The sequence below is a fragment of the Lysinibacillus sp. NPDC097279 genome (assembly GCF_044761745.1).
In the GTDB taxonomy this organism is placed as follows: Bacteria; Bacillota; Bacilli; order Bacillales_A; family Planococcaceae; genus Lysinibacillus.
In genome coordinates this window covers 174,806-232,476 of sequence record NZ_JBIWDA010000003.1, presented here as the reverse complement: position 1 = coordinate 232,476, position 57,671 = coordinate 174,806, and the positions used below count along the sequence as shown (strand labels likewise).

Here is a 57,671-nt window from a genome sequence, read left to right as displayed (position 1 = left end):
ATTTCATCGCCTAATCTTCCATCTTGTGGATCAAATACATGGGGCTCTGTACTATCAAATATACAAAGGTTTAATTCGGGTACAATGACCATATCCACTGAACCAGCATCTAAGCCACACCACACAATTTGCGCATCCAGCCCTCTTGCATTTGCCTCGTCTGCTAATCCTTTCATTAATGAGGATTTCCCCGTACCTGGCTTGCCCTTTATCATCAATCTTCTCGCTAAATTTTTCGTCATGCTATCTACTGTATTTTCTGCACCTCGAGGTGTAAGTGTTCCTAATAGTCGATGCGTGCGTCTTCCAGTTTTATTTAAAACGATGGATTGAAAAATATTCGACTTTAAGTTTGTAACTTGTTCATCTAAAGCTTGCCAGTTCATGCAACTTTGCGTAACAATTTCCCAGTCATCATGTATTTTTTTGGCGATTTCAAGCATTGTTATACACTTTTCACGCCATAACTCCCGCTCTTTTATCGCAACAGCTAGCTTTTCGCCAATCTCTTCAAGTCGGTCTTCTTCTAAGCAATCATAAAAGGACAGCACACGATGCTTCGTACCAAATAAAGTTGGTTCAATTCCCCATTGCGAAGACCACACATAGAGTCGGTTACAGCCTCGAACAAAGACTCCCTCTATTACGTTCTCTAACAATGCGTGTTGAAACCACTCTACTGCAAAGCCCTGTTTTACATAATAATAGCCTAGCTCCTTCAAAAGCTCTGATCCTTTATATGTTGATGGGCCTTGCAGAACGTAAACTAATTCCGCTTCATCCATCATTTCTTTATATAAATGTTTGATTCCTTGCCCAGTAAGTGCGTGTCCAAAGTAATAGGTAACATTTCCGTTCAATGTCGCTCCCCCTTTTTTTATGCCAAGACATTATATGAACTATTAGGCAAAAAGATGAAAGGGGAGGCAAATTGTTTGAGTGCCTGACACTAATTGTGTGCGTACCTGGCACTTAGGCATGGACATCTGGCAGAATATAAGCTCCTAATTCGTAAAAATCCACTTAAAATTTCAGAATTGTTTGTGTGCCTGTCACCACTTAAAATGGTTTGATGCCCTCCATGCTTCCGATACATTTCATTAAAACTTTACGACAATACGGTAAGGAAATTTGCACAATATAGCCTGATGTTAATGCAATGACGACAGTACCAACACCAACAGGACCCCCGAGCAACCATCCAAAAATAGTGACGAGAACTTCGATGCCCATACGCGCGGTTTTAATCGTCCCTCCAAATCGTTCAACGAGAATCATCATTAAAGTATCGCGCGGACCTGCACCCATATTTGGCGCAATATACATGCCACAGCCGAAGCTTAAAATAAATAAACCAAGTACAAAATAAGTTATTTGTAAGCCATAAATATCAGTTGAAGGTAACAGCCAATTAAACACATCAATAAATGAACCGATAAGTAGCATATTTAGCCATGTCCCTATTTTGGGCCATTGCCGTAATACAATCGAGGTAGAGACGACGATTAAAAGCCCTGTTACAATAGACCAAGTTCCTATTGTTAAGCCGAAATTTTGAAATAGCCCTACATGTAACACATCCCATGGGCTTGTTCCTACAATTTTCCCTTTGATCGACATCGTAATTCCTAATGACATTATCACCATTCCTACCACAAAAAACGCCCAGCGCCATCCTGTGACTTTTCGCATTTCACTATCCTTCTCTCTATGTATGATATTGCTCTAACTTTATCATCATTTCTACTGCAAAATCTCATATTCCGCTAATTATTTTAATTAATCCGACTATATTTTTCCCAAAATAAAAAACTATCCAAGGATTATTCTTGGATAGTTGTGATGGGAGCAAGTTGCGCCTTAGTCACTGTAAGTAAATCATCAACTTGAACATTAATTTGCATACCAATTTTCCCTGCACTAACAATCATACTTCCTTGCTCACGTGCAGATGCATCAATAACCGTCGGATATAGCTTTTTCATGCCGACTGGCGAGCATCCACCACGGACATAGCCTGTATAACCAAGTAGCTCCTTCACCGCTAGCATCTCAATCTTTTTCTCGCCAACGACTTTAGCAGCAGCTTTCAAATCAAGTTCCTCCGCAACTGGAATAACAAAGACAAAAAGCTTTTGAGCGCTCGCCTTTGCCACTAATGTTTTAAATACACTTGTGACAGGGTGTCCGATTTTTTCAGCTACTGACACTCCATCTACTTGACCGTCACCTGTCTCGTACTCCAAAACATCAAACTGTATTTTTTGTTGCTCTAACAATCTAATTGCATTGGTTTTCGTATACTTCGCTTTTGCCACAATTAAAATCCCCTATCTATCCTTTAGGCTGTCATTGAAAACGTTGAGTTGTCTCCATATAGATAGCCGCTTTTTGCCATTTGAATATGCGCAACATATTTTGCTGACGCCATTTTAAATGTCCGTGCTTTCAACGTCTCATCATACGTCTTACCGAAAATTGTATCTGCCAATGGATCCAAATTCAATTCCTTTGAAAATCGTTCTGGCACCTTTACATTAATTGTTTCCGTCACAAAAGATGGTTCAAGCTCCTTCAGTAATGTTTCATCTAGCTCTGCACCATTGATATGTGCCTGAATTTGTTGCATTTGGACATCTGCACTAGCTGCTATACGTAAATCTTGCGGAGATGGAACTGTAGGTGTTAGCGCCGCACTTCGAACCTGCTGTAAAATTTGCAATGTGTCCGCACTTTCAGCATCCGTATTAATTTCCGCTTCAGCTAAATCATTTAATGCCGTAAATTGGTCCGTATCCGTTCCTTTTTGCCGTGATGAAGAGGGCGATTCCCCTATATCACTGCCAGTTGTTTTAAATGCATGCTCATGAGCCCTTACACTTTTTTCTGTTTGTTGTAAGCCTTGCATCAACGCCTGTTGCTGTGGCGTTACGTCTTTAGATTCCTCTTTATGTTGCTCATATAAATCTTGATCTTGGCGTCCTAATAATAGATTTTCAAGCTCTAGCAATATCGGATTTTTTTCTGGTTGGAAATACTGTGCATTTTTTCGATAAGCATCACCAGCCTCTTTGCGCTGAAGGATTTTCTTACGATTATAATAAGCAGATTGTCTCTCTTGCTCCATCATGTTTGATAGTTTCATATCCTCACCTCGACTTTCTTTTTAATATGCAAGTTTAGTAGTAAATATGAACAACTTTCTATTCCCTATTTTTATTCAAACTGAACTGTTTCTGTACTATTATTATCGGAATTTTCTCTCTTAAATTCAAGCAAAAATCACTACGAACCTCCTAAAGAAACAATATTAAAATTTTTTAATAGGTAAAAACACCCTATTAATTAAAGTAATTTAATTGTTATTACTTTTCTTTATTACTTTTTCATTTATTTTCATTAAAATTTATCACATTAAACACCTGTAAAATAGTGCTTATCGATAATAAAAAACAGCCCATTTTAAATGGACTGTTTCTTCTACAAACGAACTTTACGCTCGCTTTTTGGGCATAATAAGCACACATTTATAAGCTAAGTACCCAAACCAGGCACCTAGCGTATTTAAAATTAAATCATCAACATCTGCAGAACCAACCGTAAAAATAAATTGTACGGTTTCAACAGCAAGGCTAGAGAAAAAGCCTATACAAATAATTACCCACGCCTTTCGAAACCTCTTTGACAGTAGCGGTAACAAAAAACCCATCGGTGTAAAAATTAATAAATTGCCTAATAAGTTTACGACAATCAAGTCTAAATTAAAATATTGTGAGTAGTTGATATAACGTAAAATCGTTTCAAACGGTATAAAATTTGTCGTTACCCGCCAGCTACTATAATCAAATAAACCCATCTCGCTTAAAGAATAATTGCCCCTGAACAACATAATACAAACTTCTACTAAACGATTAATTACTAGCTTGTAAAAGGCAATACATGTGTAAAAGCTAAAAAACACCCAACCTATTACTTTAAGTTGTATGTAATACGTATCAATCCACGCTCGAAATGGTAATGGTAGCTTGGCATCACCTTGGATACTGGATATATTATTTTTTGCCATGCTCATTCACCCACTTCCTCTTATCCATCCCATATTTTAATATGTCTGACCGTACACATGCAAGGGGTGAAATATATCAAAAAATGCACTCCAGCATAAACTGGGTGCATTTTTTAATGAAAGTGTTTCTTCTTATACTGGATTTACACCGTGCTTCCGTTGAGAAAATAACAAGTATTTAGACATATACAAGTCCAAACGTGTTTCTAGTGCTTTTCGTAAATCATTTGGCTCAATGACATCATCAATAATTAGCTCAGATGCTAAGCGATAAATGTCAATTTCCTCTTGATATTCTTTTCTCTTCTCAGCAATAAAGCTTGCTTGTTCTTCTTTTGGTAGTTCAGCAATTTTATTGGCATATACTGCATTTACTGCTGCCTCTGGCCCCATTACGGCTATTTGTGCGTTCGACAACGCAATACAGCAATCAGGCTCGAAAGCTGGACCTGCCATTGCATAAAGCCCAGCACCATACGCTTTACGAACAATTACAGTTAGCTTCGGTACAGTGGCCTCGCTCATTGCAAAAATCATTTTCGCACCGTGACGAATAATGCCTGCCTTTTCAACCTGTGTGCCTATCATAAATCCTGGTACGTCTACAAGGAATATTAATGGAATATTAAAGGCATCACATAATGAAATAAATTTTGCTGCTTTGTCAGCCGAATCGTGGAACAATACGCCACCCTTCACACGAGGTTGGTTGGCGATAATACCAACTGATTGTCCATTAATACGGCCAAGACCTGTTATTAATTCTGCGGCAAATAATTTTTTCACTTCACAGAAAGAATCTTCATCAATCAACCGATCAATTAACTGATACATATCAAATGGCGAGTTTTGATTTTTAGGAATTAATTCTTCAATTGATTTTTCAAATGTTGCTGGTGGCTTTGGAGCCTCCACTTTACTACGCTCCGCATAGTTATTCGGGAAATAGCTTAAGTATTTTCGAGCATAAGCAATCGCTTCTTGTTCTGTTTTTACTAGAACGTCCCCACAACCAGAAACGGAACAATGCATTTTAGCGCCACCCATTGTTTCTAAATCTACTTTTTCACCGATGACCATTTCTGCCATACGTGGTGACCCTAAATACATAGATGCGTTGCCTTCCACCATCACCACAATATCAGAAAATGCAGGAATATAAGCGCCCCCAGCTGCAGAAGGACCAAACAGCAAGCAAATTTGCGGTACTTTACCTGAAAGTTTTACTTGATTGTAGAAAATTCGTCCTGCCCCACGACGACCAGGGAACATCTCTAACTGATCTGTAATACGCGCACCTGCTGAATCCACTAAATAAAATAATGGACAATTTAGCTTCTCCGCCGTTTCTTGAATACGAATCATTTTTTCTACTGTACGTTTTCCCCAAGACCCTGCTTTAATTGTCGAATCATTAGCTAACACACATACTGTACGACCGTGGATTTTACCGATACCTGTAATAACACCATCTGCTGGTAAATCACCTGCTAAACAGTTCGCGTAAAGCCCATCTTCCGACTGAAGTCCATCATCTAGTAATAATTCTAGTCGCTCTCGAACAAATAGCTTGCCTTGTTGTGCATTTTTATCGTGATATTTTGGCAGTCCCCCTGCTAAAATTTGTTCCTTCATCGCATTTGATGTGTTTTCTGTAGATATATTGCTCATGTCCAATTCCCCCTTTGCAGTCCATTACTTTCCTGAGTATTGCGGTGCTCTTTTTTCCTGGAAAGCTTGTAAGCCCTCCAAGCGATCTTCAGTTGGAATAAGTGCGCTATATGCAAGTGACTCGATTTTCAAGCCTGTAGCTAAATCTACTTCCACACCATTATTAATAGCATTTTTCGCTTGAATTAATGACAATGGCGCATTTTTTGCCATTTCAAGTGCAAGCTGTTGCGCTTTTTCTTGTACTTCATGACCCTCATATACATATTCCACAATACCGAGGTGTTTCGCTTGCTCGGCATCGATTCGACGTGCTGTATAAATTAGTTCCTTCGCTTTTCCAATTCCAATTAATCGCGGTAAGCGTTGTGTTCCACCTGCGCCTGGAATAATGCCAAGAGAAGTTTCCGTAAGACCAACCTTGATATGTGTCGCCGCTATGCGTAAATCGCAAGCTAAAGCGAGTTCTAGTCCGCCCCCAAATGCAACGCCATTTAACACTGCAATGACAGGCTGAGCTAATGACTCTACTTTTGCAATGGTTGCTCCGATTAATTGCACAACTTGTTTTACTTGATGATCAGACATTCCTTTACGCTCTTTTAAATCTGCCCCAGCACAAAATGCCTTTTCCCCTGCGCCTGATAATAAAACAACACGTACTGCTGGATCAGCATTTATTTTATCTAGCGTAGCACTAAGGTCGTTTAATAATTGTACTGACATGGCATTTGCAGCTTCTGGTCTAGAAAGTGTAATGAGCCCTATATTACCTGGTAATAAATCAAATTGAACGAGTTGTTGTGTCACGTGACATTGGCACTCCCTTCATTACGAACAATGGCCATTTGTTTAGATGCAACGTCCTTCCCTAGCTTTTGTTCTATAAATAGTACCGCTTCTAACAGCCTTTGCTTATTAACACCTGTTTCGATGCCCATTCCTTCTAATAGATACAACAAATCTTCTGTGGCTACATTACCTGTTGCACCTTTTGCATAAGGGCAACCGCCCAGACCACCGAGTGCACTATCAAATTTTGTAATACCCATTTCTAATGATTTCATAATGTTAGCTAGCGCTGTACCACGCGTATCATGGAAGTGCATCGCAAATTTTTCAGTTGGATACCTCTTTAGCAACTCTTCTAAAAGATGCTCAACCTGCGTCGGTACGCCAACGCCGATTGTATCGCCAAGCGATATTTCATCAACGCCCATTTCCAATAATTTATCTGTTACTTGTAAAACCTTTTCTGGGTGTATGTAACCCTCATAAGGGCAACCAATTACTGTTGAGATATAACCACGTATATACTTATTTGCGGCCTTTGCCCCATCAACTACTTCCTTCATTATTGGAAATGTTTCGTGGATTGTTTTATTGATATTTTTTTGATTATGACTTTCACTAGCAGACATAAAAATGCTTGCCTCATCGATGCCTGCTAGCAATGCCCGTTCTAGTCCTCGCATGTTTGGCACGAGTGCCGCATACGTTATGTCCTTTTCTCGCTTAATAGCTTGCAACACTTCTACTGCATCTGCTAATTGAGGAATCCACTTCGGATGGACGAAAGACGTTACTTCTATATAATTTAATCCCGTCCGACTAAGTAAATTTACTAGCTGTACTTTATCTGCAGTCGCGATGTGTACCTTTTCGTTTTGCAAACCATCCCGAGGCCCTACTTCCTTTAACGTGACATGCTTTGGTAATTGCATAGAAATGCCTCCCTATTCAATTTCTAAAATATCATCATCAACGTTAATGAAATCGCCTTCGTTCGCAATAATTTTTGTTACAATGCCATCCTCTTCGGCAGCAATCGGAATCTCCATTTTCATTGACTCTAAAATTGCTACGTCTTGCCCTGCTGTTACTTTATCGCCTTCTGCCACTACGATTTTCCATACTGTTCCTGCCATGCTCGCTTTTACTGTTGCCATATAAATCCCTCCAAATAGTTGGTGTACTTGCTTTAAGTGACAGCTATCACTTAAATCAACACACATATTTTCATTTTGTAACGCATGCGTACTAGCACATGCTTTGCATAAGCTCCTCAGTATGAAAACATCTGACCGTCAACACGAGCTATTTCTTATAAACTCGTTGCTACGAATGTCTAAATCATGAACTTATCCTTATTTTGTTTCTGTTAATTGTGGTAAATAAAACTCCTCCACAAATTTCGTTGTTGTATGCCCTTTTAAAAATTGCTCATGGGTTACAGTTTTCAAAAGCATCGGTATATTTGTTTGTATTCCTTCAATTTTGTAATCTTGTAGTGCTTGTATTAGGCGCTCACAGGCAATTGCTCGCGTTCCACCCCATACTACTAATTTACTAATCATTGGATCATAGAAAGGTGTCACAGTTGAGCCTGCTTCTACACCACATTCATGTCGGATACCTTCTCCTAGCGGTAATACTAGCTCTGTAATTTTGCCTGGAGACGGGAAAAATGTTGTCGGGTTTTCCGCATAAATGCGTACTTCAATTGCATGCCCTTGTTTGTCAATGCTGTCGCGTGTAAAGCTTAACGGTTGTCGCGCCGCTACTTTCAGCTGTTCTTCCACAAGATCCAGCTTCGTTATTTCTTCTGTCACTGGATGCTCTACTTGCAGACGTGTGTTCATCTCTAAGAAATAAAAATTTTGCTCTGCATCTACTAAATATTCAATTGTTCCTGCGTTTACATAACCGATATGCTTCACTGCTTGCACAGAGGCTTCTAGCATTTTTGCTCGCGTTTCCTCAGAGATAAATGGAGACGGTGCTTCTTCAACCACTTTTTGATTGCGGCGTTGAATTGAACATTCTCGTTCAAATAATGGCACGACATTTCCTTCATAATCAGCGATAATCTGTACTTCAACATGATGTGGATTAGCTATGAAACGTTCCATGTACATCGTGCCATCACCAAAAAATGATTGTGCACGTTTCTGATTACCCTCGAAGGCTTTCTCCAACTCCTCAGCATCAGACACTAACTGCATGCCGATACCTCCACCCCCAGCAGACGCTTTCAGCATAATCGGATAACCTAAACGGGAAGCGATTTCAACTGCTTCTGAAACGTCTTTGACAGGCGTTTCAACTCCTTCTACAATCGGGACACCTGCAGATTTCATCGTCTTTCGGGCTTCCAATTTACTGCCCATGGACGCAATCACCGAAGCGCTAGGTCCAATAAATACTAGACCAGCCCCTGTACAACGTTTTGCAAAATCAGCGTTTTCCGAAAGTAAGCCATATCCTGGATGAACAGCGTCAGCCCCGCTTTCTTTTGCAATTTCAAGAATGCGATCAATATTTAAATAGCTTTGAACAACAGGCGGCTTACCAACGCAGTATGCCTCGTCTGCATCTTTCACATGTAAGCTTTCAGCATCCGCCTCAGAATATACCGCCACCGTTTGAATATTGAGTCGCTTACAAGTGCGTATAATACGTCTAGCAATTTCACCACGATTTGCAATTAATACTTTCTTGAACATTGTCTTGCCCCCTCCCTAATTGACCTTCACTGCTGCCACAAAATCTTCACGTAGTTTAAACTTCTGCACTTTTCCTGAGGCAGTCATTGGGTAGCTATCGATAAAGAAAATATGTCGCGGAATTTTATGTTTAGAAATTTTATCTCGGCAAAAAGCTCGGATTTCCTCTTCTGTCGCCTGTTCCCCTTCTCGCAATATAATCCATGCAGCGGCTTCTTCACCGTACTTAGGATCAGGAACGCCCGCTACTTGTACATCAGCGATTTTTGGAAATGTATATAAAAACTCCTCGATTTCACGTGGGTATAAATTTTCACCACCACGAATAATCATGTCCTTCAAACGGCCTGTTACCCTTATATAACCTTCTTCATCCATCGTTGCTAAATCACCCGTATGAAGCCAGCCATCGTGATCAATTGCAAGTTGTGTTTCCTCTTGGTTGTTATAGTAACCTTTCATCACGTGGTAGCCTCTTGTACATAGCTCGCCTTGCTCATTTGTTGCCGCTTCTACATCTGTACCAGGAACGACAATTTTAACTTCTAGATTTGGTAATGCCCTACCTACAGTCTCTACTTTTAAATGGAATGGGTCATCTGCTCTCGTTTGAGTAATGACAGGAGAAGATTCCGTTTGACCATAACAAATAGTGACATCAGTCATCCCCATTTTCTCGATTACTGCTTTCATCACTTCAATTGGGCAATTGGAACCTGCCATTACGCCCGTACGCAATGTCGATAAGTTGTACGACGAAAAATTCTGCAAATTCAATTCACTAATAAACATTGTCGGTACTCCGTGTAATGCAGTGCACTTCTCTTTTTCAACTGTTCGTAATACTTCCGCTGGAGAAAATTCTTGCACTGGCACCATTGTTCCACCACTTGTAGTTATGGCTAACGTACCAATTACACAGCCAAAGCAATGGAAAAATGGCACTGGAATACATAAGCGATCCTCTGACGTTAAGCGCATACATTCGGCAATGTTCACCGCATTATTGACTAAGTTATAATGCGTTAACATAACCCCTTTTGGAAACCCTGTTGTTCCTGATGTATATTGAATATTAATGACATCATCATAATGGAGTGAAGCCTGTATTTGATCTAATTGTTGCTCTGTAACTTGCTCCGCAGCTGCCAGTACATCTGACCAGTTAAGTACTCCTGGATATTTTGTTTCGCCAATTAAAATAACATTTTTCAATAAAGGTAGACGCTCTGATTGCAATTTACCAGGTTCACAATTTTCTAGCTCTGGGCAAATTTCTTGGAGTGTATTCATAAAAGAATGGTCCCGATAATTTTCGATTAAAATTATCGTTTTAGCATCGGATTGTCTTAGTAAATATTCCAGTTCATGTGCACGATAATTTGTGTTTACCGTAACGATTGGCGCCCCCATCTTTCCTGTGCCAAACTGTAACTGTACCCATTCAGGAACATTTGTCGTCCACACTGCGATATGATCTCCCTTTTCAATACCAAGGGCCATTAATCCTCTCGCAACTAAACGACTTTGATGATTTAACTCCTCATAAGTCATACGTAAGTCTCTATCTGCATACACTAGCGCTTCATTTTTAGGATATTTTTTAGACTGTTCATCGAGCAATTGACCAATTGTTTGATACACAAGTTCTGCCATGAAAATCCCCCTTAAATATGCTATTTAATGTTTTTAACAGCCAATTAGACGAGAAATAACGAGACGTTGAATTTCAGAAGTACCTTCACCGATTTCCATTAATTTAATATCACGTAAATGACGTTCTACATCGTATTCCTTCATATAACCTGAACCACCATGAATTTGAATGGCTTGATTGCAAGTTCGGAAGCCCATCTCTGATGCGAATAACTTCGCCATCGCTGCTTCCTTAGCAAATGGTTTTTTCTGATCTTTAAGCCATGCTGCTTTATGTACAAGTGTACGAGCAAGCTCTATTTCCATTGCCATATCAGCTAATTTAAACTGTATTGCTTGTAACTTGGAGATTGGTGCTCCAAATTGCTCGCGTTCGTTCGCATACTTTAATGCTTTTTCATAAGCAGACTGTGCAATGCCGACTGATAAAGCCGCTATGGAAATACGTCCACCATCTAACGTATTTAAAAACTGGCTAAACCCACGTTTTTCGTCCCCTAATAGATTCGTTTTTGGTACGCGAACATTTTGCAAAATAATTTCGCATGTATTGGAGCCACGTACTCCCATTTTGTCGTAATTACAATTGATTGTGACACCAGGTGTGTTTGTTGGCACAATAATTGATGAGATAATTTTTTTGCCATCTTCACGCTTGCCAGTTACTGCTGTGACAATAATTTGTCTTGCATGGCCTGCATTTGTAATCCAGCATTTTTCACCGTTAATAACGTAATCATCGCCATCCACAACTGCTGTTGTACGTGTTCCACCTGCATCAGACCCTGCATTTGGCTCCGTTAAACCGAAAGCACCTAATGTTTCGCCTTTTGCTAAAGGTACAAGCCATTCACGCTTTTGTTCTTCCGTTCCAAAATTATAAATTGGAGCGGCACCTAAGCTTACTGCTGCTGCATAGCTTAAACCCGTACCACCACAAGCGCGCCCAATTTCCTCGACAGCAATTGCATAGGACACCGTATCTCCACCAGAACCACCATATTCCTCAGGAAACGGGATACCCAATAAGCCTAGCTCTGCCATTTTTTCAAAGCTTTCTATTCTCATTGTTGATGTCTCGTCGACTTCACGAGCGTAAGGTTTAATCTCTTTCTCTGCAAAATCACGTACCATGTCTCGAATCATCGCTTGCTCTTTCGTTAGTTCAAAGTTCATTCCCATTTCCCCCTAGTTTCCAATTTGCCATAGCGGATTTCTTTCAGACGACAGTTACACAAATCTGGACCGACTAGTCGGTCGGTTTTAAAGATTAATAAAACCAGCTATTTCTTCTGGCTTTTCCTTGACCATAAATTGAGTTGCTTCTTCCATAGCTTGCTCTGTCACAATTGCTCGTAAAATCATATCCGTAAATACTTCTGTAATTTCCTCCATTGTTAATGGACCTGTTTGTTTAAACCACATATATGTCCAGTTAATCATCCCTACAATGGCCATTGTTACAATCGTACAAGGTAATTCAGCACGAAAATCTTTCGTGTGCTGTCCTTCTTCAATCACCTTTTGTAATATTTCCCGATATTGGTCCCGCTTTTTATGAATGATTACACTATATTCTTCTGACAACGAACGGCTTTCTTCATAAAATACAGTAATATGGGCTTGATACACATCAAACACTTGTGTCAGCGTTTGAAGCATTGCACATAAGCGTTCAATAGGTGTATCGTATTTGTCATAAGCTTCCTGTGATTGTTTGATAACATAGGAAATAAACACATCATGTACTTCATATAACAATTCATCTTTCGATTTAAAGTTATGATAAAATCCGCCTTTTGATGCACCGATATATTCCACAATGCGATCAACAGTTACGTTATGATAGCCATCTTGCTGAAACAGCACTACAGAAGCGTCTACAATTCTTTGTTTTAACGTTTTTTTTACCATAGGCACCTATCATCCTTCTTTATAACACTTACCCCTTTGTTCCTTATAATTAGGACATGTATTCACTTAATTTTCCTAATTATAAAAATACTATGACTCCTTTAATATAGCATTCTCAAAAATTGGTGTCTAGTTCCATAAAACAATTTAATAGCATGAAAGAGAATTTTTTTACATTAAACAGCATATAAACAACCCGCTTTTAACAACAAAACGTATTTCCTTCTAAAGCTTCAACTACAAAATACATACATTAACTATATGCTCAAATTTCCCATGTCATAACTCCATTCACAGTGACAGGCACTCAAACAATTCTGAACTTTCCCACCAAGTAAAAACCCACGAAGGCTCCTGCGCGCAGAAAGCTAAGTGGGTTTTTAGAGGTGACAGGCACTCAAACAATTAAATGGGCCGCACCAATTAATGCTGCGTTCTCAAACAATTGCGAACGTCTTATTTCATATGTGTTTCGATAGGAAGGAAGGACGTAGGTTTCGGTCACTTCTTCAATCTTTTCCATAAATCGAGAAGTTGTTTTCATAACACCGCCACCGAGTACAATGCAGTCTGGGTTAAATGTTTGTATAAAATTCGCCAAAACAATACCTACATATGTAGCCGCTTGCTCAATAATTTCTTGTGCAACTATATCTCCTAATTCGTATGCAGCAAACACCATTTTAGTATCAATCGGTCTTTGTTCTTGCTTCTCCATTTCAACTAGCATAGATGTACTCTTTTTGATTGCGTCCACCGCATGTCGTTGAATCGATACTCCTGATGCATATACTTCTAAACAACCTAATTTGCCACAATTACATGTTGGTCCGTTCGGATTCACAGTGACATGCCCTATTTCGCCAGCTAACCTATTACTGCCAGTAAATAGCTTTCGCTCAAAAATAATACCGCCACCGATTCCAGTGCTTATCGTCATAAAAAGCATATTCTTTGATTGCTGGCCTGCCCCGAAGTTGAATTCTCCCCAAGTAGCTGCACTTGCATCATTGACAACTGTAATTTTCTTATCTAATTGTGCATTTAGCATCTGCCCTAAATGTACATTTCTCCAATCAAAAGTAGACCAATAGTGAATAATGCCGTAATCTGTATCAACTATCCCAGGCACGCCGACGCCTATACCTCTAATCTCATAGCCTTCTGAAAGAGCATTTATCGCCTCTACCAATCTATTGACAACAATCTCTGGACCTTCGTGCCCTCTTGTATCCATACGAATTTCCTTAATCATTTCCCCATCAACACTTAATAATCCAATGGCAATTTTTGTCCCACCCATATCTACTCCAACTAGGTACTCTTTTTGTTGCATTTTATTTCCCCCAATGGTCCACTGTGTCTATGCACGGGATAAAATTATATCCTTAACTTCTTTAATTTTATGTTCGTCTATAAAATGGTCAAAGCTGGATTGATGTCGAACACCAGATCCAAAATGAAATTCGGAAACGTTGACATGCTGTAAAAAGGATGGAAGGGTTTTAGGTGATAGACCCGATCCTGGCATGATTTGCATATGAGCGAGGCTTGCTTGTTGTTCTAAAGCTTGAATTTCACTAACCGCATCAAGTACTTTACTTTTGCCACCTGATGTTAAAATTCGTGATATTTCTTTATAGGACATTAGTGTTTGTAACGCCTTGGATTGGTCCTTTACATCGTCAAATGCTCGATGAAATGTAATATCCAATCCATCTGCTGCTTCAATTAATTGTTGTAAAATAAGCTCATCAATATTTTGCTCTTCGGTAAGTGCACCTACGACTATTCCACTCGCACCTAGCTGTTTACATATTTGAATATCTTTTAACATTATTTTCATATCATTTTGATCATAGCAAAATGAACGGCTGTGAGGACGAATCATTACATTTACAGGGATCGTTAATTCGCTGCACACACTTTCAATCATCGCATAGCTCGGTGTGAGCCCTCCCTCGGCTATACCTGCGACCAATTCAATTCTGTCAGCTCCAGCTTTTTGTGCCGTTATCGCATCTGTTAAAGAAATTGCAATCACTTCAATAACCATATTTAGTCATTTCCTTTTCCTAGTTTACTATAGCTTTCTATGAAATCTGCCAATAATCGAACGCCATAACCTGATGCACCACGCACATGATATCCTGTCGTTTTAGGTGATTGAACAGGTGCCGCCATATCAATATGTCCCCATTTAATACCTTTAGGGACGAATTTTCTTAAAAACAGTGCGGCCGTAATAGAACCTGCAAGATTGTCTGAGCTAATATTACAAATATCTGCATAATCACTCGCTAATGATTCCTCATATTGATCGATAAGTGGCATCGGCCATATAAAATCACCATTATGACTACCTAGCTTCTTCATTAATTCTGTAATCGACTCATCTCCGAATACACCTGCATATTTTAAGCCTAGCGCCGCACCAATGGAGCCCGTTAATGTAGCAATATCAATGATTACATCAGGCTTTAACCTTTCAGAATATAATAGAGCATCAGCTAAAATAAGCCTTCCTTCCGCATCTGTATTGCCAACTTGAACATGCAAATTATTAGCGAAACGAATAACTTCACCTGGTAAAAACGCCTTTTCATTAAGCAAGTTTTCAGCAATCGGCAACAGGGCAGTGACATTTACATCTACATTTTTTGAAGCGATTAAATCCATAGCACCAAATACAGCACCTGCCCCACCCATATCCATACGCATATCGCTAATGTTAAGACCCGTTTTAATGCTAATACCACCGCTATCATAAGTCATGCCTTTTCCAATTAAAACGATATGTGGCTTATTAACATTCGTACAGTACTTAATTTCTGCTAAATACGAAGAATATTGACTGCCTCTGCCAACTGCAAGTAGCCCATTTAAGTCAAGCTGTTGCAAGTCGTCTGTATTATAAATGTTTACGGACAGATTTTTTCCTCCAAAATGCTGGCGAATTGTTTCAGCAAAAGTGTCTGGATTTAAATCTATTGGATCTGTATTACATAGGTCTCTCGTAATATTTATACTGGTTGCACGTAACTTCCCAATATGAATCGCTTCTAGTAACGCTTCTGTTTCGTCCAATAAAAAATAAACATTACAAGGTTTTATTACTTTCTTTTCTTGACGGTATTTTTGAAACTGGTAGGCTCCAAGCATCCAACCTTCTACAAAAGCAGTCACAGCATCTACTTGATTGAGATCCACTGCATTTAAAAAATCAAAAGATACTTGCATGTCATCATTTTCACTTGCGTTAGCCACTCTTGCTACTTCTCCTGCGGCTTCTCGTAAGCTTTCATAAGTAACGGTATCATTGCTTCCTAAACCAACAATTAAGTAATCCTGTCCTCCCTGCTCTGTTTCATGTCTGAGCCAGTGACATTTATGTTTTTCAATCATCCATTTAGGAACTTGGAGAGATTGATGAGCTGATTGTAATACAGGATTTACAACAACTATACCCTTGTTCTGTTGCCCAAAATGAAATTCCATCTATCATCACATCTTTCATTTATCGTAATTAAGTTTCGAGCCTGCCTTTAACTATATTAAAAAGGAAAATATCTAAGAATATTTTTCTTAGACTATTTCCCTTTTTATAGTTTTTTCAGTAACATTAATCGATATGTAGCATTAAATGTCCCTCGATTTTATCGACAGTAAAGTGTATATACGGTCCTTCAGCACTGTAACTTACCTCTGTTAATTCAGGCAGTTTTTTTACAGATGTCACCTTTGTCTCACCAACAAACATTCTAATCTCTGTGTTATAAAGTGGGATAATATCTTCAATCGTATAAATATCCTCTGAACGCTTCTCCGTAATATAATGAAGTGCATGCAAAATTTTTGCCCCTGTTTCCTTATCCTCATTTAATGATGTCATCAATGTCGACGGACCATTATGAGCAATAAGCTTACTTTCGAGAAGATGGTCAATGGCATCTTTCATCATCCATTTACACCAAGCGAGGCCATTTTTTCGATATAGTTTGAAAATAGGGTGTGAGAAGTAAATGATATTTTGGCGTTTTGTCACTGCAGCATGTCCAAATGTATGCGAAGATGGGGCATGTTGATGCGAACAAAATGTAGTCCCTTCTCTATTAAAGTAAGGTTTTACTGTCTGCATCAGTACCTCTGACTGTACAGGCTTAATTTCTAAACCTTTTAAATACATGACATATTCTTCTTTGTATAATTTTTTACCTATTACATCATTCGGTAAAACGAAATCCCGGTCATACTTTGATTCGCCAATATAGACATTTCCATATAAATCTTCTTCGTTACTATTTTTATTAATTAGCGATTCATACGTACCAATAATTTTTCCGCCATTATTAGCGTAAGCCTGTAGCTTTTGCTGTAATTCGGGAGAGTAGTCAATCACATCAGGTAAGATTATTAACTGATAGTCATTAAAGTCAATTTGACTGTCGATAATATTAAACTGATAAGATAACTCTTGTAGCATCCTAACGGCACCAATTAATGCTGGATGGATACCTAAATTATGATCTCCTGGTGTATAAAATTCTTCAGGCGTTAATAACCCGATTTCTGCAACTGGCTTAGTATTCATACAGTACTTTTCTACTTCTTTCACTCTGCCATACACACTGCCGATTAATTCATAAGCCGCCTTCGATAATTTGCCATTCGGATGAAGTTGGTCTCCAATCGAACAGCCAGCACCTAAAGCAAGCATATTGAAACATTCAAACTCTAATGCTGCCTTATTTTTCAGTGAGTGGAAATCACCCCAATACGTATGGAACTTGCCCGTCATACCAATGATGTCCTTGCCCAATGTACGAGAATATCGCATCGTTGCAGGGAAATGATCATAGCCCCAGCCACCACTTGGTAAAGACTCAAGCTCCAAATGTGTATAATTATTTAAGCTACTTTTATTGCCTGGACCAATGTGAGAGCTATTATAGAAAATACCTGCCTGTGGTACTCTAGTTCTAATAAAATCACTAATCTCTGCTTTAAATTCCTCAAGCATCACCGTAGAATAATAGATTCGATCGACTCTATTTCCTGTGTCTAATCCTTTTCGCTCCATTTGTTCAAAACAATTTTTACAATTACAATCCACTTTAAATAAAATATCTAAAAAGAAGCCATCAATATTTTCGCTTTTTACTGTATCGATAATATCTTGTAAATGGTCTTTAAAATATCGTCTATAGCCGCTATTTAAGCAAATTGTATAGTAGAAATGTGGCTCAGGAACCCCCTGGCTATTAATGAATTGTCCGTTTTCATCAATCGATAACCACTCAGGATGATGTTTGCTAATATAACCATCCCATTGAACAGTTGTATAAATCGGCACTTTAATATTATTTTTATGGCAAACCTCTATTTGTTCTAATAACAGGTTTTTATTTTCAAGATGTGGATGAATCAAATCTGGACGATGCTTTGAAGGGTAGTACAACCAGCCATGATGACATCTAGCAAAACAAGTAATCGAGTTTACATTGGCTTCTTTTAATGTCTCCACAAACTCCTCTGCAACGAAGTCCTTTCCAACCCCAGGGATATCTTCACTCGTATGAAAGTCTAAATGCACCTGTCTATAACGTAATTCGCTCAAATTCATAACCCCCTATTATAATCACAATTTCATTGCTATTCTTTGACTGAACCTGCCGCAAGACCACTTTCAATTTTCTCTTGGAATAAAAGATATACGACTAAAGGCACTAATATCGTGATGACGATGGCAGCCATTAATGGCCCGTATTCTGATCCTCTTTCACCACTAAAGTTTAATAGACCCAATGCGATTGGTTTTAAGCGGTCATCATTAATAAATAAAAGTGGGAACAGAATGTTATTCCATGCGCCTAAAAAGTTAAAAATCGAAACAGTCGAAATAGCTGGAACAGACATCGGCAATATTACTTTGAAATATATTTGGAAATAACTCGCACCATCCATAAGTGCTGCTTCTTCTAAAGAGGCATTAATTCCTTTCATAAACCGTGTTAAAACTAAAATACTAAACGACAAAGAAAACGCCACATATAGGAGCACTAATGCCACTAAGTTATTTTTCAATTCTAATGCGCCAATAATATAAGAAACTGGCACAAGCACTGTATGCATAGGTATCATCATACCTAACAGGAAAAACAGGGCTAAAAATTTATTCACTTTAAAGTTAAATCTCGATAATGTAAATGATGCCATGGAAGAGACAATCGCGAGAATAATCACTGTTGCCATCGAAATCAGTATACTATTTAAGAAGTATCTGCTCATATTCGCTTCACGCCAAGCAATTACATAGTTCTCAAATCTAAAAACCTCAGGTAAGCTAAAGGGTGAACTAAATATTTCTTTATTTCCTTTAAGAGAAGAAACTAATGTAAATAACATCGGTTCAATAAACAATAAAGCCATTGCTATGACAAAAACATATAATATTATTTTCTTTTTCATTGATTCTTCTCCTTCCTATTCATGATTGCTTCACTACCGATAGTCAATACGAGCGCAATGACAAAAATAATGACCCCTAATGCACTACCAACGCCATAATTATTGTATCTGAATGCTTCATAATACATTAAAGTAGTCGGCAAATTGGTTAGTCCATTCGGTCCTCCCTCAGTCATAACAAAAATTAGATCGAATACTTTCACTGTCCCAATAATATCCATTAAAATACATAAAGTAATAATTGGCTTTAACATAGGAACTGTTATATGGAAGAACTTTTGTACGGCTGAAGCTCCATCCATCTCTGCCGCTTCATATACTTCTTCTGGTATCGTTGTTAATCCTGCTAATAGGATGACCATGTAGTATCCAACACCTGCCCAAATGTTTACAAAAATAATTGCACCCATCGCAGTAGACGAGTCAATTAACCAGCCTTTAGCTAAATCTGCAAGCCCAATAAATTCTAATAAGCTATTTAATGAGCCATTCGGCATAAAGATAAAGTACCAAAGTAAACCAATAGCTGTAAGTGGAAAAATAGTAGGTACAAAATAGATGACTTTAAAGAATCGATGTCCTCTAAATTTTGTATTAATAGCAACTGCTAGCAATAAAGCGATTGGTGTATGGAATAAAACGCTAAAAAACACCATGCCAAACATATTTTTTAAAGAAATAAGAAAGTCTTTATCTTTAAACACATTGAGATAGTTTTCTAAACCAACAAAATTTAATGGTGCTCCTTTAATGCCATTCCAATTGACAACGGAAAAATAAAGGGCGCCTATCATAGGTATAATAAGGAATAGAATATAGATTACTAAGGCAGGTAAAGTAAATAGAAAAATTTTCGACTTATCTCTATTTGTTTTTACATTCATCTATTCCCCTCCATTTCTTAAATTTTTTGTAATCCTAATCAAATACAATGTCTTCGTATAAGCTTCAGGCGGACGCTTTTTACGGGCAAGCACCGAGTAGCTTTCCTCGCTCCGCTGGAGTCGCCGCCTTTTAGCTCATCTAAATGTTCATTGTTCTTCTTTGAAAAACTACTTATTTAGATTTATCAATTTCATCTTGAATTTCTTTTGCTGCATCTTTAGGCTTACCACCAATTAAGATACTTACGATAGAGTTTCTTGTTCTATCTTGCATAGATGGTAGTGGATCAAAATCGAAGACATCTACTGCAATTCCTGTTGACGTAGCACCTAATTCAATATTGTGTAAGAACAATTCAGATACTTTCGAGTTATCAATGGCGATATCTGATCTTGGAATTAAGAACTGCGCTTCCTCTGCAAATCGTTTAGCTGCTTCAGCAGAAGTAAGCATTTTTAAAAGCTCAATCGTATATTCTTTTTCTTTTCCTTCAAGTTTGCCATTCACCATATATGGGCTAATAATTTGCATATCTTCATCTTTAAACTCTGGTTTTTCATCAAAATATGGGAATTTCGCAAGTTTAATAGCATCCGCGTATTCTGTCTCACTGGAATTTGTAAATTTACCGATATTCCATGGACCAGTAATAATCATCGCTGCTTTCCCTTCAAGGAAATCTGCCACAGCAATCTCATCGCTTATACCAGCAGCACTTTGACCAAATGCATCTAACTTATTTAAGTCTTCAACATACTCTAGTGTTTTCACAACATCTGGATCAGTCCATTTTAATTCTCTAGTGCCTAGTTTCTTCGCTGCTTCTGTTCCCATCCATTTATAAAAAATTTGGTTGTGTAAATGTCCCGCCATATATGTTGCCTTTGCCCCAAGTGCAATAGGTGTTACATCGATGCCTTTTAACTTTTTAACTGCTGCTGTTAGTTCACTCCACGTTTCAGGGAATTCATTAATACCCGCTTTTTTAAGTAGTTCTTCATTATAATAAACACCAATTAAACCAGACTCCATTGGAATTCCATAAGTCCCCTCATGACCTGGCACTTGATAATACTTTAATGCACCTTCTGTGAAATTTTGTCCCCATTCAGGATCATCCTTTAAAATTGGGTCCATATCCATAAGTAAGCCACTTTCAATATACTCGTTTAAATTTGCAACACCTTGTACTCTAAAGATGTTAGGTAAAGTGCCAGATGCAAGATCTGTTTTCAGCTTATTGTTAAATGCTGATTCATCACCTTGCGATTCATCAACTACCACTACATCGGAATGTTTTGCTTCAAATTCTTTTATAATATCTTTGTAGATTTGTGCCTGAGTGCTTGTCCCAGCCATTCTTGTTAGCAATCTAATTTTTACCTTACCATCTGCATTATCACTAGCATCACTCGAACCACCACACGCTGTAAGTATAGTAGCTAATAAAACCATCAATACGACTAACATCTTTTTCTTCATAAATTTCATCCCCTTTGTAACAAATTTTTATTTTGTATTTGGTGTTAATGCAAATACCTCACGGATTGATCCTACTTCAATGCCTCCATCGCTTTTAATGATGCTAGGTCTTAGCGATCGAATATTAGCAATTGTTTCTTTATTTTCATAGTCTATTTGCTCTAAAATCGCAGCAATTACATTTGGCCAAACGTCTTCTGAGCCATCTAAAACTTTCAATGCGAAACCTAAACGTTCTTTCTTCAAGCCAAAGCAATAAACACCTTTTGCTCCGCCCTTTGCTACAATATTTCGATCTTGCAATAACACTGAGCAAATAAAGTTTTCAGACGCTACCATGTTGAATTCATTGTTCATCATTGTTGTCATTCGCTCTACCGCTTCTCTAAGTTCCAAATCTTCAATTAAATCTGGACAAGCTAATTTCAAACTTGTAATAGCCATATTGTGCAGCGGTATTGCGAACACAGGCACACCACAGCCGTCTACTCCGACATGAATTTCAGATAGCGGTGTTTCAGATAAATAAGATAGCGTTTTCAAAATAAGCTGTTGTAGGGGATGGTCTATATTCCAATAACCCTCCGTTGGGTAACCCATTTCACGACACGTTGCAATAAAGCCCATATGTTTTCCTGAGCAATTATGAAAAAGTCGTCTTTTCTCAAGATTTTGTCTTAACATTGCCTCTTTCGGTTCCGCATTTAAAGGGTACGAATATGGACAAAATAATTCATTTTCATCAATAGCTAATTTTTCTTTCATCGTTTCCAGCGCTTTTATATGATACGTTTCTCCACGATGCGAAGCAGTAAATAATGCCGCTTCCCTATCAGTTAAGCCATACTTCAAATCAATTTTAGATAAAAATGCGGGTAGTGCTTGAATTGGTTTCGCAGCAGAACGGAAATATGTATTATGTTGAATATTACCAACTTGATATATTGCCTCTTTACTGTCATTTACACCACAAACAACGCCCGAATGAATATTTTCCAATAAGTTCGCTCTTGTTTCTTCTACTAAAACTTCAGAATTCATAATTCGCTTTCCCCCGTTACATTAGAATGACCAAATTCCCGATACGCTTGTATTCATATCGAGTTTACGGTGAACATTCAGTTAATGTTCATCCTCTCGAAAATACCGATTATTTAATGACACCTTTTGTTAAAATGATGTTAGCGTACTGCGCCTTTTCACTTGTTGCGACTACAGCATATGCCTTTTTTGTGCGCTCGTAAAATTTAAAGCGCTCCATAAATTCGAATGGAATTGGATATTCGGATTGACGTTGAACGATTTGTTCATACTCTTTCCAAATCGTTGGTTCCACCGTATCTCCAGGGACAACTGCCATTAATTGAATCGGATGTTCCACGTACGTATCAATAGGAAAGAACGCTAATATTGCTTCTAATAATTCTGGAATCGTATGTCCATCACATCGGATTAACTGTTGGGCATGGCTGGCAGCGGGAAAATTCCCGTCTGCCAACACAATTTCATCTCCATGCCCCATCTCCATTAATACTTTCATTAAGTCTGGTGAAATAATTGGAGGAATCCCTTTTAGCATAGTTATTCACACTCATTTCTTTAATCTTCTGCTACAAAGTAATTTGTCAGAGAACCTAATTTCTCGATTTCTACAGTTACTTCATCCCCTTGTTGAATATACATTTGCTGCTCTGCAGGATATCCGAATACTACGCCTTCAGGTGTACCTGTTAAAATAAGATCTCCAGGCTCTAATGTCATATGTTGAGAAATATAACTAATAATTTCAGCACAATTGAAAATCATATCCGCTGTATTTGAGTTTTGTCGTATATCTCCATTTACATATGTTTTTAATGCCAAATTATTAGGGTTCTCTATCTCATCTGCCGTCACTAAGTAAGGACCAACAGGACTGAATTTATCGCACGTTTTTCCTAACAACCATTGTTGTGTTTTCATTTGCAAATCGCGTGCTGATAGATCATTGACAGTGCAATAACCAAAAACATGGTCTAATGCATTTTCTTCTTTTACATTTTTTATCTTTTCACCAATAACAATGCCAAGCTCTACCTCATAATCAAGTTGCTTTGTTACAGTTGGAATTGGAATAGCACTTTGATGGCCAGTTAATGTATTATCAAATTTATTAAATAAAATAGGCACTTCTGGATATGCTGCATTCGTTTCATCTGCATGTTTTCGGTAATTTAAACCAACACAAATAATTTTATGAGGTTTTGTAACGCATGGTCCCCAGCTGATTTGACTGTCCTCTATAAATACTGCACTTTCTTCTACTTCTATTGCCTGAATAAAATTTTGCAGCTTTGCTATCTCTTTTTTATTACAAGAAAATAGAGACGCTAAATCGGGTAAATTATTAAAATTAGAATTTTTGTCCATCGATGCTGCTATATCGATAATGCCTTGCTTCGTTTGAACGCCTAATTGATAGTCGCCCTGTTTTTCAAATGTTAATAGTTTCATAGTCATTCCTCACGTCATTTCGTAATATTAAGCATTTTTCCCAAAAACAACGCCACCATCTATGTAAAGCGGCGAGCCCATCATAAAACTGGACTCATCAGATGCTAAAAATAAGGCAGCTTTCGCAACATCTTCAGGTTTGCCTAATTCACCACTTAGCTGTCTTGTTTTAATACTTGCAATGGCAGCTTGTGGATTGTCATATGCATTCTTTAAATAATTTTCTACAAATGGTGTAAAAATCGTTCCTGGCAATAATGCATTTACTCGAATATTGTAAGGCGCATAATCTACTTGCATCGCCTTTGTTAACGATAAAATAGCTCCTTTTGTTGCTGAATATAAAGCGCGTTGCTTTAAGCCCATTTCCGCAGCGCAGGAAGACATATTAATGATGCACCCGCTCTTCTGCTCCATCATGTAAGGGACAATGTATTTGGTTGGCAAATAAACTCCCTTTACATTTACGCTCATTACTTTATCCCATACGTCTGGCTCCACCTCATCTATCCGTCCAACATTACTGATGCCCACATTATTAAAAAGGATATCAATTTTTTCGAACTGCTTTGTAATCTGTTCAGCCATCTCTTTTACAGCTTCAGGATTAGTTACATCTGCATGATGAAATGTTGCGCTTCCTCCGTTATGTTGAATATCCTTTACTGTACCTTCACCATTTTCCTTGTGAACATCGTTGATGATAACGTGGGCTCCTTCTGCTGCAAACAGCAGGGCTGTAGAACGGCCAATACCACTACCACCACCAGTAATGAGTGCTACTTTACCTTGTAATCTCATAGCAGCAATTCCCTTTCTTGTTCTAAATGATCTTCTGGCTGTGCGGCTTTCACAGTAAGTCCGCCATCTACCATTAGTAAATGTCCGTTTATTTGCATCGCTTCCTCCGAAGCTAAAAACACGACGGCATCAGCAATTTGTTTTTCAGTACCTAGTCTTTTCATTGGATTCGCTTGAATTTCTTTTTCTAAAATACTTGGATCTTCAAGGTATTCCTGGCACATATCTGTAGCTACTGTACTTGGACCAACGGCATTAATATTAATATTATATTTACCTAATTCAATCGCTAAAGCTTTAGTTAAATGACTCGCCGCCGCTTTTGAGGAAATATAATGTGGAATAACTGGGCTTGTCACAAGCAGACTTGCCGTAGATGTAATATTAATGATTTTGCCGTAACGTTTTTCAATCATTTTTTTAGCTACTCTTTGTGAAGTTAAAAAAATGGATTTTACATTTGTTTGATATGTGTTATCCCAAGTTTCTTCTGTTAACTTCATAAATGACTCAAATGGCGCAATACCAGCGTTGTTCACTAATATATCTACATTGCCAAGTGTGTTCTCTACTTCATCAATCATGTGATCGACTTCTTGTTTAATACCTACATTCGCTTTCACTACCATCGCTCTGACATGGAATCGTTTCTCTAATTGTTCCTTTAACATTTCTGCCTTTTCTAGTGAACTTTGAGATGTATAGTTAATGGCAACGTGGGCTCCTTCTTCTGCTAATCTTTCTGCGATAGCAGCCCCTATCCCCCTACTCCCTCCTGTTACTAGGGCAACACGATTTTCAAGTTTTTTCATATTTATTCTCCCAACTTTACTGTTTATAGACTAATACCAATTCTGCTAATACTAAATTCTTGATGACCTAAAATCTCGGCTTTTGTTTCCTGGCCTTTTGCTACATTGACAATCGATTCAAAAATGCGTTCACCTGATTCGTCCAACGTTTCTTTCCCTTGTAAAACAGGGCTAACGTCTACATCGATATTGTCTGCCATTCGTCTGCCAGTCATTTCGTTACCTGTTATTTTAATAACAGGGATAATTGGATTTCCTGTCGGTGTCCCTCTTCCAGTTGTAAAGCAAACAACATGAACTCCCGCCGCCGCCATACCTGTTACACATTCGATATCATTCCCTGGCGAATCCATAAAATAATAGCCTGTGCCTGGAATTTCTTCTGCGAAGTCTACAACCCCTTGAAGCTCGGCTGTTCCCGCTTTACTAATACAACCTAATGACTTTTCCTCAATTGTTGATAAGCCACCTGCAATATTACCTGGACTAGGGTTTCCTCCACGCATATCGACACCCATTCGTTCAACTTCGAGTTCAAATTGCTCAACACACTTATATAATTTTTGTTGTACATCTTGATTAATTGCCTTTGCAGCAACTAGATGCTCAGCACCTATGATTTCTGTAGTCTCACCCATGACGATGGTGCCACCAGCATTCAAAATAGTATCAGCTGCTCTGCCAAGTGCAGGGTTACTACATAATCCTGATGTTGCGTCAGAACCGCCACATTTCACACCAACAATTAGCTCTGAAAGTGGAATATCTATTAACGGAATATCTTCTATTTTTTTCAGAAGCTCCTGTGCCACTTCCACACCTTTTTGAATTGTTTTAACGGAGCCTCCTTCATTTTGAATGTCTATCCAAACAACAGGCTTACCCGTTACTTCAATTTCTTGCTTGATGTCCTGTGCATTGATGACTTCACAGCCAAGACTAACAATTAATACAGCACCGACATTCGGATTTTTTCCCATTCCAACTAATACTTTATGTGTTCTCTCTTTATCAGCACCAACTTGGCTACACCCATGTTGGTGAGGTATAGCGACTGACCCTGGAACTTGTTGTTGAATTCTCGATGTAACCTGATTTGCACACACCACTGTTGGTAAAATTAAAAGATGATTTCGAATACCAATTTTTCCATTGTCTCTTCGATAGCCCTTAATAACTGTCATTGTTGCGCACCTCCCACATGTTTATCTCCACGTCCACGTATGCCCTCGATATTGTGAACATGCACGTGATCACCTGGCAAAATGGCAATTGATGCCGCTCCTATTACTTCACCGTATTTCACAATTTCCTCTGCCTGATTAATAGGCGCAATCGCAACTTTATGACCAAAGCTAACATCTTGTCGCAATGTTACTTCATAAGCTTGGTTGCCTATTGTGTAAACTACACTTTCGCCTTTTTTCACATCTGTTAAAAGGGTTGTTACATTGTCCTTTTCATCCATCACAATGCAAGTTATCCCTTGTTGATACGCCATTTCTGCCATTCCTTCGCCCTCCCTCTTATAATTTATAAAAACGCTTGGCATTTTCTCCAAATATCTTTTCTAAATCTTTTCCAAGTATGGTTGTAGGTAAGTTTTCCATCAGTATTGTCAGTACATCGTTGTATGTGCCCGCTAAATTACAAACAGGCCAGTCACTGCCAAACATCACGCGATTCGTCCCAAATACATTTACAACATGGTTGATATAGGGCTGAAATTCTTCAATTGTCCATTTTTTATGCGTTGCTTCTGTCACTAAACCTGAAAGTTTACACATCACATTCGGGTACATTGCAATTTGTCCTATTTCCTCTTTCCAACCTTCTAGCTGTTGTTTTGCAATATTTGGCTTTGCAATATGGTTTACTACTACTCTTAATTGAGGAAACATTTTTAATAATTTTAGTATGTAAGGAAAATGCCTTGGCTTTATTAAAAGATCGAGCGGAACATCATACTGTACTAGCAGTTCAATGTTCTTTAATACATCTTTTCTTAAAATCCAATCATCTTCATCCAAATCTTGTAACATAGGTCGCACACCTACAAAACCAGGATGTTGGTGTAGCTCCTCTACATGTTGCTTAAAGTTTATTTCCGTTAAATCTAACCAGCCGACTACTCCTGCAATCCAATCATGCTCTTCAAACAAATTTAATAAAAATAATGTTTCATTGATTGTTGGTGCAGCTTGGACTACGATTGTTTTGTCAATTTGATGTTCATTTAAAATTGGATATAAATCATTAGGCATAAAATCACGATAAAGCTCTGGTAAATCGTTGGTTAACCATTTATAATCATTCCTTGATAACTTCCAAAAATGTTGATGTGAATCAATTATTATATTCGACACCACCTTTGTTAACTTTTATGTTACCGATAACACAAAAGTAACAAACGAAAAATTACATGTCAATACTAATTTCTGAAAATAATCAAAATTCAAAACCAAGGTAAATAGATGGTATTTCTAAGAATATTACACTCTTAGTAGAGTAGAATCGTGAAAATGAACGCAATTCATTAGATGCATGGACATGTTTGAACGTTTCATTTACCAAGCACAATTTTTGATATGAGTAGGTTATAAAAATGGATGGTGATGTAGATTTTCAAACCACATGCTATAATGACTTGAGAAAAATGGTGGATGCACATCGGGGAGCTTTAAACGAAAAACGAATTGTATTATTTTATTTTTGGCTCTATTGAAGCGCTTTCCCTCTTGGATTTAATTATTGGAAAGTATAGAGTTAGAAGAAGTACAATAATATTAGAACTGATTATGTAAAAATAATCCAACAACATATGACTAATCACGATGACTTTAGTTTGAAATAAAATGTATCTTCATTCGAGATATTTTTGCGTAGAATCGTTGCGCCAGCAGTAGGAATAATACAAAAAAATTAACAATGTAAGGTAGGTACGATAGGTGACAACAATATATGATATTGCAAAAAAAGCTAACGTTTCTCCTATGACTGTTTCAAGAGTCATTAATAATAAGGGAAATATTAGCGAGAAAACAAGAAAAAAAGTAGAGGCTGTCATTCAAGAACTAAACTATATCCCCAACTCCGCTGCTAGAAGTTTAAATATAAAAAAAACGAAGCTTCTTTCATTAGTTATTCCTGATATTACAAACCCCTTCTTCACAAAGGTTGCAAGAGGAGCAGCAGACAAGGCGAATCAAATGGGCTATCAGCTTATGCTGTGTAATACTGACGAGGATCCAGAAAAAGAAAGTGGCTATATAGATGCTCTTATTTCCAAGATGGTAGATGGCGTTATTATCGCACCAACAGGGAACCAATCTAAAAAAAACTTAAAAAAGCTTGTAAAAAACAAAGTGCCCTTTACATTAATTGATAGGATGATAGATGATTTTCCTTGCGATATGGTGTTGGGAAATAATCATGAGGGAACAAGAGAGTTAGTGCAGCATTTAATTGATCGAGGACATAAAAAGATCGCTCTCATTCATGCACCTTTAGATATTTCTACATCCAAAGAGCGTTATCAAACGTATGTAGAAACTTTGAAAGTGAATGATTTAGCTTTTAATAAAAATTTAGTTATCCAAACACATTATAAACAAGAAGAAGAATGGGACACTATCAATGGTTTACTGCTATTACCTGAGGAAGAACGACCTACTGCCATCTTCGCAGCTAATAACTTTATAGCAATTAACGCAATTACAACACTGCGCAACAAAAATATCCGAGTGCCAGAAGATATTGCCGTTGTCTGCTTCGACGACTTAGAGCCCTATTCTAATTTAGATCCTTTCTTCACAGTAGCTTCACAGCCCGCATATGACTTTGGTTATATGGGGACACAATTAGTTATTGAACGAGTTGAAGGAAACGGACCTAGCGAATATCGCAAAATTAATCTTCAACCAAAGCTTATCGTTAGAAAATCATCAAGTACTTCTATTGTCTAAAGGCTATTCAGACAGAAGTAAACTCGGAAAATTTCGAGTTTACTTCTGTCTTTTAAAATTCAGAATATTTTGGGTGACTGGCACTTTTATCATGGTTGTGCACTCATAATTACTACATTCAAAATACAAAGGTTGATCCGATTCGCTTGTTGTAATCTTCACTTTATATTGGAAGGGAAACCCATCACGTTTTGTATACTCGCCTACCTCTACAGATATTATTTTTTTACTATCAAGATTCAAAGCTTCATAAGCATTAGAGGCACCCGTTAGTAAAATCTGCTTTCGTTGAAAGTCTTCATGTTTCTGATTATTAAAATATATAATTCCAGCAACTATAACAACAAAATTTAGGCAGATTGATAATATAGCACCTGTATACAAATAACGATTTTTCTTATTTTTAAGTCCATGTGCAAATACCAAAACTAATATTGTGCAAACTGCATACATCACTGTGAAAATAATGGTTGTTCTTTCATTAAAGGACATTTGATATATAAATAAAATAAAAACATAAATGAGAAACAAACCTATCCATAATAGTATGAACCTAGGTTTGGTTACTGTTTCCATATTCCAACCTCCTACAGCTTATTTGGTAATATAATTATAATTGATTCACCCTTCTATATTCCAATTTAAACCAATTTGAGTTGCGCACATTCAGAATAAAAGGAAACATAACCTCATACACCGCTAATTTCTTCTTTAACATAATAATAATGCTCTATGATATAGTAAAAACAAGGATTTACGAAAGGATGTTAGTTATGGCTAAAAGTGTAGTAATAGCTGAAAAACCATCAGTAGCTCGCGATATTGCGCGTGTATTGAATTGCAATAAAAAAGGAAACGGTTATCTTGAAGGGGATAAATACATCGTTACATGGGCATTAGGTCACCTTGTAACATTAGCAGACCCTGAAAGCTATGACGTCAAATACAAAACGTGGAATTTAGAAGATTTACCAATGTTACCTGAACGCTTAAAACTGACTGTTATTAAACAAACAGGTAAACAATTTAATGCGGTTAAAAGCCAGCTAACGCGTGGGGATGTAGGCGAAATCATTGTGGCAACTGATGCTGGACGTGAAGGTGAACTTGTAGCACGCTGGATTATTGATAAAGTGAAGATAAATAAGCCGATTAAACGTTTATGGATTTCTTCTGTGACAGACAAAGCCATTAAAGACGGATTTGCTAACTTAAAGCCAGGCAAGGCCTATGATAATTTATATGCTTCTGCTGTTGCTCGTTCTGAAGCAGACTGGTACATCGGACTGAATGCTACTCGTGCTTTAACAACGCGCTTTAATGCACAGCTAAACTGTGGTCGTGTACAAACACCTACCGTAGCAATTATTGCGGCGCGCGAAGATGAAATCAAACATTTTAAAGCTCAAACTTATTATGGCATTGAAGCACAGACTAATGATCGTTTAAAACTGACATGGCAAGATGCAAAAGGCAATAGCCGTAGCTTTGAGAAAGAAAAAATTGACGCTATTGTAAAAAAGCTAGGTAATAGCAATGCAATGGTTACAGACATTGAAAAAAAACCGAAGAAAACGTTCGCTCCAGGTTTATATGATTTAACAGAGTTGCAACGTGATGCGAATAAAATTTTCGGCTATTCTGCAAAAGAAACGCTGAATATTATGCAAAAATTATATGAGCAACACAAAGTATTAACGTATCCACGTACAGACTCACGCTATATTTCACAAGACATTGTTGCAACTATACCAGAACGTTTAAAAGCTTGTGGTATTGGCGAATATCGTCCACTTGCCAATAAGCTTTTAAATAAACCCATTAAAACGTCGAAGGCATTTGTTGATGATAGTAAAGTATCCGATCACCATGCGATTATCCCGACAGAAGGCTATGTCAATTTCTCAGCATTCTCCGATAAGGAACGTAAAATTTACGACCTTGTTGTGAAAAGATTTTTAGCTGTTCTTTTCCCTGCTTTTGAATATGAACAATTGACATTACGTGCAAAAATCGCTGATGAAAGCTTTGTCGCGCGCGGGAAAACAATCCTATCAGCTGGCTGGAAGGAAGTCTATGAAAATCGCTTTGACGATGAGGATACAACAGATGATTTGCAAGAACAAATCCTTCCCCGCATTGACAAAGGTGACACACTTCAGATTAAACTGATTGCACAAACATCTGGCCAAACGAAGCCACCAGCACGTTTTAACGAGGCAACACTATTATCTGCGATGGAAAATCCAACGAAATATATGGCGACGAACGATAAAAAATTAGCCGATACGTTAAAGTCTACAGGTGGTTTAGGCACAGTAGCAACTCGCGCTGATATAATCGATAAGCTCTTTAACTCGTTTTTAATTGAAAAACGTGGTGCTAAAGATATTTACATCACTTCAAAAGGTCGACAATTGCTTGATTTAGTTCCTGAAGAGTTAAAATCGCCTACTCTTACGGCTGAATGGGAACAAAAGCTTGAAGCGATTGCCAATGGGAAACTGAAAAAAGAAGTATTTATTAGTGAAATGAAAAATTACACGAAGGAAATTGTTTCAGAAATTAAGGCAAGCGATAAAAAATATAAGCATGATAATATTTCCACTAAATCATGTCCTGACTGTGGGAAACCGATGCTTGAAGTCAACGGCAAAAAGGGCAAAATGCTTGTTTGTCAGGATCGTGAATGTGGTCACCGTAAAAACGTAGCCCGTGTAACAAACGCACGCTGCCCTCAATGTAAGAAAAAACTTGAGCTTAGAGGTGAAGGCGATGGCCAAATCTTTGTCTGTAAATGTGGTCATCGTGAAAAATTATCTGCATTTGAAGCACGCCGTAAAAAAGAAGGCGGCGGTAAAGTCGATAAACGCTCCGTTCAAAAATATTTAAAGCAACAAGATAATGATGAACCAGTAAACAACGCATTAGCCGAAGCACTAAAAGGATTAAAACTAGATTAAAAGTGCCAGTCACTCACACAATTCTGAATTCTCCCATGCCATAATTTAAGCCGCAACACCACGCATAAGCGAGGGTTGCGGCTTTCGCATTTTTCATCTAATAAAATTTAAATTTGCTAGTAGAACTATTATGCTTGCAAATCTCTTTTACATAAAAAGTACTTTTAAAACTGCATACTCTTATTCCCTTAACATATATTGAATTGTCATTAAATTGTCATAATATTCAAACTTAATCGTGAAGGAGGAGTAAAAATGCAAGCTCAAGACTTTAGACCTCGAAATGTAATTATTATTACGATTATTGTTGTTTTATCACTAATTATTGGTCATTCGATTTATGTAAATTATATTGAGGTTTTTTAAAAACAATGGAGTTATAGCAACATAGTGCAACAGTTAACGTGTAAAAGAAGAATCTGTTCAGTGCCCTTTGTACAGTGCGGGCATAAAGCAGATTCTTTTTTCTATTTGGGGATTATACATTTGAGTTCAGCTGCTTCGCGGTATTAACACCTCGCTCCGCGGAATCACACACCTGCTTCGCGGAATCAACTCCTCGCTCCGCGGTATCACACACCTGCTCCGCGGAATCACACCCTCGCTCCGCGGTATCAACTCCCTGCTTCGCGGAATCAACCCCTCGCTCCGCGGTATCAACACCCCTGCTTCGCGGTATCACACCCTCGCTCCGCGGTATCACACCCTCGCTCCGCGGAATCAGCTCCTCACTTCGCGGAATCAACTTCTCGCTCCGCGGAATCAACTCCCTGCTTCGCGGTATCAGCTCCTCACTTCGCGGAATCACTCCTGCTTCGCGGAATCACACACCTGCTTCGCGGAATCAGCTCCTCACTCCGCGGAATCACACCCCTGCTTCGCGGAATCACTCCCCTGCTTCGCGGTATCACTCCCTGCTTCGCGGAATCACACCCTGCTCCGCGGTATCACATCCCTGCTTCGCGGAATCAACACCCTGCTTCGCGGAATCAACACCCTGCTTCGCGGAATCCGCCCCCCACTCCGCGGAATCACACACCTGCTTCGCGGTATCAGCTCCTCACTTCGCGGAATCACTCCCTGCTTCGCGGAATCACACCCTCGCTCCGCGGAATCAGCTCCTCACTTCGCGGAATCACTCCCTGCTTCGCGGAATCAACACCTCGCTCCGCGGAATCACACTCCTGCTTCGCGGAATCACACCCTCGCTCCGCGGAATCACACCCTCGCTCCGCGGAATCACACCCTCGCTCCGCGGAATCACACCCTCGCTCCGCGGAATCACACCCTCGCTCCGCGGAATCAGCTCCTCGCTCCGCGGAATTACGCCCCTGCTCCGCGGAATCACGCCCCTGCTTCGCGGAATCACACCTCACTTCGCGGTATCACTGCTCTGCTCCGCGGTATCACACTCCTGCTCCGCGGAATCACACACCTGCTTCGCGGAATCACTCCCCTGCTTCGCGGTATCACTCCCCTGCTTCGCGGTATCACACCCTCGCTCCGCGGAATCACACCACTGCTCCGCGGTATCACACCCTCGCTCCGCGGAATCAGCTCCTCACTCCGCGGAATCAACTTCTCGCTTCGCGGAATCAACTCCCTGCTTCGCGGTATCAGCTCCTCACTTCGCGGAATCACACCACTGCTTCGCGGAATCAACCCCTCGCTCCGCAGAATCAGCTCCTCACTTCGCGGAATCACTCCCTTGCTTCGCGGAATCACACCCTCGCTCCGCGGAATCACTCCCCTGCTTCGCTCTGCTCCGCGGTATCACACACCTGCTTCGCGGAATCAACTCCTCGCTCCGCGGAATCACACACCTGCTCCGCGGGATCACACCCTCGCTCCGCGGAATCAGCTCCTCGCTCCGCGGAATCAACTCCCTGCTCCGCGGAATCACACCCTGCTCCGCGGAATCAACTCCTCGCTCCGCAGAATCCGCCCCCCACTCCGCGGAATCAACACCTCACTTCGCAGAATCCTCTCCATAGCTCATCGTTTTTAAGCACAAAAAAACGAGCGGTAAGCTCACCATTGCTTTACCGCTCGTTCTGTCGTTTATAAATATTGTTCCCGCCATTGTAGCTGCTCTTTTTCTGTCAGTTGCTGTTCTAGTTTTTCATCCCATCGGTTTAGTAATGTATTCCACACTCGGGCATAGACAATATTTTGCTCCTTATTATAAAGAATGAATTCTAGACATGGAATATCATTAATTTGTTTTGCATCTGCAGTAACAATTGTTGCCACAATTTTTTGGGAGCTCGCTTCTTCTTCCTCGTCCTGCTGTAAAGCTTCAAGCATCATTTCCTCTTCAAAATGTTCTTGCTGCTCTGCCTCTTTATCGACATAACGATAAGGCTCAGGCAACTCATCGAACTCCTCTATATCTTCTTCTACGGCAGGGAGAATGGCTTGGTGGCATGGACTAAATAAGAGCGTTGCCGTTTCGACCTCAAGCTCTTCCTCGAAAATGCCATGCGCCAGTTGTTGCTCTCCTTTAGAGGTTAGTCTATAGAAACCATCCGTTTGTTCGATAAGTCGCACGCGAGACATTAATGAAACTAAGTCCTCAATAAACAGTGGATCTACTAATAATAGCTCACTCAATTCCTGGACATTTTGAAAATTCGCTTCCTGCATGCTAATTAATAGCATTTGCATCAAGACATCCATCGTTGAGCGACGAATTGGCTCATAAGTCACTTCGATTGTACGAATCGGAATACACCATTCAGCTGAATTCATGATTTTCACATGACGATTTTGCTGTAACTCTCTCATTAAACGCTGTTGTAATTTTAACACCCTACATCACCTGTCCTTCATGGTTACGTAAACCGTTGTAGGATTTCACTGTCGTTAAAAGGTTGCTGTACATGTCACGTGTATCCTGGTGTTTAGCTCGTTTTGCAAACATCTCTGCACTGCCAACAAGCATTAACAATTCACGCGCACGAGATAACGCAACATTTAACCTGCGATAATCTTTCGCAAAGCCTATGTCCCCTCCCTTTGGTGTATTACGTACCATACTAACTAATATGACATCCATCTCCATCCCCTGGAACTTATCGACTGTTCCTGTTCTAAACTGCAGATGGGGTAGCTGTAATTCCTGTTGAAGTAGACGATTAATTTTCTTCACTTGCTCACCATAGAAGCTAATAACGCCTACACTTTTTTGTACATCCTGTGGTATGCGCCCTGCCTTTTTCGCTTCCATAACAGCGGCGTTTAAATCTGTTAAAATTCGGCGAATAGTTTGTAATTCTCCCTCATTATAACGACTTGTACCACCTTTCACCTGTTCCTCTAAAAATGGTTTTTCAGTTGGCATATCAATCCATAATAAATGGTCATCTCGGTTAACGAATTGTCCCTCTAAGCCGTGGTCACGTGCTGCATCAGAGTCAGGTAAACCGCATTGTAAGCCGTTCTCTTCCTTAGCGTAAAACGGTGTAATACTGTGCATGATTTTTTCATGCATACGGTACTGCAATGCAAGCATTTGCTTATGTGTTGACGGTAGGTTATTAAATAAGCGCTCGAATAACGATTCACGCAGCAAGCTTTTTAATTCTTGCGCGCCATCAAAGTTTGGATTTTCTTCTAACATCCCCTTCAATGTTTCCTCCAGCGTATCATCACCAAGAAGTGGAGGTAGCTGATGATGGTCACCAACTAAAATAACTTTTTTGCCCTTTAGCATTGGTAATAAAAGCTCTGGAGGTGTCGCCTTAGATACTTCATCGATAATAACTACATCAAAGGTCGGATAGTTTTCCATAAATTCCTTACTTGCAGAAGCAACACATGTTGTTCCGATAACATTGGCATGACGCACATATAATTTGCGAATTTCGTCTAAATCATATTCGGTTGCGTTTTGTAGCTTATCACGCCATTGCTCTTGTAATTTTTTACGTAGAGGTAGCTGCTGTTCTTTACGATGTAGCTCTTCTAAGCTTTCATTTGTCGCTTGAATAGCATCCTTTACTTCCTCATATGTGCGCTCTGGCGTAGATTGTAACAATGCTGTTAATGCAGTAAGTTGTTTTTCCTTTTTTAGTCCCTCTACATTTATAGTCTTAATTTTTTCTTCTAATTGCACTAGCTGTTCTTCCACCTCATGTAAGCTAGCCTGTGCTGTTTGTTGTGCCGCTTTCTTAGGTGCAAGCTGTGTATTAGCTTGCTCAACGGACTGCAACTGTTGGCGTGCTATTTGTAGAGAGGATTGTGTAGTAGATACTAGCATTTTTAGCTGCTCCACTGATTCCTCTGGCATCACATCAGCTTTGAATGTATCAGCGAGTTGCTGTAGACGTTCGGTATGTGTAATAAATGGCTGTAATTGACGCTGTAAACTTTGAACATCGAAGCTTGTAATAGCACATTCTTGATGTATTAAACTACTAATGTTTTTACGTAGTGACTCAAATTCACGATCTTTATGGTCCTGTTGTTGTCGAAGCGCCATACCTTTTTGCCAAACAAAATCACGACGCATATAGAGACCCAGTAAATAGCTCTCCAATTGTTCATTAGTTGGTGTTTGCCCTTCTTGAAACGACTCATTTAGCTGCGCAAATACACCTGTTAAATTTTGTAACGAGAACGATTGTACTGGCTGTTGACGACTTTTAGCTAACGCTCGCTCTTTCTCCTCTGACGATAACAGTGCTTCAAGCTTTGCAATCGCTTTTTGTAATCGGGAATTAATTGTTGCCCATGCTTCTAAATCTTTCGCATCTTCTAAATGCTCTAATCGTCCAATTTGTTGAGCTAGTATGTGCGTCGGACGGATGTGATAATGCTGTAAAAAGCGTTGAATACGTTCAAAAGACGTTAACGTACCAATATATTGTTGGCCTTCCTTCATTAAAAGCAATCGCTTATTTTCTTGTTCATATTTTAATTGAATATCTTGATACTGTGATGTCAGCTCTTGCTTTTCTGCAAGTAATTCTTTATATTGAATAGCCGCTTGCCATTGTTCTATATTTTGGGTGCTGTCTTGAATCGTTTGTTGAAGCTGTTCAAGCGAATCATATTCAGATAAAATTTGTTCATGCGATTGTATAGCGGACTCTAATTGTGCTAGCTGTTTTTCAAAATGCTCTTTTTGCTCTTCACTAGATTCTTTTTCTGCTTTTGCCGTTTTCAAATCCTTTTTTAGCGATTGAATCTCTTTTTGTAAAATGGGTTCATCAATTACGGCCTGTTCCTTAGCAGCTATTTCCTTTGTTAACTCCTCAAGCCATGTCTCCAGCTTTTGTTTCTCATCCACTGCTTTTACAATACTTGCTTGTAGCTCTTGCTCACGCTCAGCAAATGCAATAATTTCTTCTTCAACAGCAGCTAATGTTTGCTCACGCCAATGTAGGGCAACATTTTCCTCAATGAATTTTTTACCCTCTTCTTCAATACTTTCTGTACGGCCATAGCGCAAAATTCGTATTTCTTGATTGGAGAGTAGTCTGCCCAACGCATTATCAACAGCTAAGTTTGACTGTGATGCAACGAGTGTTTTCAAGCCTGCCTTGACATTTTGCTGACAAATTTCTGAAATTACCGTTGTTTTTCCTGTCCCTGGAGGTCCTTGAATCACATACAAATCTTCAACAGATAGGGCACCGATTACCGCTTTCTGTTGATATTCATTTAAATTATTATGAAACGCAATATCATCGCGCAGCTTGGCCGTGCGGACGGTTGGGCGTTTCTCAAATAATATCGTCTCTAAGCTAGCGTTCACTGCTTCGCCCTTTTCTAGCTTCGTAAAGCCATTGCGCAAGCGTCGTATTTGGCTTAGTGTTGCAAAATTACTAAAGCTTGCTTGCTTGGAGCGCAAGTTTAACTGATCTTTACGAGCCTGATCCTGTGCAAAAGGCTTTAAATCAATTTCAACCGTTTGCTTGCCAGCATTCGATTTTAATACTTGTCCGATTTCACCACGTACACCTTGAATGCTAACACTTAAACCTTCGAGTTGCTTCCATTCCTTTGCTTTTACATAAGGACATACTAGTGTTAAACGTGAAAAATCTTCATTGAAGTAGCTTTGTTTAAATTCCGTATGAATATCATCAATTGTTGCATCCCGTTCTTGGATTTTTAAATAGCCTTCCCAACTTGCAATACGTTTTTTCACATATTCGGTGCGTTCTTCAGCAATCGGTAGCTCTCTTATTTTTGAATGAAGATCAAGTGGGATACCTGCGCCATTATTAGGTTTTGTGACAAATTGCAATGCAGCAGGTAAGCGACGATTCGTACTAATTGGACCACGCATATGTACAAAACGAATATTAGTGGCTAATAATCCTTCCACTTTTAGTACACAATCCATAATCGCTGTTTTTCCTGCCAGTACACTATCTAACTTCTCGTTGTGCTCCGCATTAAAATAAATGGATAAAAACGTTTCACCAATGGTTTTCGCTTTTCTTTTTTCAATATAAACGGTAATTGTTTTTTGTAACGCAAAAAAGGCATGCTCATTTGCTGAGCATTCCTCTACCGCCTCCTTCGCCTTATTCGTCAAAATTAAATTACAGCGTTGTTTCTCTAGTAAAGCGATGTTCTGCATGAGCTGCCCTCCCTTCCGAATTCACTAAAGTATTATTTTATCATATCGCAAAAGGAATCTTGCAAAGAAAAATCCCCTGCACAGTGATTTCCTTCCACTGTACAAGGGATCAATATTTATTGTTACCGACATTAAGACATCTCTTTAATGTTGGTCGATTGTTTCTTTCGGTAATGTTTTGCTCATTTCACAGTACTGAACGAAAACACGTGCCATTTCACGTAAACGATTATGAACATCCTCGTCTACAATTACATTATTTGCATCAAAATGTGATGTATGTGTATATACATAGTTTGGTGTTACAAGTGCACGGAAGTAGTCTAAAATAGGCTTTAATTGATTTTCAACTACTAAATGGTGCTGATATGTGCCACCATTCGCTACGATAGAAACTGGCTTATAGCGCATTGTTTTCGGATGTAAGAAATCGAAAGCATTTTTCAATACGCCTGGAATGGAAGCTTGGAAAATCGGCGTTGCAATAATATACGCATCCGCTTCTTCAAATTTCTGGATCATTTTTTTCATATCGTCATTCAATGGTGAGCCATCGACAATTTGATGCTTATATTCACTAAAATGCATAATTTCTAAGTCGAAACTAGCATCGAAATCTTTAATATAACGCTCTACTTGCTCTAAAATAGCACCAGTTTTACGCCCAAACATTGTGCCATCAACGAGTAAAATTTTCATATTCATTTTGCCTCCACATTCATCTTCTACAATAATATTGTAACAAATGAATAGTGGCTCGGGAAGATTTGTAGTAGTCAAAACAACAAATTCAGTCTTTAGACGGAATGCTATAGTTAATGGAAAGACAACTATTTTTCATTATGCCTATTAAATGTCACATCTTCATCTACTACCGTTTCTTCCACTTTAAATTTATCTCGGTTAATAATGACCTCACGATTGACCTTGTGCTCTTCATTAGATAGGGTGGTGTTTTGAAGTTTTCCCCAATTAAATAACTCGTCACGTGTAAAGTCTTCTTGTGTCACATTCGGAAATTCCATTTTCGCTAAGTCCTGTGATGGATATATTGTCACCGATTGTTTCTTTCCATGTAACGCAATTACAATCATTGCTTTTGCAACTTGTGAGGCTTCAATAGCACGTGAACGCTTTAACGGCCCTATTAACAATGGGTTAGCAAGCTTTAATAGCTTTTCTCCTACCTTTTCACCTAACCGAAATTCCTCGCGCTGTCCTACCAAAAGAGAGGGACGAATAATGGATAGACGCTGTAAACCAAGTTCTATTAAAGCATTCTCCAGCTTTCCCTTCACACGATTATAGTAAAAACGCGATTGCTCATTAGCACCCATAGCAGTGATGACAAGCATATGCGGAATCCCTTGCTTTTTAGCCAAAGAGGCAATGGCTAGTGGATATTCAAAATCGACTTTTTCAAACGCCTCACGTGCGCCTGCCTTTTTTATCGTAGTGCCTAAACAGCAATATAGCTCATGCGCAAACTCAATATCCTTTTCTTCTAATGTATCGAAGTTTCGAATTTTCACCTCTAACTTCGGGTGCTTATATTGTAGCTCTCGTCGTGCTATCACGATTACTGAAACATATTCATCGTTTTCACATAACTGTTCTATTAGTGAACTACCTGTTAATCCAGTAGCCCCTACAACAATTGCCGAACGCATGCCCAATTTTCATTCTCCCCCTTCGAGAAAATTTTATATTCGCTCTAAATGGATGAGCTCTTTGTATGTATTTTCAATATGCGTACTAACATCTTTTTTGCATGTCCTCTCTACTATTCATCGGTATAGCAAACTTAATTTTTAAAGTTTCATCTCATACATTATTTATCTAATGTTAATTTTTACACATACTTGCCCAATTTTCACCATAATTTAAATAGACAGATGAAAGGATGGGATACATTTGCAAAACGAAACACAAACAATTAAACCGAAAAAATCGATTGTTTTCATAATTGAAAGCTGTATTGATAAAGGGCTGTATCCTTTTGAACGGGTTACAACATTAGCTAAGTTGCTTGGACAAGAGGAAGTTTTTATATTCGTAAAGACCCCTTCCAATGATGGGATTCAAATTTTAATGAATCACAGTCTTTCACCAATACTATTCGAGCATTTCGATGAATTACCTAAGCAAATAAAAGCGATACAACCTGATTTAATTGTTAGGGACGGTCGGAACTCTGAAAGCTGGCAAGTGGAAAATTTACGACCATTTTGTAAAACGATTATTCATTTTGATGATTTTGGTGAAGGTGGCCAAGCCTGTGACTGTGTATTACTAGCACTCTATCAGGAAGTTAAAGATTATATGCCATCCCATTATATCGGTGGCAGTTTCGTCTTTGCATTACCAGAAGCTTATCAGCATTCCGAACAATTACCTGATCTTAAAACACCAGAGAACCCGCCCCATATTGTTGTTGCTTTCGAGGATGGGGACGAGCATAACTTAACATATCGTACTCTTCGACACTTAACTCAGCTACAAATTCCACTACAAATTACAGTAATGATTGATGAAAGCTATCGACATGCGACTGACGACTTACAAATGATGGTATTAAGTCGTCGTAATACTGCCATTTTGCGTGATAAAGACGCACTCCTAAAATTATTACCCAAAGCGGATGTCATTATTTGCAATGCTAACTACACACCATATAAGATTGCTTCCTATGGCGTGCCATGTATTACGCTCGCACAAACAGAAAACGAGCTTTTACATGCATTCCCTCGCGAGCATAATGGCTTTATACATCTCGGCCTAGGGCGGAAGATGAAACAATCACAAATACAAAATGCTGTAATGGAGTTTTTATTACATGAGGCGCGCAGTGAACGTGCTGTAAAAAAACAGCGCCAGCTTAATCTTGCCAGCAATAACAATACGCTGGAATCTTTATTACTTGATTTTGCTTATGATCGACATAATATCGCTTCAACTTAGTGATTCTTTTAAGGTGGATATGATACAATATATTAGAATTTTTCACTTTCACTATTCCCCTGCATCTTGCTGAATGTATTCATTACAAAGTAGGCTAGAATTTTTTGAGGAATCTCAACGCATCAGTACCCGATTAATTTTAACAATTGAGCGGTGGGGGATGACAAACCCTCATCGCTTTTACACGCTTTCTTAATAAAAATAAACTAATAAAGGAGCCAACGATCATGCCATCAAAAAGCGATATTGAATATCAAATTAAAGAATTAAAAATGGATTATATGAATTTACAAGGTGATATCGAAAAACTTGAATCTACTGGCCATAACGACCAAGTTGCAAAGGCTGAGCAACGCCTTGCTAACATGGAAGCACAGCTAGCAGAATTAAATAAACAACTAGCAGAGCTATAATAATGTCGTATCGTGCCAACTGTTTAGGTTATAACAGGCGCACTGCGATTCATCTATTTAAACAAGACCTAATCGAATTATTTTGGAGGAACAACATATATGGCAATATTAACAGTTGAAAAATTAGGTCATTCATTCGGTGACCGTACTCTTTTTAAAGATGTTTCTTTCCGTTTAGTAGAGGGCGATCATATCGGCCTTGTCGGCGCAAACGGCGTTGGTAAATCTACTCTTATGGGAATCATTACAGGACAAACAATTCACGATGAGGGGAAAGTTGAATGGCTACCTGGAACTCATTATGGCTATTTAGACCAGCATACTGCGCTTACAGCTGGACGCACTATGCGTGATGCATTACGCGATGCCTTCCTCCCACTATATAAAAAAGAAGAAGAGCTAAATGAAATTACAGGAAAAATGGCTGAGGCTACACCTGAAGAATTAGAAGTTTTACTAGAACAAATGGCTGAAGTTCAGGATGCTCTTGATGCTGGCGATTTCTACTCACTTGATATGAAAATTGAAGAGGTTGCACGTGGTCTAGGTCTTGATGCAATTGGACTTGAGCGTGATGTTGCTGCCCTTTCAGGTGGTCAACGTACGAAAGTTTTACTGGCAAAGCTATTACTAGAGAAGCCAAAAGTATTATTACTTGATGAGCCAACGAACTATCTCGATGAAGAGCATATTACATGGTTGAAAAACTATTTAAAAAATTATCCACATGCATTCTTATTAATTTCCCACGATACGGAATTTATGAATGAGACTGTTGATGTTATTTTCCAATTAGAGTTTTCAAAGCTAACTCGCTATACAGCTACGTACGAAAAGTTTTTAGAGCTTGCTGAAATCAATAAACGTCAGCATATTGATGCATATGAAAAGCAACAAGAATTTATAAAAAAACAAGAAGACTTCATAGCGAAAAATAAAGCACGCTACTCTACAACTGGTCGTGCAAAATCTCGTGCGAAACAGCTTGATCGATTAGAACGTATTGACCGTCCTGAAACAGCAGTGAAACCTGAATTTGGGTTTAAAGAAGCACGTACACCAAGTCGTTACGTCGTGGAAGCAGAGAATTTAGTCATCGGCTACGATAAAGATAAACCACTACTACCACCTCTATCATTTATGATTGAACGCGGTGAAAAGATTGCCTTAGTCGGCATGAATGGTGTTGGTAAATCGACATTACTTAAAACGATGCTTGGAAAAATTAATCCGCTAGGTGGTACGGTAATTCGTGGTGATTATTTAGCTCCTTCTTATTTCGAACAAGAAGTAAAGGCAGATAAAATCACTCCTATCGATGATGTATGGAACGCCTTCCCTTCTATGGAGCAAGCACAAGTTCGCGCAGCATTGGCACGTGCAGGTTTAAAAACAGATCATATTACGCGCCCACTTAATTCTTTATCTGGTGGTGAGCAGGCGAAAGTTCGTTTATGTAAGCTAATGATGGAAGAAGCAAACTGGTTACTATTTGACGAACCGACAAACCACTTAGATGTTGATGCAAAAGAAGAGTTAAAGCGTGCTATGAAAGAATTTAAAGGCACAATTGTACTCGTTAGCCATGAACCTGAATTCTATGAAGGCTTAGTAACAAAAGTATGGGATGTACAAGACTGGTTCACAACTGGGCAACAAAGCTAAAGAATGTTTCCTTCTAAAACGTAAAAATCCACTTCGCTTTCCGCGGGCACACCGTAAGCCGCAACCGTCGCTATCGCGCCGTCTGTTGCGTCTTACATTTTGTGCTGTTCCCGCAGGAGGCTTCGTGGATTTTTACTTAGGATGTCTAATATAACCTTCTGGCTTGGCTATATGGGGCAATTTAGAGTTTACTCATAAGTCTATCTTTTGCATCTGTATTGCACATTTTAAAACGTAAAAATCTACTTCGCTTTCCGCGAGCACACCGTAAGCCGCAACCGTCGCTATCGCGCCGTCTGTTGCGGCTTACATTTTGTGTTGTTCCCGCAGGAGGCTGCGTGGATTTTTACTTAGGATGTCTAATATAACCTTCTGGCTTGGCTATATGGGGCAATTTAGAGTTTACTCATATGTCTCTCTTTTGCATCTGTATTGCACATTTTAAAACGTAAAAATATCTTACTGCCCAAATTCAGAATTGTTTGAGTGACTGGCACGCCCTATTTTTAAAATCTCCCAAACTTACATCATTGTAAGCTTATTTAATGAAACTTTTCGCTCTTCCCAGCGTATATTTAGTATAGATTAAAAATATTATGTTCTCTAAAAAGTTTTTAAATAAACTATTGATTTATATATAGCTTACTAGTAAGATATATGTATAACCTATTTAACTTACTAATAAGCTATTCATATAATATAATCCAACAAAGAAAGCGGGGAATGAAGAATGACAGTTACTATCTACTCACAAGCGAGCTGTTCTTCATCCAGAAAAGCACTAAAATGGTTAAAAGATCACAGCATCGAATATAAAGAAAAACGTATCACATCACATCCTCTTACACTTGCAGAATTTAAAGAAATTTTAAGCATGACTGAAGATGGTACAGATGAAATTATTGCAACAAACTCAAATGACTTTAAAAATTTAAATATTGATATTGATCAGCTTTCTATTCAAGAGCTGTACGCAATTATTCAAGCACATCCTAGAATGTTGCGTAGTCCTATCCTTATAGATGAAAAACGTATTCAAGTTGGGTACAATGAGATGGACATCCGTCGTTTTATTCCACGTAAAGTACGTGCTTACGAATTAAATGCGATGACTAGATTGGCACAAGAAAGTTAAAACAGTTTTGGAGATGACCTTATATGGATCAAGAAAAACAAAAAGCCATTACCTCATTGTTTGAAGTTGTCTTTTCTATCGAGCGTAAATGGGCAAACGAGTGGAACAATCATAATGCACTCGGCTTTTCAAAATCCCATATTTTAATTTTAGACTACTTATCGCAGGAGGGACCAAAGCGCCCTTCTGCAATAGCAGAGCGCTTAAAGGTAACAACTGGTGGCGTCACGGTATTAACGACCAAGCTAATTAATGCTGGTTTTATTGAAAAAACGCAGCATGCTACTGATCGTAGAGCCTCACAATTAGTTATTACTACTGAGGGTGAAGAAATACTTGAAGAATCCCGTCAACAGGTTAGCGAAATTATTAACAATATGTTTGGTATGCTCTCAGCAGAAGAGGTGCAAACGTTGCGTGATATTTTCGCTAAATGCTTACTATCTGTTGATACACATCGGCAAGATTAAATTTCATCTTTGTGTAGAAACACGAAAAAGGACGCATCGCAAATTTTCTTTGCAGTGCATCCTTTTTTGGATTGGCCGAACGAATACTTCCGTCTAAGTAGTTATAGTTGTGCGACCAATATTTTGATTACGCTGGCAGCACAGCCTCGACGATTGACACATCAGCCATTAGCATTTCTTTTAAACGCGCTTTCGCACGGAATAAACGAGATTTCACTGTACCGATAGATACTTTCATAATAGTAGAAATTTCAGCAAGTGAATATTGGTCTATGTAGAAATACCATAATGTTTTACGATAAATTGTATCTAATTGACCCATTTTGTCCTGTACTAGCTTCGTCACAATCTCTTTTTCAATTTTTTCTTCTGTAGAAATATCATTATTGGGAACCAAATCTAAAATCGGTACGTCTAATGTTTCAGGTTGGTTCATCATATACTTACTGCGTCGTACTTTTTTTCGATAGCGATCTCTAAATGTATTCATTGTAATTGTTGTTAGCCAAGCTTTAATATGTTCAACTTCGGCAACGCTATCTTCATAGCGAACAACCTTTACCCAAACTTCTTGCATTAGATCCTCTGCTTCTACATTGTTGCGAGTAAGTTTCAAACATAAATGGTATATATAACGGTTAAATTCCTCATATACGCCTTCTAATTTTTCATTCATTGTGTATTCCTCCGCTTCTTGTTCTTGCTTCTATACACATTCTCGCAAAATAATGTATTACACTCTATCGTATTGGCTTTCAATTTCATTACAATCGTGTAAGCTTAAATGCTTTCACTTGTAATATTCGTAAAAAATGTTTTACTACTATATTTCTTTTTCGTTAAAACACCACTTCTAGACAATACTCCCCTATTCTCATCACTATATTTTCAATAATAATTATTATCAGAAAATTGATCGAGCATTAATAGGTATGCAAATAACAAAAAATGCACTCCTATCGTAGAAGCGCATTTTTTTAACTTAACAGCCCTAAACGAAAAGATGAAGCAACGACCTGTGTTCGATTCTTTGCTTTGAGCTTTGTCATGAGACTACTTACATAATCCCTGACCGTATGTTCACTTAAAAATAATAAACTGGCTATTTTTTTATTATCATACCCTTCAGCAAGCAAGCCGAGTATCATCGACTCCCTTTCCGTTAAATGAAGTTCTGTGTTTTTCTCTACCTTCTCACTCTTACGTGATAAAAATAAGCCTAAACGCTTTCCTACTTCCTCAAGGAGCGTTAATTCTTCCTTTGTACAATCGAATTCCTCGCCTAGCTGATCAAATGTTAGCCAGCCGAATAACTGATCCCCTCCAACAATCGGAATAAAAATAATTGAGGATAAACCAAATAATTGGATATGCTCTTCCTTGACGTAATTTTTTGGGCTTTTTAAATAAATTGGTTTTCTTGAACTAAGTATAGTATTTTCTCCCGTTAGCTCCCCTTTCATGCTTTGCACTTTAGAAAGCTCTGCACCAATAACACCATAAAATTGATTGGACCATGGGACATATGCGTAAAATACACATCTCTTGTAGCTAAAATATTCTTCACATTTTTTTAAAATATAGGCTAAATCCTGATAGCCTGAGGAACTAATAAGCAATTGATCGAGCTTATCTAATAACTGTAAATGTCTTAATCCCTCATTTTCAATAGGCATCTTACTACTTTCGCTTTCTCCCTCACAGTCATTGTAAAGTTGTACTAGAGACATAAATAATGATAATACATACATTAAGACGGCATTCGTTCGACTACTCTTTTGTTGAATCATAAACGTAATCAATGATTTTTCAAATATTAATTGGAATAAATTAAAGCTCTTCCTATCAATAATGGATAATTGTGATTGTAGCCATGTATTTAAAAAATACTTATCATCTCCATTTAATTCATCAATGTTTGTATGTGTTAGTAAGCGTAAAAATGAATCTAATAGCAAAGCTACTCTATTTCGTTCTGTTTCGCCTATAGCAGGTTCTAGATTGAGATAAATATTCATATTCTCTTTAATTTGTTTATGATGAACTTTTATAAATAACACAAACTCTTGAAGCGTTACTTCTTCAATTGGCTGAAATGGATGCGTCATAGGAAATTCTTCTCCTTCACACTAAAATACCCCTATAAATGGAGGATATTCACTCACTATATTATACAGCATCTTATAGGATAGTATTTCAAATTGACAATAGTAAAATAAAGGTATCGCTAAACAATGCGAATACTTTTGGATCCTAAAGTAATTATATAAATAGAAATAATGAAAGGGGCATGGATGAAATGAGACTTAGAAATGCAGTAGCCATTATTACAGGTGGAGGTACAGGAATCGGGAAAGAAACTGCACTATTATTTGCCAAAGAAGGCGCCAAAATAGTCATTACTGATATAAACGAACAATCTGGTAACGACACAGTACGTGATATTCAAGCGATTGGCGGTGAAGCATTATTTGTACGCCACGATGTTAGCAATGAAGAAGACTGGAAAAAGGTTGCAGATGAAACAATCAAAACATTTAACAAAGTGGATATTCTTTTCAATAATGCAGGTATCTATATCATTAAACCACTAGCAGAAATCGAACTATCCGATTGGAATCGCTTAATGTCCATCAATGTGACAGGTGTCTTCCTAGGCATGAAACATATTATGCCACTTATGGCTAAACAAAATAAAGGCTCTGTTATTAATGCTTCTTCTATTGCTGGCTTAACAGGCGCTGCTGGACATGTATTATACGGCGCTAGTAAAGGAGCCGTTCGCATTATGACAAAAGATGCGGCAATGGAGTATGCTCCATATGGCGTACGTGTAAACTCTATCCATCCAGGCTATATTGATACAGGAATGGCAGACTATGCGTCAGCAACAACTGGAAGCTCTAAAGATGAATTGGGAAAAAGCCTTTTCCCATTAGGACGTTTAGGCTCTGTTAAAGAAGTAGCACAAACAGTATTATTTTTAGCGTCTGAAGAGTCTTCCTTCTCAACAGGTGCAGAATTTGTCATTGATGGCGGAGCAACAGCAAAATAAAAATAAAGGTGGTCATTTACATGAAACTACAAGATAAAGTAGCAATCGTAACAGGTGGTGCTAGCGGTATTGGTGAAGCAAGCGTTCGTCTTTTTGCACAAGAAGGAGCAAAAGTAGTCATTGCTGACTTCTCTGAGCGTGGACAAAGCATTTCAGATGAATTAAATAATAGTGGTTTTGATACACTCTTCGTGAAAACAGATGTAACTATCGAAGAAGATATTAAAAACATGATACATGAAACAGTGAAAAAATACGGAAAACTTGATGTTCTGTATGCTAATGCGGGTGTAGCTGACGATGCGCCAGCACATGAGTTATCTTACGAAAAATGGAAAAGAACAATTGATATCAATTTATCTGGTGTATTCCTTTCAGATAAATATGCGATTGAGCAGTTCCTTGCTCAACGTACAGGTGGCGTTATCGTTAACGCTGGTTCCATTCATAGTTTTGTTGCCTTACCAAATCCAACAGCCTACTCATCTGCAAAAGGTGGCGTAAAATTATTAACGCAAAACCTATGTACTGCTTATGCTAAACAAGGTATTCGTGTAAATGCGGTATGTCCTGGCTACATCGACACACCTCTATTGTCAGAAGTAGATGCTCAAACGAAAGAATACTTAGCATCCCTTCATCCACAAGGTCGTCTTGGTAAACCAGAAGAAATTGCTAAAGCCGTTCTATTTTTAGCAAGTGATGACGCAAGCTTTGTCAACGGTACTACCCTTCTTGTCGATGGCGGCTATACAGCCCACTAAATATGATAAAAAATCTGATTTCGATAAAACATCGATTTCAGATTTTTTTTGAATCACAGACTTAAATTAACTGTGTTATCGAGCTATCCTCTTATACGAAACATTACAACCTAGTGAGCATAAGCATTTATTAAAACAGAAGAACCCATTGCTATAGCAAGATTCCCCAACCACATTATGCTATACTATTTCTATTATCGAAATATTGAAAGAGGGATGCTAATATGACGCAATTACAGACGTTAGATGCTTACTTTACAGAACATCGCGAGGCACACTTAAATGAGCTAAATGAATTTTTACGTATTCCAAGTATTAGTTCGTTATCAGAACACAAGGGAGATATTCAGCAAGCTGCTGAATGGCTAGCTGATGCTTTCAAGAAACTAAATCTAGAAAACATCTCTATTACGCAAACTGCTGGACACCCTGTTGTTTATGCTGATTGGTTACATGCAGAAGGTAAACCAACGATTCTGTTTTACGGACACTACGATGTACAACCTGTAGATCCATTGCATTTATGGGAAACAGAACCGTTCAATCCTACAATTCGTGATAACAAGTTATTTGCACGTGGCGCAAGTGATGATAAAGGCCAAGTGTTTATGCACTTAAAAATGATTGAAGCGCTATTTGCGACAACAGGTACTTTGCCAGTGAACGTCAAATTCATCTATGAAGGTGAAGAAGAAATCGGAAGTCCCCACCTTCCAGCCTTTGTTGAGGAGCATAAAGAAAAATTAGCTGCAGATTTAATTTTGATTTCAGATACAGGCCTTTATGGACCTGGTAAACCTGCAGTATGCTATGGCTTACGCGGTCTTACAGGTGTACAAATTGATGTCCGCGGTGCAAAAGGCGATTTACATTCAGGCTTATACGGTGGTGGCGTGCAAAATGCCATCCATGCTTTAGCAGAAATTTTAGCATCTTTCCGCGACGAACATGGCACAATTCAAGTAGAAGGTTTCTATGACAACGTATTACCATTAACAGAAGAAGAACGTGAAGCTTACCGTGCGCTAGGTTTTGACGAAGATTCTGTAAAAGAAGAAGTTGGCGTATCAGAATTATTCGGTGAAGCTGGCTATTCTTATTTAGAACAAACTTGGGCTCGTCCAACACTAGAAGTAAACGGTGTGTTCGGTGGATTCTCAGGTGAAGGCATTAAAACTGTACTTCCCGCTGAAGCTGGTGCAAAAATCACATGCCGACTAGTACCAAATCAAGATCCAGAAGAAATTGTTGCTTTATTAAAGGCACATATCGAAAAACATAAGCCTACTGGTGTAGACGTAACGATTTCAGAATTCGATAAAGGACGTCCATTCTTAACACCGTTTGATCACCCATTTATTCAAGCAGCTGGACGTTCATATGAAAAAGTTTATAATGTCCCAACAGCTTACACACGTGGCGGTGGTTCAATTCCTATCGTTGCTGCATTTGATGAAATTTTAGATTTACCTGTTGTTTTAATGGGCTTCGGTTTATCGAGTGAAAACTTCCATGCACCAAACGAACACTTCCATTTAGAGAACTTCGATAAAGGCCTACGCGTTTTAGGCGACTACTTATATGAGGTTGCTGCGTTACAAAAATAAACAAGGCTATAGCTATTACAAAAGAGAAAAAGTGTTAGATTGAATGCAATCAATCTAACACTTTTTTACTGCGACCGTTGTTGTTCGCTACGGCGGTTGCTTTCCGTGGGCACACCGTAAGCCACAACCCTCGCTAACGCGCGGCTTGTTGTGTCTTACGCTGCGTGCGTTCCCGCAGGAGTCGCCGCCTACGCTACCAACAACTAGTGCCCTCCTCTAAATTCCTGTAAGATTATGCAATTATGCACCAACCACTTTCGTTTTTCCACGAAGCACGACGGTTTTTCTTATAATTACTCACAATGCATTATGATTCAATAAAACCCCCTCACCAGTTGGTGAACTGCATCCCTATTGTTAGACACATCTAACAATTGGAGTGCAGTTCATAGCAGGGGGTTTTTTCAATCATCTATTCACCGAAATTCGTTACAAATTGTGCTGATTTTTTACGTTCTTTCCCTTTTGGCACTTCATCAAAATATCCGACTTGCAGCATTGCAATGACACGTTCCCCTGGCTGTACTTTCAATGCCTCGCGGAACTTCGGATTGTCTAAGAAGCCTGGTGTTTTCCAGCAAGAGCCAATACCTTTCTCCCAAGCTAACAACTGGATATTTTGAATGAAAATACTCGCTGCTGCATAATCTTCTAAACGCTCTTTTTGGCGGGCATCCTCTGGCACAATAACAAAGGCAAATCCACCTGGTAGTGTAAATTTCGTCATTTGCTTGACTAAATCTTCACTCGAAAGATCCTGCCATTTTGGAATAGCTAAATCACGTAATAAATGTTGCACTGCAACTAAATCTTCATCGCAAGCTATAACTAAACGCCAAGGCTCACGATTCCCGTGGTTCGGTGCCCATATAGCATCATCGATAATGCTCATTAACTCCTCACGATTTACCGGCTTCCCATTAAATTTCTTTATAGAACGGCGATTTATAATTGCTTCTCTTACTGATAAAATTTGTTCGCTCATTTTCTATTATCTCCTTCAATTAAAATTAGAATATAGATTCTTCGTCAGTACTATCTCCAACATTATCATAAAATGATAAGCTTTAAAACCGCCAACTCTCTAAGCAAAACTATCATCTATATGGTAAAAGTAATAGGTCATATTTGGGGTATACGCCGTAGAATCCTGATAAAAATAAGGTCTGTTAATACTATCGGAAGTATGTGCATTCACATATGGAATTCCATTTTGTATACTCGTGACAATAACAGAATGATCGATTCTTCCATCTCCTTGAAAATCGTAAAAGATAATGTCCCCCAGTTCTAATTCCTCTGCTGATTGTACACGTGTAGCCTTCAAGCCAGTTGTAGAGCCCTCTAAATACCATCTTAGAGAATGTGAGACAGACCAGCTAAAGCTCCAGTTTCCTTGCTGAATCCACCAACCCTTTTCTCTATTTGGCGCTCCTCGCATCGGAGCCCCTCCAGCAAGTAAGCATTGTGAAATATAATTCGTACAATCAACATCAAAGTTCGGAAATGCTGGATTGCGTCTGTTCCACCACAAATTTGCATATTGAACAGCTGCCTGTCTGTTATACATTTTAGCCACGTTTCCCCTCCTTATGTCCATCATATGACTACATCGTTCGTTCTATTAATTAGGTCCTTCCTCGTATTCTTAATGAAAACAGTCATATCAGGCGCTATCTTTTCCAATTTCAAGATAGTTTTTGCTACAATAAGATTAAACAAATGGGCATTTTTTTATTTTACGAACAGAAGGGATGTTGAATGTGAAGCAGCATGCTGAGAAAGAAATCTTACAGCCTACTCTTTTATGCGATAAAAAAGGGAATTTAAATCCAGCTGCTATTGGATTTGCACGAAAACCTCTCATAAATAGCAATTTAAGTGGTCATATCATGCGTAAAAAGAAATGGAATTATTGGTGTGTCTATGGCGATGAGATTTTATTCTCCGCAACGATTAGTCATCTCGATTACGCAGCGGTCTGCTTCGTGTATTTCCTTGAATATGAAACACAGCGCTATTTTGAAAAAACAATAACAGTTCCGCTTGGTGGCAAGCTTAAAATGCCGACACACGTACTTGAATCCGTATCTTTCAGTAATAGTGAAATGTCGATTGATATGACCTATATTCAAAACGAAACGCATTTATCCGTTTCAATCCCTACATTTGATGGCGATGCCTTACGTGCGAATTTAATCATTCAACATCCACCTGCAGATGAATCGTTGAATGTAGTCATTCCATGGAACCGTAGAACATTCCAATTTACAGGAAAGCATCATATACTCCCTACGTCAGGAGAAGTGACGATCGGTAATCGTCACTTTACATTTACTCCCGAGGAAAGTTTTGCTGTACTTGATTACGGGCGAGGTGTTTGGCCTCGAGAAGCCACTTGGAATTGGGGAATGGCGTCTCAACGAGTTCGTGGCAGACGTATTGGACTCAACTTAGGTGGTAAATGGACGGATGGTACTGGAATGACTGAAAATGCGGTTTTTGTTGATGGGAAAATGACAAAAATACACGAGGACTTACTGTTCGATTATGATCGTGAAGATTATATGCAACGCTGGAAAGTGAAAACGAAATTTACAAATCAAGTCTCTCTAACGTTCTCCCCATTTTTTGAACGAGTTGCGGCAACAAATGCAAAACTTGTCAAATCAGAAGTTCACCAGATGTTTGGCTATTATGATGGCACTGTTCTACTAGACAATGGTGAGACACTCGTTATTAAACAAATGCTTGGTTGTATCGAGGAACATCAAGCAAAATGGTAAATGGCTAAATGCACTTATTAACTTCATATGTATTGCAAAAAAATTCGCTCTCATACGTATTGCGAATTTTTTTGCTTATTAGCCTCTTACTTTGTTAATTCGGCTAGTATTGCTTCAGGGTCATCCGTAAAAACAGCTTGTATGCCAAGCTGCTTTAGTTGCTTTGCATACTCGGGATCATTAACTGTGTAAACTCGTATCATCGCCTGTTGTTCAAGTGCTACACCTATCGATTTCCTGAATGCGGTTGGTAAACTAACATGGATAGCATCGGCAGGGATACTTGCCGTATATGTTGTAAAATCAACTAAAACTTCAGCAAATAAAGCAGCTGTTTCGATGTAGGGTGCCATTTGAGATACAGTTTGCAATGATTCATGATTAAAAGAAGAAATTATTACTCGCTCCGTTATTTGGTGCTTCGCTATTTCTTTTAATACAAGTGCCTCAATTCCCTCATAAGGAAAGATATCGGTTTTTAGCTCAATATTAATACGGTGATGGGTAGCTACGAAAATCTCTAACACTTCATCTAATGTTGGAATACTTTCACCCGTATATTCGTCTGCAAACCACGAGCCATAATCATATGAACGAAGCTGTTGGAGCGTCAGGTCCTTCACATAGCCTGAACCGTTTGATGTACGATCAATCGTTTCATCATGGATGACTACTACCTCCCCATCAGCAGTTACATGAACGTCCAACTCAATGCCCGCAATCGGTAGCTTGGAGGCCGCATAAAAAGCAGCTTTTGTATTTTCAGGATAGTGTGCAGATACACCTCTATGTGCAAATAGATCCAAACGCAAAACCTCCTTCTAATCTTTATTTAATAGTATAACAATAAATGAATGATGACATTTAACTTGATAGGTAAAATTTTGTATAGTAGTATGAGAATCTACTTAAATTTGTAAGTACTTAGGAGGTGCTAAAAATGACTACACAACACCCAGATTTTCAGGCTGAGCTAGAGAGGTTAGCGTACACTCAAAATTATATGCAACAAATCTTAAACGAATCGCAGCGTGATCTTCAATCTGCGCAAGAAAACATTCGTAAGTCTATGGCAGATCTTGATTATTTAGATTCCAGTTTAAGTTATTTGAATATTTTAACCAACGCTCGCTTCTTTGAAATGGCTCGAAATCAAAAGGAAGGTTTAGAAGCCGTTCAAAAAAAGCCTTATTTTGCTCGAATTCATTTTCAAAAGACAGGTGATCCAGAGGAATTTTTGTATATCGGAAAAACATCGTTGTTTCACCGCGATACACATGAACCGATTATTGTAGACTGGCGTTCCCCTGTAGCAAATGTCTACTATGATGGGCGTCTTGGTGATATGGAATATGACGTTCGTGGAGAAATTCATAAAGGCCATTTGTTTGCCAAGCGACAATACAAAATCGAAGATGGACAATTACTCGATATTCGAGATATTGACTTAACGACAAATGATGAATTACTCCAAGAGGCATTAGCAGGTAAAGCAGATGTACGCTTAACAGAAATAGTCTCTACTATTCAGAAAGAACAAAATGATATTATTCGCGCGCATCTTCGTCAGCCCATTATCGTGCAAGGTGCTGCTGGTAGTGGAAAAACAACTATTGCTTTACACCGTATTTCGTACTTCTTATACACGATGGGCGAACATTTTAATCCTGAACAACTGATGATTTTAGCACCAAATAAGCTATTTATTGATTATATCGGAGATGTCCTACCAGAGCTTGGCGTTGATAAAATATGCCAAACAACGTTTTCAGATTATGTACTTGCAGCAACTAAACTAAAATTAAAGCTGCGTAATCCGAACGAACAGCTAGAATCCCTCGTAATAGGTGGCGCTAATCAGCCTACTGCTTGGATTTCTGAAGTAAAAGGTTCCCTCTATTATCGCGATATGATTGAACGATATTTACAAAAAATCGAACTGCAAATTGCTGAACAATTCGAAGATGTATTTATTGAAAAATATCGTATTATGCGCGCCGCTCATTTAAAAAAGTTATTTTTATATGAATTTTCTTATATGCCAATTGAAAAACGACTTGCACATATTAAAAAGGTGCTAGCCAGTCATGTTCGGCAAAAGAAACAAGCTGTTTTAAATATGCTACATGCTAAGTACGATGAAGCACTCGGCAAGGCACTTAATGGCATTCGTGATGCAGAGAAGCGTAAACACATTGTTACTAAATTTATAGATGAACGTGATGAACGAATGCCTGCAATTGAAAAAGAAGCAAAATCGACCGTCTCTGTTTATATGCGACGCTTTGCAAAATATAATGTAAAAACGCTCTATCGTACGCTTTTAACAAATGCCGAGCTATTAGCCGAAGTCGCACCAGAATGGCATTATTTAGAGCAACAGCAGTTTTTACAAGCACATGCTAAAGAGCAATGGATGCTCGAAGATTTAGCTGCTCTCTATTATTTACAAGCCCGCCTAAAAGGTATTGCAGATGAGTGGAAAATGCGCGTAGTCTTTATTGATGAAGTACAGGACTACAGTCTATTCCAGCTAGCCGCTCTAAAAGCTGGGCTAGAAACGGATATGTTTACAATGGTAGGTGATTTAGCACAAGGAATTCACAGCTATCGCTCACTAACTGCTTGGGAACCTGTGCAAAATTTATTCCCACGCGCCAGCTTCAGAACACTTCAAAAAAGCTACCGTACAACCATTGAAATTATGGAGGTCGCTAACCAAATTTTAATGCAAATGGATGAGCAGTTACCATTAGTGGAACCTGTTGTCCGTCACGGGGATGCGCCAACTTTTATACAGGCAGCTGCCTTTAATACCGAGCAAATTAAAGAGGTTTTTGATCGCATTAGAGCAAACGGGCATCAATCGATTGCTTTAATATGTAAAACTACAGCTGAAGCCCAATTAATGCAACAGGCTTTAACAGCTGACACATTTCCTTGTCAACTTCTCACTGAGGATGAGTCTATTAATCAGCAAGTATTACTTGTAGTTCCAAGCCATTTAGCAAAAGGACTAGAATTTGATGCAGTTATTGTGGCTGCCTTTGATACCCCTTTCTTTGATACTAAAATTGATAGAAAGCTCCTTTATGTTGCATTAACTCGTGCAATGCATGAGCTTTATTTAATCGGTCCCTCCAAAAAGACTTTTTTATTAGAACATTGACAACCACTATCATAAAAATAAAAATAGCACAGTAGGATTTATCCCCTAACATGCTATTTTAACATTGGATAGCCTTGCTCAATCATTTTAGATAAATAAAGATGTAAAATTATTTATGTCGCGGTGGTAGTCTGTAAAACTTCCCTTTTGATAAGTAAGCTTTAACAACTTTCCACCATGAGCGAGGTGCTTCCCTCGTAGGAGACTTTTTTTTCGGCAATGCTGGCATACGCATAAGAACGACTCCTTTCTTCAGGCTTATTAATACTATATGGACATAGTACACATTTATGATAAAAAAGAAGATTTTAACAGTTTTTAAAAATAAAAAAGTGAGTAGTGACGCTTGTCGCTCACTCCTCACCATTA

At 38.6% G+C, this 57,671-nt stretch carries 50 protein-coding genes (1 of these 50 cut by a window edge); 12 read left to right on the top strand and 38 right to left on the bottom strand.

Translation table 11 applies throughout. From position 1 onward, the window contains the following. From ACIQ1H_RS14845 to ACIQ1H_RS14710, 28 genes are all read right to left on the bottom strand, one after another. Positions 1-860 carry the 5' portion of a nucleotide kinase gene (locus ACIQ1H_RS14845; RefSeq protein ID WP_402889757.1) on the bottom strand. 217 nt of this gene lie to the left of the window's left edge, so the window shows 860 of its 1,077 coding nt (coding positions 1-860); the start codon lies at positions 858-860; the stop codon falls past the left edge of the window. A 199-nt stretch (positions 861-1,059) separates the two neighbouring features. Then, positions 1,060-1,692 (bottom strand): YczE/YyaS/YitT family protein, encoded by a 633-nt coding sequence (locus tag ACIQ1H_RS14840; protein WP_402889755.1) that lies wholly within the window; start codon positions 1,690-1,692, stop codon positions 1,060-1,062. Between the two features lie 131 nt (positions 1,693-1,823). Beyond that, positions 1,824-2,318: a Cys-tRNA(Pro) deacylase gene (gene ybaK, locus ACIQ1H_RS14835; RefSeq protein WP_402889753.1), complete on the bottom strand. Its 495-nt coding sequence runs from the start codon at positions 2,316-2,318 to the stop codon at positions 1,824-1,826. A gap of 23 nt (positions 2,319-2,341) precedes the next feature. Further along, complete coding sequence (locus ACIQ1H_RS14830; protein ID WP_402889751.1) at positions 2,342-3,145, bottom strand: putative metalloprotease CJM1_0395 family protein; 804 nt, start codon at positions 3,143-3,145, stop codon at positions 2,342-2,344. A 348-nt stretch (positions 3,146-3,493) separates the two neighbouring features. Next, a complete protein-coding gene (locus ACIQ1H_RS14825) occupies positions 3,494-4,072 on the bottom strand; it encodes a VanZ family protein (RefSeq protein WP_228134354.1) in 579 nt (192 codons plus the stop codon). 126 nt (positions 4,073-4,198) lie between these two features. After that, the gene (locus ACIQ1H_RS14820) at positions 4,199-5,737 is read right to left on the bottom strand and encodes an acyl-CoA carboxylase subunit beta (protein WP_173478701.1); all 1,539 of its coding nucleotides are present in this window, start codon (positions 5,735-5,737) and stop codon (positions 4,199-4,201) included. A 24-nt stretch (positions 5,738-5,761) separates the two neighbouring features. Then, positions 5,762-6,547 (bottom strand): enoyl-CoA hydratase, encoded by a 786-nt coding sequence (locus tag ACIQ1H_RS14815; RefSeq protein WP_402889750.1) that lies wholly within the window; start codon positions 6,545-6,547, stop codon positions 5,762-5,764. Next, positions 6,544-7,461 carry a hydroxymethylglutaryl-CoA lyase gene (locus ACIQ1H_RS14810; protein ID WP_402889748.1) on the bottom strand — a complete coding sequence of 306 codons (918 nt, stop codon included), beginning with the start codon at positions 7,459-7,461 and terminating at the stop codon, positions 6,544-6,546. Before ACIQ1H_RS14810 ends, ACIQ1H_RS14815 begins: the two co-directional genes overlap by 4 nt. Positions 7,462-7,473: 12 nt before the next feature. Continuing rightward, positions 7,474-7,686, bottom strand: coding sequence for an acetyl-CoA carboxylase biotin carboxyl carrier protein subunit (locus tag ACIQ1H_RS14805; RefSeq protein WP_402889747.1), 213 nt, complete (start codon positions 7,684-7,686; stop codon positions 7,474-7,476). 198 nt (positions 7,687-7,884) lie between these two features. Next, a complete protein-coding gene (locus tag ACIQ1H_RS14800) occupies positions 7,885-9,243 on the bottom strand; it encodes an acetyl-CoA carboxylase biotin carboxylase subunit (protein WP_402889746.1) in 1,359 nt (452 codons plus the stop codon). A 15-nt stretch (positions 9,244-9,258) separates the two neighbouring features. Next, entirely contained in the window at positions 9,259-10,899 is a 1,641-nt protein-coding gene (locus tag ACIQ1H_RS14795) for an AMP-binding protein (RefSeq protein WP_173478704.1), read from the bottom strand. Positions 10,900-10,932: 33 nt separating this feature from the next. Then, positions 10,933-12,075, bottom strand: coding sequence for an acyl-CoA dehydrogenase (locus ACIQ1H_RS14790; RefSeq protein WP_139859791.1), 1,143 nt, complete (start codon positions 12,073-12,075; stop codon positions 10,933-10,935). 87 nt (positions 12,076-12,162) lie between these two features. Next, a complete protein-coding gene (locus ACIQ1H_RS14785) occupies positions 12,163-12,813 on the bottom strand; it encodes a TetR/AcrR family transcriptional regulator (protein WP_139859797.1) in 651 nt (216 codons plus the stop codon). 397 nt (positions 12,814-13,210) lie between these two features. Then, a complete protein-coding gene (locus ACIQ1H_RS14780) occupies positions 13,211-14,149 on the bottom strand; it encodes an ROK family protein (RefSeq protein WP_402889744.1) in 939 nt (312 codons plus the stop codon). A gap of 27 nt (positions 14,150-14,176) precedes the next feature. Next, a complete protein-coding gene (locus ACIQ1H_RS14775) occupies positions 14,177-14,869 on the bottom strand; it encodes a copper homeostasis protein CutC (RefSeq protein WP_139859795.1) in 693 nt (230 codons plus the stop codon). 2 nt (positions 14,870-14,871) lie between these two features. Continuing rightward, positions 14,872-16,311: a M17 family metallopeptidase gene (locus ACIQ1H_RS14770; RefSeq protein WP_402889743.1), complete on the bottom strand. Its 1,440-nt coding sequence runs from the start codon at positions 16,309-16,311 to the stop codon at positions 14,872-14,874. Positions 16,312-16,435: 124 nt separating this feature from the next. Next, on the bottom strand, positions 16,436-18,436 hold the full coding sequence (locus ACIQ1H_RS14765; protein WP_402889741.1) for an alpha-amylase family protein: 2,001 nt from the start codon (positions 18,434-18,436) through the stop codon (positions 16,436-16,438). 29 nt (positions 18,437-18,465) lie between these two features. Continuing rightward, entirely contained in the window at positions 18,466-19,281 is an 816-nt protein-coding gene (locus ACIQ1H_RS14760) for a carbohydrate ABC transporter permease (protein ID WP_139859899.1), read from the bottom strand. Then, positions 19,278-20,165: a carbohydrate ABC transporter permease gene (locus tag ACIQ1H_RS14755; RefSeq protein WP_139859901.1), complete on the bottom strand. Its 888-nt coding sequence runs from the start codon at positions 20,163-20,165 to the stop codon at positions 19,278-19,280. Before ACIQ1H_RS14755 ends, ACIQ1H_RS14760 begins: the two co-directional genes overlap by 4 nt. 172 nt (positions 20,166-20,337) lie before the next feature. Beyond that, positions 20,338-21,648, bottom strand: coding sequence for an ABC transporter substrate-binding protein (locus ACIQ1H_RS14750; RefSeq protein ID WP_402889738.1), 1,311 nt, complete (start codon positions 21,646-21,648; stop codon positions 20,338-20,340). Positions 21,649-21,675: 27 nt separating this feature from the next. Next, positions 21,676-22,689 (bottom strand): asparaginase, encoded by a 1,014-nt coding sequence (locus tag ACIQ1H_RS14745; RefSeq protein ID WP_402889737.1) that lies wholly within the window; start codon positions 22,687-22,689, stop codon positions 21,676-21,678. 109 nt (positions 22,690-22,798) lie between these two features. Then, complete coding sequence (gene fucU, locus ACIQ1H_RS14740) at positions 22,799-23,227, bottom strand: L-fucose mutarotase (protein WP_402889735.1); 429 nt, start codon at positions 23,225-23,227, stop codon at positions 22,799-22,801. Between the two features lie 20 nt (positions 23,228-23,247). Further along, on the bottom strand, positions 23,248-24,141 hold the full coding sequence (locus ACIQ1H_RS14735) for a fumarylacetoacetate hydrolase family protein (RefSeq protein WP_402889733.1): 894 nt from the start codon (positions 24,139-24,141) through the stop codon (positions 23,248-23,250). A 27-nt stretch (positions 24,142-24,168) separates the two neighbouring features. Further along, the gene (locus ACIQ1H_RS14730; protein ID WP_173478711.1) at positions 24,169-24,942 is read right to left on the bottom strand and encodes an SDR family NAD(P)-dependent oxidoreductase; all 774 of its coding nucleotides are present in this window, start codon (positions 24,940-24,942) and stop codon (positions 24,169-24,171) included. Then, complete coding sequence (locus ACIQ1H_RS14725; protein ID WP_402889732.1) at positions 24,939-25,754, bottom strand: SDR family NAD(P)-dependent oxidoreductase; 816 nt, start codon at positions 25,752-25,754, stop codon at positions 24,939-24,941. The genes ACIQ1H_RS14730 and ACIQ1H_RS14725 overlap by 4 nt, the downstream gene beginning before the upstream one ends. Positions 25,755-25,777: 23 nt before the next feature. Next, positions 25,778-26,938 carry a UxaA family hydrolase gene (locus ACIQ1H_RS14720; protein WP_402889731.1) on the bottom strand — a complete coding sequence of 387 codons (1,161 nt, stop codon included), beginning with the start codon at positions 26,936-26,938 and terminating at the stop codon, positions 25,778-25,780. Continuing rightward, the gene (locus ACIQ1H_RS14715) at positions 26,935-27,264 is read right to left on the bottom strand and encodes a UxaA family hydrolase (RefSeq protein WP_402889729.1); all 330 of its coding nucleotides are present in this window, start codon (positions 27,262-27,264) and stop codon (positions 26,935-26,937) included. The genes ACIQ1H_RS14720 and ACIQ1H_RS14715 overlap by 4 nt, the downstream gene beginning before the upstream one ends. A gap of 16 nt (positions 27,265-27,280) precedes the next feature. Further along, the gene (locus tag ACIQ1H_RS14710) at positions 27,281-28,120 is read right to left on the bottom strand and encodes an amidohydrolase family protein (RefSeq protein WP_402889728.1); all 840 of its coding nucleotides are present in this window, start codon (positions 28,118-28,120) and stop codon (positions 27,281-27,283) included. 582 nt (positions 28,121-28,702) lie between these two features. Here ACIQ1H_RS14710 and ACIQ1H_RS14705 point away from each other — a divergent pair. Continuing rightward, entirely contained in the window at positions 28,703-29,719 is a 1,017-nt protein-coding gene (locus tag ACIQ1H_RS14705; RefSeq protein ID WP_173478716.1) for a LacI family DNA-binding transcriptional regulator, read from the top strand. Between the two features lie 39 nt (positions 29,720-29,758). On the opposite strand, the gene ACIQ1H_RS14700 is transcribed toward ACIQ1H_RS14705, so the two are convergent. Next, positions 29,759-30,295, bottom strand: coding sequence for a hypothetical protein (locus ACIQ1H_RS14700; RefSeq protein ID WP_402889727.1), 537 nt, complete (start codon positions 30,293-30,295; stop codon positions 29,759-29,761). A 197-nt stretch (positions 30,296-30,492) separates the two neighbouring features. Between ACIQ1H_RS14700 and ACIQ1H_RS14695 the strand changes: the two genes are divergently transcribed. Next, the gene (locus ACIQ1H_RS14695; protein WP_402889725.1) at positions 30,493-32,682 is read left to right on the top strand and encodes a DNA topoisomerase III; all 2,190 of its coding nucleotides are present in this window, start codon (positions 30,493-30,495) and stop codon (positions 32,680-32,682) included. 2,061 nt (positions 32,683-34,743) lie between these two features. Here the strand turns inward: ACIQ1H_RS14695 and ACIQ1H_RS14690 are convergent. The 4 genes from ACIQ1H_RS14690 to ACIQ1H_RS14675 all read right to left on the bottom strand — a co-directional run bounded on the left by ACIQ1H_RS14690 (position 34,744) and on the right by ACIQ1H_RS14675 (position 40,947). Continuing rightward, on the bottom strand, positions 34,744-35,493 hold the full coding sequence (locus ACIQ1H_RS14690) for a hypothetical protein (RefSeq protein ID WP_402889724.1): 750 nt from the start codon (positions 35,491-35,493) through the stop codon (positions 34,744-34,746). 1 nt (position 35,494) lies between these two features. Continuing rightward, positions 35,495-39,277, bottom strand: coding sequence for a DEAD/DEAH box helicase (locus ACIQ1H_RS14685; RefSeq protein WP_402889722.1), 3,783 nt, complete (start codon positions 39,275-39,277; stop codon positions 35,495-35,497). 144 nt (positions 39,278-39,421) lie between these two features. Next, entirely contained in the window at positions 39,422-39,976 is a 555-nt protein-coding gene (locus ACIQ1H_RS14680; RefSeq protein ID WP_337982217.1) for an NADPH-dependent FMN reductase, read from the bottom strand. Between the two features lie 131 nt (positions 39,977-40,107). Further along, the gene (locus ACIQ1H_RS14675) at positions 40,108-40,947 is read right to left on the bottom strand and encodes an oxidoreductase (RefSeq protein ID WP_402890033.1); all 840 of its coding nucleotides are present in this window, start codon (positions 40,945-40,947) and stop codon (positions 40,108-40,110) included. A 244-nt stretch (positions 40,948-41,191) separates the two neighbouring features. Between ACIQ1H_RS14675 and ACIQ1H_RS14670 the strand changes: the two genes are divergently transcribed. From ACIQ1H_RS14670 to ACIQ1H_RS14650, 5 genes are all read left to right on the top strand, one after another. Then, positions 41,192-42,238: a PseG/SpsG family protein gene (locus tag ACIQ1H_RS14670; protein ID WP_402889720.1), complete on the top strand. Its 1,047-nt coding sequence runs from the start codon at positions 41,192-41,194 to the stop codon at positions 42,236-42,238. A gap of 227 nt (positions 42,239-42,465) precedes the next feature. Next, positions 42,466-42,651 (top strand): SE1832 family protein, encoded by a 186-nt coding sequence (locus ACIQ1H_RS14665; protein WP_173478723.1) that lies wholly within the window; start codon positions 42,466-42,468, stop codon positions 42,649-42,651. A gap of 99 nt (positions 42,652-42,750) precedes the next feature. Then, on the top strand, positions 42,751-44,316 hold the full coding sequence (locus tag ACIQ1H_RS14660; protein WP_402889719.1) for an ABC-F family ATP-binding cassette domain-containing protein: 1,566 nt from the start codon (positions 42,751-42,753) through the stop codon (positions 44,314-44,316). Positions 44,317-45,046: 730 nt separating this feature from the next. Continuing rightward, positions 45,047-45,451, top strand: coding sequence for a transcriptional regulator Spx (gene spx / locus ACIQ1H_RS14655; RefSeq protein ID WP_402889718.1), 405 nt, complete (start codon positions 45,047-45,049; stop codon positions 45,449-45,451). A gap of 23 nt (positions 45,452-45,474) precedes the next feature. Further along, a complete protein-coding gene (locus ACIQ1H_RS14650; protein ID WP_402889716.1) occupies positions 45,475-45,921 on the top strand; it encodes a MarR family winged helix-turn-helix transcriptional regulator in 447 nt (148 codons plus the stop codon). Between the two features lie 127 nt (positions 45,922-46,048). Here the strand turns inward: ACIQ1H_RS14650 and ACIQ1H_RS14645 are convergent, their stop codons facing one another. Together ACIQ1H_RS14645 and ACIQ1H_RS14640 are read right to left on the bottom strand one after the other, a co-directional pair. Beyond that, the gene (locus ACIQ1H_RS14645) at positions 46,049-46,597 is read right to left on the bottom strand and encodes an RNA polymerase sigma factor (protein ID WP_139859863.1); all 549 of its coding nucleotides are present in this window, start codon (positions 46,595-46,597) and stop codon (positions 46,049-46,051) included. A gap of 301 nt (positions 46,598-46,898) precedes the next feature. Beyond that, entirely contained in the window at positions 46,899-48,029 is a 1,131-nt protein-coding gene (locus tag ACIQ1H_RS14640) for a LuxR C-terminal-related transcriptional regulator (protein ID WP_402889714.1), read from the bottom strand. 191 nt (positions 48,030-48,220) lie between these two features. Between ACIQ1H_RS14640 and ACIQ1H_RS14635 the strand changes: the two genes are divergently transcribed. From ACIQ1H_RS14635 to ACIQ1H_RS14625, 3 genes are all read left to right on the top strand, one after another. Then, positions 48,221-48,976, top strand: a complete 756-nt coding sequence (locus ACIQ1H_RS14635) for an SDR family NAD(P)-dependent oxidoreductase (protein ID WP_402889713.1) — start codon at positions 48,221-48,223, stop codon at positions 48,974-48,976. Positions 48,977-48,996: 20 nt separating this feature from the next. After that, complete coding sequence (locus ACIQ1H_RS14630) at positions 48,997-49,740, top strand: SDR family NAD(P)-dependent oxidoreductase (protein WP_402889711.1); 744 nt, start codon at positions 48,997-48,999, stop codon at positions 49,738-49,740. Between the two features lie 224 nt (positions 49,741-49,964). Then, positions 49,965-51,347 carry a dipeptidase gene (locus ACIQ1H_RS14625; protein WP_402889710.1) on the top strand — a complete coding sequence of 461 codons (1,383 nt, stop codon included), beginning with the start codon at positions 49,965-49,967 and terminating at the stop codon, positions 51,345-51,347. A gap of 412 nt (positions 51,348-51,759) precedes the next feature. Here ACIQ1H_RS14625 and ACIQ1H_RS14620 read toward each other — a convergent pair whose 3' ends face one another. Together ACIQ1H_RS14620 and ACIQ1H_RS14615 are read right to left on the bottom strand one after the other, a co-directional pair. After that, complete coding sequence (locus ACIQ1H_RS14620) at positions 51,760-52,332, bottom strand: nitroreductase family protein (protein ID WP_402889708.1); 573 nt, start codon at positions 52,330-52,332, stop codon at positions 51,760-51,762. A gap of 99 nt (positions 52,333-52,431) precedes the next feature. Further along, positions 52,432-52,926: an amidase domain-containing protein gene (locus tag ACIQ1H_RS14615; protein ID WP_173478729.1), complete on the bottom strand. Its 495-nt coding sequence runs from the start codon at positions 52,924-52,926 to the stop codon at positions 52,432-52,434. A 184-nt stretch (positions 52,927-53,110) separates the two neighbouring features. Between ACIQ1H_RS14615 and ACIQ1H_RS14610 the strand changes: the two genes are divergently transcribed. Then, positions 53,111-54,133, top strand: a complete 1,023-nt coding sequence (locus tag ACIQ1H_RS14610; protein WP_402889706.1) for a DUF2804 domain-containing protein — start codon at positions 53,111-53,113, stop codon at positions 54,131-54,133. Positions 54,134-54,219: 86 nt separating this feature from the next. On the opposite strand, the gene ACIQ1H_RS14605 is transcribed toward ACIQ1H_RS14610, so the two are convergent. After that, a complete protein-coding gene (locus ACIQ1H_RS14605; protein ID WP_402889705.1) occupies positions 54,220-54,939 on the bottom strand; it encodes a glycerophosphodiester phosphodiesterase in 720 nt (239 codons plus the stop codon). A gap of 134 nt (positions 54,940-55,073) precedes the next feature. Here ACIQ1H_RS14605 and helD point away from each other — a divergent pair, with 134 nt between their 5' ends. After that, entirely contained in the window at positions 55,074-57,302 is a 2,229-nt protein-coding gene (gene helD, locus ACIQ1H_RS14600) for an RNA polymerase recycling motor HelD (RefSeq protein ID WP_402889703.1), read from the top strand. Positions 57,303-57,671 lie beyond the last annotated feature (369 nt).

Bases quoted from the DNA above. Each gene is read 5' to 3' on its own strand.
- ACIQ1H_RS14820 (WP_173478701.1), bottom strand. From the start codon at position 5,737: ATGAGCAATATATCTACAGAAAACACATCAAATGCGATGAAGGAACAA.
- ACIQ1H_RS14805 (WP_402889747.1), bottom strand. From the start codon at position 7,686: ATGGCAACAGTAAAAGCGAGCATGGCAGGAACAGTATGGAAAATCGTA.
- ACIQ1H_RS14755 (WP_139859901.1), bottom strand. From the start codon at position 20,165: ATGAATGTAAAAACAAATAGAGATAAGTCGAAAATTTTTCTATTTACT.
- ACIQ1H_RS14730 (WP_173478711.1), bottom strand. From the start codon at position 24,942: ATGAGATTACAAGGTAAAGTAGCACTCATTACTGGTGGTGGTAGTGGT.
- ACIQ1H_RS14770 (WP_402889743.1), bottom strand. From the start codon at position 16,311: ATGGAATTTCATTTTGGGCAACAGAACAAGGGTATAGTTGTTGTAAAT.
- ACIQ1H_RS14680 (WP_337982217.1), bottom strand. From the start codon at position 39,976: ATGAAAATTTTACTCGTTGATGGCACAATGTTTGGGCGTAAAACTGGT.
- ACIQ1H_RS14745 (WP_402889737.1), bottom strand. From the start codon at position 22,689: ATGAATTCTGAAGTTTTAGTAGAAGAAACAAGAGCGAACTTATTGGAA.
- ACIQ1H_RS14765 (WP_402889741.1), bottom strand. From the start codon at position 18,436: ATGAATTTGAGCGAATTACGTTATAGACAGGTGCATTTAGACTTTCAT.
- ACIQ1H_RS14775 (WP_139859795.1), bottom strand. From the start codon at position 14,869: ATGGTTATTGAAGTGATTGCAATTTCTTTAACAGATGCGATAACGGCA.
- ACIQ1H_RS14750 (WP_402889738.1), bottom strand. From the start codon at position 21,648: ATGAAGAAAAAGATGTTAGTCGTATTGATGGTTTTATTAGCTACTATA.
- ACIQ1H_RS14800 (WP_402889746.1), bottom strand. From the start codon at position 9,243: ATGTTCAAGAAAGTATTAATTGCAAATCGTGGTGAAATTGCTAGACGT.
- ACIQ1H_RS14620 (WP_402889708.1), bottom strand. From the start codon at position 52,332: ATGAGCGAACAAATTTTATCAGTAAGAGAAGCAATTATAAATCGCCGT.
- ACIQ1H_RS14720 (WP_402889731.1), bottom strand. From the start codon at position 26,938: ATGACAGTTATTAAGGGCTATCGAAGAGACAATGGAAAAATTGGTATT.
- ACIQ1H_RS14635 (WP_402889713.1), top strand. From the start codon at position 48,221: ATGAGACTTAGAAATGCAGTAGCCATTATTACAGGTGGAGGTACAGGA.
- ACIQ1H_RS14830 (WP_402889751.1), bottom strand. From the start codon at position 3,145: ATGAAACTATCAAACATGATGGAGCAAGAGAGACAATCTGCTTATTAT.
- ACIQ1H_RS14645 (WP_139859863.1), bottom strand. From the start codon at position 46,597: ATGAATGAAAAATTAGAAGGCGTATATGAGGAATTTAACCGTTATATA.
- ACIQ1H_RS14735 (WP_402889733.1), bottom strand. From the start codon at position 24,141: ATGAAACTATTAACATTTGAAAAACAGGGCGACTATCAATTAGGCGTT.
- ACIQ1H_RS14700 (WP_402889727.1), bottom strand. From the start codon at position 30,295: ATGGAAACAGTAACCAAACCTAGGTTCATACTATTATGGATAGGTTTG.
- ACIQ1H_RS14685 (WP_402889722.1), bottom strand. From the start codon at position 39,277: ATGCAGAACATCGCTTTACTAGAGAAACAACGCTGTAATTTAATTTTG.
- ACIQ1H_RS14725 (WP_402889732.1), bottom strand. From the start codon at position 25,754: ATGAAAAAACTTGAAAATCGTGTTGCCCTAGTAACAGGAGGGAGTAGG.
- ACIQ1H_RS14785 (WP_139859797.1), bottom strand. From the start codon at position 12,813: ATGGTAAAAAAAACGTTAAAACAAAGAATTGTAGACGCTTCTGTAGTG.
- ACIQ1H_RS14780 (WP_402889744.1), bottom strand. From the start codon at position 14,149: ATGCAACAAAAAGAGTACCTAGTTGGAGTAGATATGGGTGGGACAAAA.
- ACIQ1H_RS14825 (WP_228134354.1), bottom strand. From the start codon at position 4,072: ATGAGCATGGCAAAAAATAATATATCCAGTATCCAAGGTGATGCCAAG.
- ACIQ1H_RS14790 (WP_139859791.1), bottom strand. From the start codon at position 12,075: ATGAACTTTGAACTAACGAAAGAGCAAGCGATGATTCGAGACATGGTA.
- ACIQ1H_RS14840 (WP_402889755.1), bottom strand. From the start codon at position 1,692: ATGCGAAAAGTCACAGGATGGCGCTGGGCGTTTTTTGTGGTAGGAATG.
- ACIQ1H_RS14715 (WP_402889729.1), bottom strand. From the start codon at position 27,264: ATGGCAGAAATGGCGTATCAACAAGGGATAACTTGCATTGTGATGGAT.
- ACIQ1H_RS14795 (WP_173478704.1), bottom strand. From the start codon at position 10,899: ATGGCAGAACTTGTGTATCAAACAATTGGTCAATTGCTCGATGAACAG.
- ACIQ1H_RS14665 (WP_173478723.1), top strand. From the start codon at position 42,466: ATGCCATCAAAAAGCGATATTGAATATCAAATTAAAGAATTAAAAATG.
- ACIQ1H_RS14675 (WP_402890033.1), bottom strand. From the start codon at position 40,947: ATGCGTTCGGCAATTGTTGTAGGGGCTACTGGATTAACAGGTAGTTCA.
- ACIQ1H_RS14810 (WP_402889748.1), bottom strand. From the start codon at position 7,461: ATGCAATTACCAAAGCATGTCACGTTAAAGGAAGTAGGGCCTCGGGAT.
- ACIQ1H_RS14660 (WP_402889719.1), top strand. From the start codon at position 42,751: ATGGCAATATTAACAGTTGAAAAATTAGGTCATTCATTCGGTGACCGT.
- ACIQ1H_RS14760 (WP_139859899.1), bottom strand. From the start codon at position 19,281: ATGAAAAAGAAAATAATATTATATGTTTTTGTCATAGCAATGGCTTTA.
- ACIQ1H_RS14695 (WP_402889725.1), top strand. From the start codon at position 30,493: ATGGCTAAAAGTGTAGTAATAGCTGAAAAACCATCAGTAGCTCGCGAT.
- ACIQ1H_RS14650 (WP_402889716.1), top strand. From the start codon at position 45,475: ATGGATCAAGAAAAACAAAAAGCCATTACCTCATTGTTTGAAGTTGTC.
- fucU (WP_402889735.1), bottom strand. From the start codon at position 23,227: ATGCTAAAAGGGATTCCTCCAATTATTTCACCAGACTTAATGAAAGTA.
- ACIQ1H_RS14640 (WP_402889714.1), bottom strand. From the start codon at position 48,029: ATGACGCATCCATTTCAGCCAATTGAAGAAGTAACGCTTCAAGAGTTT.
- ACIQ1H_RS14630 (WP_402889711.1), top strand. From the start codon at position 48,997: ATGAAACTACAAGATAAAGTAGCAATCGTAACAGGTGGTGCTAGCGGT.
- spx (WP_402889718.1), top strand. From the start codon at position 45,047: ATGACAGTTACTATCTACTCACAAGCGAGCTGTTCTTCATCCAGAAAA.
- ACIQ1H_RS14625 (WP_402889710.1), top strand. From the start codon at position 49,965: ATGACGCAATTACAGACGTTAGATGCTTACTTTACAGAACATCGCGAG.
- helD (WP_402889703.1), top strand. From the start codon at position 55,074: ATGACTACACAACACCCAGATTTTCAGGCTGAGCTAGAGAGGTTAGCG.